At 24.1% G+C, this 57,671-nt stretch carries 61 protein-coding genes and 1 tRNA gene (2 of these 62 only partly in view); 36 read left to right on the top strand and 26 right to left on the bottom strand.

Annotation, left to right across the window (positions count from 1 at the left end; genetic code table 4):
• Both JTY60_RS01505 and trpS read right to left on the bottom strand, forming a co-directional pair.
• On the bottom strand, positions 1-594 hold the 5' portion of the coding sequence (locus tag JTY60_RS01505; RefSeq protein ID WP_434414345.1) for a Cof-type HAD-IIB family hydrolase. The gene continues 237 nt to the left of window position 1, outside the view; only the first 594 of its 831 coding nucleotides appear in the window; it begins with the start codon at positions 592-594; the stop codon falls past the left edge of the window.
• 2 nt (positions 595-596) lie between these two features.
• A complete protein-coding gene (gene trpS / locus JTY60_RS01510) occupies positions 597-1,619 on the bottom strand; it encodes a tryptophan--tRNA ligase (protein WP_434414346.1) in 1,023 nt (340 codons plus the stop codon).
• A gap of 430 nt (positions 1,620-2,049) precedes the next feature.
• Here trpS and JTY60_RS01515 point away from each other — a divergent pair, with 430 nt between their 5' ends.
• The 22 genes from JTY60_RS01515 (at position 2,050) to JTY60_RS01620 (ending at position 19,269) form a co-directional block, all read left to right on the top strand.
• The gene (locus JTY60_RS01515) at positions 2,050-2,571 is read left to right on the top strand and encodes a hypothetical protein (protein ID WP_434414347.1); all 522 of its coding nucleotides are present in this window, start codon (positions 2,050-2,052) and stop codon (positions 2,569-2,571) included.
• A gap of 37 nt (positions 2,572-2,608) precedes the next feature.
• Positions 2,609-4,093 carry an aldehyde dehydrogenase family protein gene (locus JTY60_RS01520; RefSeq protein WP_434414349.1) on the top strand — a complete coding sequence of 495 codons (1,485 nt, stop codon included), beginning with the start codon at positions 2,609-2,611 and terminating at the stop codon, positions 4,091-4,093.
• 2 nt (positions 4,094-4,095) lie between these two features.
• Positions 4,096-4,668 carry an elongation factor P gene (locus tag JTY60_RS01525; RefSeq protein ID WP_434414350.1) on the top strand — a complete coding sequence of 191 codons (573 nt, stop codon included), beginning with the start codon at positions 4,096-4,098 and terminating at the stop codon, positions 4,666-4,668.
• On the top strand, positions 4,655-4,969 hold the full coding sequence (locus tag JTY60_RS01530; protein WP_434414352.1) for a hypothetical protein: 315 nt from the start codon (positions 4,655-4,657) through the stop codon (positions 4,967-4,969). Before JTY60_RS01525 ends, JTY60_RS01530 begins: the two co-directional genes overlap by 14 nt.
• A complete protein-coding gene (locus tag JTY60_RS01535; RefSeq protein WP_434414354.1) occupies positions 4,959-5,486 on the top strand; it encodes a transcription antitermination factor NusB in 528 nt (175 codons plus the stop codon). The genes JTY60_RS01530 and JTY60_RS01535 overlap by 11 nt, the downstream gene beginning before the upstream one ends.
• Positions 5,476-6,831 (top strand): exodeoxyribonuclease VII large subunit, encoded by a 1,356-nt coding sequence (xseA, locus tag JTY60_RS01540; RefSeq protein WP_434414355.1) that lies wholly within the window; start codon positions 5,476-5,478, stop codon positions 6,829-6,831. Before JTY60_RS01535 ends, xseA begins: the two co-directional genes overlap by 11 nt.
• Positions 6,821-7,021: an exodeoxyribonuclease VII small subunit gene (gene xseB, locus JTY60_RS01545; protein WP_434414356.1), complete on the top strand. Its 201-nt coding sequence runs from the start codon at positions 6,821-6,823 to the stop codon at positions 7,019-7,021. The genes xseA and xseB overlap by 11 nt, the downstream gene beginning before the upstream one ends.
• 5 nt (positions 7,022-7,026) lie before the next feature.
• On the top strand, positions 7,027-7,668 hold the full coding sequence (locus JTY60_RS01550) for a hypothetical protein (protein ID WP_434414357.1): 642 nt from the start codon (positions 7,027-7,029) through the stop codon (positions 7,666-7,668).
• Between the two features lie 22 nt (positions 7,669-7,690).
• The gene (locus tag JTY60_RS01555) at positions 7,691-8,677 is read left to right on the top strand and encodes a hypothetical protein (RefSeq protein WP_434414358.1); all 987 of its coding nucleotides are present in this window, start codon (positions 7,691-7,693) and stop codon (positions 8,675-8,677) included.
• Positions 8,622-9,125 (top strand): hypothetical protein, encoded by a 504-nt coding sequence (locus JTY60_RS01560; RefSeq protein WP_434414359.1) that lies wholly within the window; start codon positions 8,622-8,624, stop codon positions 9,123-9,125. Before JTY60_RS01555 ends, JTY60_RS01560 begins: the two co-directional genes overlap by 56 nt.
• Positions 9,126-9,151: 26 nt before the next feature.
• Entirely contained in the window at positions 9,152-9,730 is a 579-nt protein-coding gene (locus JTY60_RS01565) for a hypothetical protein (protein WP_434414360.1), read from the top strand.
• The gene (locus JTY60_RS01570; RefSeq protein WP_434414361.1) at positions 9,696-9,947 is read left to right on the top strand and encodes a hypothetical protein; all 252 of its coding nucleotides are present in this window, start codon (positions 9,696-9,698) and stop codon (positions 9,945-9,947) included. Before JTY60_RS01565 ends, JTY60_RS01570 begins: the two co-directional genes overlap by 35 nt.
• On the top strand, positions 9,925-10,428 hold the full coding sequence (locus JTY60_RS01575; protein WP_434414362.1) for a hypothetical protein: 504 nt from the start codon (positions 9,925-9,927) through the stop codon (positions 10,426-10,428). Before JTY60_RS01570 ends, JTY60_RS01575 begins: the two co-directional genes overlap by 23 nt.
• Positions 10,407-10,694, top strand: coding sequence for a hypothetical protein (locus tag JTY60_RS01580; protein ID WP_434414363.1), 288 nt, complete (start codon positions 10,407-10,409; stop codon positions 10,692-10,694). Before JTY60_RS01575 ends, JTY60_RS01580 begins: the two co-directional genes overlap by 22 nt.
• A 136-nt stretch (positions 10,695-10,830) precedes the next feature.
• Complete coding sequence (locus JTY60_RS01585) at positions 10,831-11,487, top strand: nucleotide exchange factor GrpE (protein ID WP_434414364.1); 657 nt, start codon at positions 10,831-10,833, stop codon at positions 11,485-11,487.
• Between the two features lie 40 nt (positions 11,488-11,527).
• Positions 11,528-13,369 carry a molecular chaperone DnaK gene (gene dnaK / locus JTY60_RS01590; RefSeq protein ID WP_434414365.1) on the top strand — a complete coding sequence of 614 codons (1,842 nt, stop codon included), beginning with the start codon at positions 11,528-11,530 and terminating at the stop codon, positions 13,367-13,369.
• Positions 13,370-13,377: 8 nt separating this feature from the next.
• Positions 13,378-14,484, top strand: coding sequence for a DnaJ C-terminal domain-containing protein (locus tag JTY60_RS01595; protein WP_434414366.1), 1,107 nt, complete (start codon positions 13,378-13,380; stop codon positions 14,482-14,484).
• 5 nt (positions 14,485-14,489) lie between these two features.
• Positions 14,490-14,921 (top strand): RpiB/LacA/LacB family sugar-phosphate isomerase, encoded by a 432-nt coding sequence (locus JTY60_RS01600; RefSeq protein WP_434414367.1) that lies wholly within the window; start codon positions 14,490-14,492, stop codon positions 14,919-14,921.
• Position 14,922: 1 nt separating this feature from the next.
• Positions 14,923-15,462 (top strand): RpiB/LacA/LacB family sugar-phosphate isomerase, encoded by a 540-nt coding sequence (locus JTY60_RS01605; protein ID WP_434414368.1) that lies wholly within the window; start codon positions 14,923-14,925, stop codon positions 15,460-15,462.
• A gap of 4 nt (positions 15,463-15,466) precedes the next feature.
• Positions 15,467-16,318 (top strand): ketose-bisphosphate aldolase, encoded by an 852-nt coding sequence (locus JTY60_RS01610; protein ID WP_434414369.1) that lies wholly within the window; start codon positions 15,467-15,469, stop codon positions 16,316-16,318.
• 3 nt (positions 16,319-16,321) lie between these two features.
• Positions 16,322-17,578, top strand: coding sequence for a methionine adenosyltransferase (gene metK / locus JTY60_RS01615; RefSeq protein ID WP_434414370.1), 1,257 nt, complete (start codon positions 16,322-16,324; stop codon positions 17,576-17,578).
• A gap of 2 nt (positions 17,579-17,580) precedes the next feature.
• Positions 17,581-19,269, top strand: coding sequence for a phospho-sugar mutase (locus JTY60_RS01620; RefSeq protein WP_434414371.1), 1,689 nt, complete (start codon positions 17,581-17,583; stop codon positions 19,267-19,269).
• Here JTY60_RS01620 and JTY60_RS01625 read toward each other — a convergent pair.
• Entirely contained in the window at positions 19,266-19,676 is a 411-nt protein-coding gene (locus JTY60_RS01625) for an HIT family protein (RefSeq protein ID WP_434414372.1), read from the bottom strand. The genes JTY60_RS01620 and JTY60_RS01625 overlap by 4 nt on opposite strands.
• A 73-nt stretch (positions 19,677-19,749) precedes the next feature.
• Here JTY60_RS01625 and ftsY point away from each other — a divergent pair, with 73 nt between their 5' ends.
• From ftsY to JTY60_RS01660, 7 genes are all read left to right on the top strand, one after another.
• Positions 19,750-20,706, top strand: coding sequence for a signal recognition particle-docking protein FtsY (ftsY, locus tag JTY60_RS01630; RefSeq protein ID WP_434414373.1), 957 nt, complete (start codon positions 19,750-19,752; stop codon positions 20,704-20,706).
• A gap of 29 nt (positions 20,707-20,735) precedes the next feature.
• A complete protein-coding gene (locus JTY60_RS01635) occupies positions 20,736-22,055 on the top strand; it encodes a signal recognition particle receptor subunit alpha (RefSeq protein WP_434414374.1) in 1,320 nt (439 codons plus the stop codon).
• 64 nt (positions 22,056-22,119) lie between these two features.
• Positions 22,120-22,392: a 30S ribosomal protein S16 gene (gene rpsP / locus JTY60_RS01640; RefSeq protein ID WP_434414375.1), complete on the top strand. Its 273-nt coding sequence runs from the start codon at positions 22,120-22,122 to the stop codon at positions 22,390-22,392.
• 6 nt (positions 22,393-22,398) lie between these two features.
• On the top strand, positions 22,399-23,148 hold the full coding sequence (trmD, locus tag JTY60_RS01645) for a tRNA (guanosine(37)-N1)-methyltransferase TrmD (RefSeq protein WP_434414376.1): 750 nt from the start codon (positions 22,399-22,401) through the stop codon (positions 23,146-23,148).
• Complete coding sequence (gene rplS / locus JTY60_RS01650) at positions 23,138-23,503, top strand: 50S ribosomal protein L19 (protein WP_434414377.1); 366 nt, start codon at positions 23,138-23,140, stop codon at positions 23,501-23,503. The genes trmD and rplS overlap by 11 nt, the downstream gene beginning before the upstream one ends.
• Before the next feature lie 7 nt (positions 23,504-23,510).
• Positions 23,511-23,879, top strand: a complete 369-nt coding sequence (locus tag JTY60_RS01655) for a hypothetical protein (RefSeq protein WP_434414378.1) — start codon at positions 23,511-23,513, stop codon at positions 23,877-23,879.
• Between the two features lie 97 nt (positions 23,880-23,976).
• Positions 23,977-24,657 (top strand): hypothetical protein, encoded by a 681-nt coding sequence (locus JTY60_RS01660; RefSeq protein ID WP_434414379.1) that lies wholly within the window; start codon positions 23,977-23,979, stop codon positions 24,655-24,657.
• A 51-nt stretch (positions 24,658-24,708) separates the two neighbouring features.
• On the opposite strand, the gene JTY60_RS01665 is transcribed toward JTY60_RS01660, so the two are convergent.
• Positions 24,709-24,783, bottom strand: a tRNA-Arg gene (locus tag JTY60_RS01665).
• A 160-nt stretch (positions 24,784-24,943) separates the two neighbouring features.
• On the opposite strand from JTY60_RS01665, the gene JTY60_RS01670 reads away from it, so the two are divergent.
• The 5 genes from JTY60_RS01670 to JTY60_RS01690 all read left to right on the top strand — a co-directional run bounded on the left by JTY60_RS01670 (position 24,944) and on the right by JTY60_RS01690 (position 31,691).
• Positions 24,944-26,083 carry a hypothetical protein gene (locus JTY60_RS01670; protein WP_434414380.1) on the top strand — a complete coding sequence of 380 codons (1,140 nt, stop codon included), beginning with the start codon at positions 24,944-24,946 and terminating at the stop codon, positions 26,081-26,083.
• Positions 26,062-26,574 (top strand): hypothetical protein, encoded by a 513-nt coding sequence (locus tag JTY60_RS01675; RefSeq protein ID WP_434414381.1) that lies wholly within the window; start codon positions 26,062-26,064, stop codon positions 26,572-26,574. The genes JTY60_RS01670 and JTY60_RS01675 overlap by 22 nt, the downstream gene beginning before the upstream one ends.
• 85 nt (positions 26,575-26,659) lie before the next feature.
• Positions 26,660-28,765, top strand: coding sequence for a class 1b ribonucleoside-diphosphate reductase subunit alpha (gene nrdE / locus JTY60_RS01680; protein ID WP_434414382.1), 2,106 nt, complete (start codon positions 26,660-26,662; stop codon positions 28,763-28,765).
• Positions 28,766-28,770: 5 nt separating this feature from the next.
• On the top strand, positions 28,771-29,766 hold the full coding sequence (locus tag JTY60_RS01685; protein WP_434414383.1) for a ribonucleotide-diphosphate reductase subunit beta: 996 nt from the start codon (positions 28,771-28,773) through the stop codon (positions 29,764-29,766).
• Positions 29,767-29,774: 8 nt separating this feature from the next.
• Positions 29,775-31,691: a hypothetical protein gene (locus JTY60_RS01690; protein WP_434414384.1), complete on the top strand. Its 1,917-nt coding sequence runs from the start codon at positions 29,775-29,777 to the stop codon at positions 31,689-31,691.
• A gap of 175 nt (positions 31,692-31,866) precedes the next feature.
• Here JTY60_RS01690 and JTY60_RS01695 read toward each other — a convergent pair whose 3' ends face one another.
• The 10 genes from JTY60_RS01695 to JTY60_RS01740 all read right to left on the bottom strand — a co-directional run bounded on the left by JTY60_RS01695 (position 31,867) and on the right by JTY60_RS01740 (position 44,535).
• On the bottom strand, positions 31,867-32,868 hold the full coding sequence (locus tag JTY60_RS01695) for a hypothetical protein (protein ID WP_434414385.1): 1,002 nt from the start codon (positions 32,866-32,868) through the stop codon (positions 31,867-31,869).
• 183 nt (positions 32,869-33,051) lie between these two features.
• Positions 33,052-33,909, bottom strand: a complete 858-nt coding sequence (locus JTY60_RS01700) for a hypothetical protein (RefSeq protein ID WP_434414386.1) — start codon at positions 33,907-33,909, stop codon at positions 33,052-33,054.
• 174 nt (positions 33,910-34,083) lie between these two features.
• The gene (locus tag JTY60_RS01705; RefSeq protein WP_434414387.1) at positions 34,084-35,043 is read right to left on the bottom strand and encodes a hypothetical protein; all 960 of its coding nucleotides are present in this window, start codon (positions 35,041-35,043) and stop codon (positions 34,084-34,086) included.
• 38 nt (positions 35,044-35,081) lie between these two features.
• The gene (locus tag JTY60_RS01710; RefSeq protein ID WP_434414388.1) at positions 35,082-36,344 is read right to left on the bottom strand and encodes a hypothetical protein; all 1,263 of its coding nucleotides are present in this window, start codon (positions 36,342-36,344) and stop codon (positions 35,082-35,084) included.
• A gap of 20 nt (positions 36,345-36,364) precedes the next feature.
• The gene (locus tag JTY60_RS01715; protein ID WP_434414389.1) at positions 36,365-36,664 is read right to left on the bottom strand and encodes a hypothetical protein; all 300 of its coding nucleotides are present in this window, start codon (positions 36,662-36,664) and stop codon (positions 36,365-36,367) included.
• Positions 36,665-36,747: 83 nt separating this feature from the next.
• Positions 36,748-37,827 carry a hypothetical protein gene (locus JTY60_RS01720; RefSeq protein ID WP_434414390.1) on the bottom strand — a complete coding sequence of 360 codons (1,080 nt, stop codon included), beginning with the start codon at positions 37,825-37,827 and terminating at the stop codon, positions 36,748-36,750.
• Between the two features lie 4 nt (positions 37,828-37,831).
• On the bottom strand, positions 37,832-38,488 hold the full coding sequence (gene deoC / locus JTY60_RS01725) for a deoxyribose-phosphate aldolase (protein WP_434414391.1): 657 nt from the start codon (positions 38,486-38,488) through the stop codon (positions 37,832-37,834).
• A 13-nt stretch (positions 38,489-38,501) separates the two neighbouring features.
• The gene (locus JTY60_RS01730) at positions 38,502-40,622 is read right to left on the bottom strand and encodes an ATP-dependent Clp protease ATP-binding subunit (protein ID WP_434414392.1); all 2,121 of its coding nucleotides are present in this window, start codon (positions 40,620-40,622) and stop codon (positions 38,502-38,504) included.
• Between the two features lie 255 nt (positions 40,623-40,877).
• Complete coding sequence (locus tag JTY60_RS01735; protein WP_434414393.1) at positions 40,878-41,945, bottom strand: hypothetical protein; 1,068 nt, start codon at positions 41,943-41,945, stop codon at positions 40,878-40,880.
• Positions 41,908-44,535, bottom strand: coding sequence for a hypothetical protein (locus tag JTY60_RS01740; RefSeq protein ID WP_434414394.1), 2,628 nt, complete (start codon positions 44,533-44,535; stop codon positions 41,908-41,910). Before JTY60_RS01740 ends, JTY60_RS01735 begins: the two co-directional genes overlap by 38 nt.
• A 156-nt stretch (positions 44,536-44,691) precedes the next feature.
• On the opposite strand from JTY60_RS01740, the gene JTY60_RS01745 reads away from it, so the two are divergent.
• Complete coding sequence (locus tag JTY60_RS01745; protein WP_434414395.1) at positions 44,692-46,368, top strand: hypothetical protein; 1,677 nt, start codon at positions 44,692-44,694, stop codon at positions 46,366-46,368.
• A gap of 70 nt (positions 46,369-46,438) precedes the next feature.
• On the opposite strand, the gene JTY60_RS01750 is transcribed toward JTY60_RS01745, so the two are convergent.
• The gene (locus JTY60_RS01750; RefSeq protein ID WP_434414396.1) at positions 46,439-47,725 is read right to left on the bottom strand and encodes an adenylosuccinate synthase; all 1,287 of its coding nucleotides are present in this window, start codon (positions 47,723-47,725) and stop codon (positions 46,439-46,441) included.
• Between the two features lie 4 nt (positions 47,726-47,729).
• Positions 47,730-49,355, bottom strand: a complete 1,626-nt coding sequence (locus tag JTY60_RS01755) for a TrkH family potassium uptake protein (protein WP_434414397.1) — start codon at positions 49,353-49,355, stop codon at positions 47,730-47,732.
• A gap of 455 nt (positions 49,356-49,810) precedes the next feature.
• Here JTY60_RS01755 and JTY60_RS01760 point away from each other — a divergent pair, with 455 nt between their 5' ends.
• Positions 49,811-50,479 (top strand): potassium channel family protein, encoded by a 669-nt coding sequence (locus tag JTY60_RS01760; RefSeq protein WP_434414398.1) that lies wholly within the window; start codon positions 49,811-49,813, stop codon positions 50,477-50,479.
• Between the two features lie 142 nt (positions 50,480-50,621).
• Here the strand turns inward: JTY60_RS01760 and JTY60_RS01765 are convergent, their stop codons facing one another.
• From JTY60_RS01765 to JTY60_RS01810, 10 genes are all read right to left on the bottom strand, one after another.
• The gene (locus JTY60_RS01765; RefSeq protein ID WP_434414399.1) at positions 50,622-51,674 is read right to left on the bottom strand and encodes a hypothetical protein; all 1,053 of its coding nucleotides are present in this window, start codon (positions 51,672-51,674) and stop codon (positions 50,622-50,624) included.
• 201 nt (positions 51,675-51,875) lie between these two features.
• Positions 51,876-52,886, bottom strand: a complete 1,011-nt coding sequence (locus JTY60_RS01770) for a hypothetical protein (protein ID WP_434414400.1) — start codon at positions 52,884-52,886, stop codon at positions 51,876-51,878.
• Between the two features lie 1,281 nt (positions 52,887-54,167).
• Positions 54,168-54,830, bottom strand: a complete 663-nt coding sequence (locus tag JTY60_RS01775) for a hypothetical protein (protein ID WP_434414401.1) — start codon at positions 54,828-54,830, stop codon at positions 54,168-54,170.
• Between the two features lie 184 nt (positions 54,831-55,014).
• Complete coding sequence (locus JTY60_RS01780; RefSeq protein WP_434414402.1) at positions 55,015-55,164, bottom strand: hypothetical protein; 150 nt, start codon at positions 55,162-55,164, stop codon at positions 55,015-55,017.
• Positions 55,165-55,331: 167 nt separating this feature from the next.
• Complete coding sequence (locus JTY60_RS01785) at positions 55,332-55,574, bottom strand: hypothetical protein (RefSeq protein ID WP_434414403.1); 243 nt, start codon at positions 55,572-55,574, stop codon at positions 55,332-55,334.
• Positions 55,575-55,723: 149 nt separating this feature from the next.
• Positions 55,724-55,927: a hypothetical protein gene (locus tag JTY60_RS01790; RefSeq protein ID WP_434414404.1), complete on the bottom strand. Its 204-nt coding sequence runs from the start codon at positions 55,925-55,927 to the stop codon at positions 55,724-55,726.
• On the bottom strand, positions 55,899-56,357 hold the full coding sequence (locus JTY60_RS01795; protein ID WP_434414405.1) for a hypothetical protein: 459 nt from the start codon (positions 56,355-56,357) through the stop codon (positions 55,899-55,901). Before JTY60_RS01795 ends, JTY60_RS01790 begins: the two co-directional genes overlap by 29 nt.
• Positions 56,358-56,601: 244 nt before the next feature.
• Positions 56,602-57,186: a 5-formyltetrahydrofolate cyclo-ligase gene (locus JTY60_RS01800; protein ID WP_434414406.1), complete on the bottom strand. Its 585-nt coding sequence runs from the start codon at positions 57,184-57,186 to the stop codon at positions 56,602-56,604.
• A 1-nt stretch (position 57,187) separates the two neighbouring features.
• Complete coding sequence (locus JTY60_RS01805; RefSeq protein ID WP_434414407.1) at positions 57,188-57,634, bottom strand: iron-sulfur cluster assembly scaffold protein; 447 nt, start codon at positions 57,632-57,634, stop codon at positions 57,188-57,190.
• Positions 57,618-57,671, bottom strand: partial view of an aminotransferase class V-fold PLP-dependent enzyme gene (locus JTY60_RS01810; protein WP_434414408.1) — the 3' end only. The gene runs 1,191 nt beyond the window's last position; the window shows 54 of its 1,245 coding nt (coding positions 1,192-1,245); the start codon falls outside the window, past its right edge — the gene reads right to left on this strand; its stop codon occupies positions 57,618-57,620. Before JTY60_RS01810 ends, JTY60_RS01805 begins: the two co-directional genes overlap by 17 nt.

The raw sequence follows: 57,671 nt of genomic DNA on the forward strand, positions 1-57,671 counted from the left end.
AATTTTTTTGGGATATACATGAATAATGACTGAATTTATCCCCACATTTTTTCAAACATTAAAAGAAACAAAATCACCAAATTTTTTTAATGCAACAAAATATTTTTCATATTCGATATGTGGTAAAGTTTCGATAAAGATGGCATTTGGATCTCTTTGACACTTTTTTAGATCACCAATTTTAATTGCTGATGCAAACTCTAATCAACAATTTACAAAAATTAGGTTACTACTCGTATTTAGATATGGCAAATCTTCACATTCTGCCAAAATTGCTTTATTATATTTTCTTATAAAAGGATTATTGATAATTTTTTGAAAAACAACATTGGGAATTTGAAAACTTTTATAGGTTTCTTTGCCATATGGATGATAAATAAAAGCGCCATTATATGAGGAAACTAAACTTTTAAGACCCAACATTCGGTAAATTTTTTCAATTGCTCTCGGGGGTCTGCCACTAATAATGATTACTTTATGACCCAAACTTTGCATCTTTTTAATAACTTCAATATTTTTCTTGGGAATTGTAAATCCATCATTTTTTAAAGTTGTGCCATCCAAATCCAAAGAAATTAAAAATTTTTTTTTCATTACTAACTAAACTTTAAAGTTTTTTTAATTTCTTTTAATTTTTTTCTTGCAATATTTCTCGCTTTAATACCATTTTTTTCAAGAACTTTTCCAATCTCTTTGTTGGTTACTTGACGATATTTTTTTTGAAAATTTGTTAAAAAATTTTTTACAATATTTGCAACATCATTTTTAAACTCACCATAACTTTTATCTAGATATTTTTCTTCACAAACTTTAATTTCAATATTCTCAAGAGCACAATAAATTGCGATTAAATTACTAATTCCTGGTTTTTTAATCTCATCATAAAAAATTTTATTTTCACTATCAGTGACACTTTTTAAAATTTTTTTTTTAGCAACTTCTGGATTATCTAATAAAAAAATCGTATTTTTAGGATTTTTATCACTTTTAGACATTTTTTTTAAAGGATCTAATAATTTCTTAATTTTTGCAAACTGATAAAGTTTAAATTTAAACAATTTTAAAACATTTTTGTGGCAATATTTGTTAAACTTACTAATCGTTGAAAAGGCAAGTTCAATATGATTTTTTTGATCAATTCCTCCAATTACATAATCTGGTGAATAAAGTACAATATCACTTATCATAAGAATTGGATAAGTCATAAGTGAAGCGGGAAATGAAACAGTTTTGTTTTCTTTTAAATATTTATTTTTTTTTTCTTTGAATTGAATCATTCTTGAAAGATCGCCATAACTTATAAATTTTGAAATAATGTAGGCAAAATAACCATTTTCTAAAACATCGCTTTGACGATAAATAATTAAGTTATTTTGATATTTTTCATACTCTAAAGCACAATATAAAATTTTTGCAATTTCAGAACTACTATTTTTAATTTTTTTTTCTTCAAATTCTTCCATTGTCAAGCCATGCAGATCAGCAATTAGAAAAATAAACTTATCTTTTTTATTCAAAATTTTTTTAAGTGGAAGAATGGAACCAATGTAATTTCCAAGAGTTATACTCCCAGTTGATGCAATTCCATCAAGATAAGTGACGCTTTTATTCGATTTCATTTTTATTATTTTAAAATAGAAAAATTTATTTCTTTTATTTTAAAAATTTTTTATGGTTTTTTTAAAATTTGTTTAAGAAAAAAAATAAAAATTTTTAAAAATAATTTAAAATAAACATGTAGTTTTCAAAGACTACAATCTCTAAGTGATATCTTATATTTTATTCTGACCAAGTTAAAATATTACACATCATTTATCACTTCTTTATACATAATTTATTGAATTTTTGGTCATAAAATTAAAATCAATAATTAATGTATTGTTTATTGATAAAAAAGATGCAAAATTCAGTAACATCTTCTTATCATAAATCTTGTTATTTTTTAGTTTAAGTATTTTAAAAGTCAAATAAGTTTTAACAAAGCACACCCTATAGGTGTGCTTTTTTTTTTGTAATTTTTTCCAAAATTTTTTATAATAAAAAAATATTATGGAAAACAACAAGAAAATAACTTCTGTTAAAGAAGTTTGATTTTATGATGTTATTTTTTTAGATATTAACAGTTATATTAAATTAATCGAAGAGTACTACAAAATTCTTGATAATGATGGCATTAATTACAAAATGTATCTTTATTATTTACGTTCAATTAGAAAACTTTTAAAAAAGCTTTTTAATTACTATAAAAACAAATACGTAGTATCTTTTCTTGAAGAATCTTTTGTAACTTCTGAAAAAATTATTGATTATTTAAATTTTTATAAAAAAATAATTTATTTTTATGAAAGACTAAAATATTTTTTTTCCTCATATGAACTTTTTTTAACAAATTTTGAAAGCCGTTCGAATGTTGCTTTAGTTTTGAAAAAATCAAAAATGGAAAGAATGGCTTTAAGAAATTTTAAAAGATTTGAAAGACATCTCTTTTACTTAGAAAATCAAAAAGATATTTGTCAAAAAAATATTCTTTTGTTAAACCATAAACTGGAAAAATTAGGGAAAAAACCTTAAAAAAGTTTTTATTTTTAAATTCAAAATATAATTAAATATGCATAACATTGAAGATTTTTTTTCTGAATTTAAAAAACAATATCAAACAACATCACCATATTCAAATATCAATCAAAAAGTTTTAACCTTTGAATTACCTTTTGCAGATAAGGATTATATTGAAAAAGTTTTTCTTTTAGCAAAAGAAAAATTTAAAACTTGAAAAATGACTAATACTTCAGTTTTGGTTCATAAAATGAAGCAATTTATCAAAGAATTGCAATTCAACCAAGATAAAATTATTTATTATTGTCATTTAGAAGCCGGAAAATCGTTAAAGGATGCTGAAACCGAATTTTTAAGAACAATTGAATACATTGAAACTTCAATTAATATTTTTCAAAATTTTCAAGACAATTGTTTTAATATGGATGAAAGAATGGCAGTTTTTTCAAGGCAACCTTTAGGGGTTGTTTTGGCAATATCACCCTTTAATTACCCAATTAATCTTTTGGTTTCAAAAATTGTTCCAGCACTTTTAATGAAAAATTGTCTTGTTATCAAACCCGCTTCTTCTGGTACTTTAACAGCAACTTATATTTTTTTATCCCTTCTAAATGCTGGTTTTGAAAGAGGAGTTGTTAATCTTGTTCCAGGAAAAGGTAAAGAAATCTCCGACCTTTTAATCAAAAATGAAAATATCAATTTAATTAATTTTACTGGTTCCACCCAAGTTGGCAAATATATTGCAAAAAGCACCTATTTTTCTCAATTAATTATGGAACTTGGAGGCAATGACCCAGCGATTGTTTTAGATGATGCAGATCAAAAAAACGCTGTAAAAGAAATTCTAAATGGAGCTTTTTCCTACAACGGTCAGCGTTGCACAGCAATTAAAAGGGTATATGTTCATGAAAATATTTTTGAAGAATTTTCAAAGTTATTAATTTCTGAATTTAAAAATTTAATAACTTTTTCTTCAAATATTGATGAAAATTCCAAAGTAACGCCATTAATTTCTGATGCTGCGGTTGAAAATGCCATGAATCTTTTAAGTGAGTCATTTAAAAAAATGAATCCAAACGACTTTGAAGTTTTTTCTCTAAACAATCAAATAACTGGGCAAAAAGTTGCCAATATGATTGGAAAAGAAAATTTATTTTTTAAGGAAAAAGATACTAACCTAATTTTTCCAACAATTATTCTCATTCATAATTCAAATTACGACACCTTAATTGAAAAAGAAGAACAATTTGCACCAATTTTGCCAGTCATAAAAGTTAAATCATTAAAAGAAATGATTAAACTTGCAAATAGTACTGATTATGGGCTTCAGGCATCAGTTTTTACCAAAAACATTAATATTATTAATCAATGTTTTCAAGAAATTGAATGTGGTACTTTAAATATTAATCAACAAACCAAAAGATCGCCAGATATTTTTCCATTTCAAGGAATAAAAAGTAGTGGTATCTCTCAACAAGGAATTTATCAATCCCTCATCAATAATTCTACAATAAAAGGACTTGTCATTAAAAAATAATTATGATTTCTGTTAACGATTTTTCTCCAGGGATTACCTTTCTTTACAAAAACAACATTTATCAAGTAATCGAATCATCACATCGAAGCACTGCTAGAGGTCAGGCTCATGTGAAAGCAAAGGTTAGAAACTTGAAAGATAACACGATCATCCATCTAACTTTTACCGGGAAAGAAAAAGTTGAAAAAGCATTTATTGAAAAGAAGAAAATTCAATTTTTGTATAACGAAGCAGACCTTTATTTTTTTATGGATTTGTCAAATTATGAACAATTTGAGTTTAATGCCAAAAATTTTTATCAAAAAAGCATTATTTTTTTAAAAAATGGTGACATTATTGATGGCTTATTTTTTGAAGGAGAAGTAATTGACTTATTTTTACCTTCAAAATTTTTATTAAAAGTTACTGATACTAAAGATGCAGTACGAGGTAATACCGCTCAAAATGCGCTAAAAGACGCAACTCTTGAAAATAATGTTACGGTAAAAGTTCCCTTATTTATTAAAAATAATGATGTTGTTATAATTTCTTCTGATACTTGTAAATATACTGGCAGATCTAATGAAAAAAAATAAAGAACTTGATTTTTTTTTTCTTAAAAAAACAAATATTACTTCAATATTTTTAGAAAAAAACAACATTCTTGAGTTTTTTTTGATTTCTTTTAATAATTTTTTTAATCATAAAATAAAAGTTAAAAAAATTTTATATTTTGAAGTTGATTATTTAAATATATCCTTAATTTTTTCTTTAAAAAAAACAACAAATGACTTTCTAGAAAAATGAGATAATTTTTACCTCTTTTTTCAAAAAGAACTAAAAAACACGCTTTCCTTAAATCTAGAAAAGTTTGGTTTTTCTTTTATTGATGAATAATATTTTTGACTCTTTTAGCGACTCAGAACTTGACGAATTAAAAATTACTCTAAAAAAATTTTCTATTTTAGAATACTTTAATTTTTTAAAATCTCTTTATATTTTTTTTCTCTTTTTAGATAATGAAATTGAATTAAAGAGTGATTTAGAAAAAGAATTGAACACGAAAAAACTTTTGTTATTGCTGGAAAAGAGCAACTTACCACTGAACGAAAAATTAACGGTTAAAAAAATGATTGAAAAGCAAAAATTTTTATTTTCGGTTTTAGAAAAAAAAATTTCTCACAATTGACCAATTTCCCGTCTTGGAAACTTAGAAAAAGGGATTTTATTAATTGGGACTTATTTTTTATATTATTCAAATAGTGAAAAAAATGATAAAAAAATTTTTAATAATTGCTTAAATTTAGCCAAGGCAACATGTGATTTTTCGGCCTATCGAATTATTAATAAATATTTAGATTTTTTTTATAATGAATTAGCTTTTTTAAAAAAAGAAACTCAAAATGGAAAATAAAATTTTTTCGGTATCTGAAGTTAATACTTATCTAAAATCAATCATATTACAAGATATTAATTTACAAAACTTAGCAATTCAAGGAGAAGTTTCAAATCTTCGCGGGATCACTAAAAGTAAATTTAGTAATTTAGAGTATGCCTATTTTTCCTTAAAAGACAATAATAGTGTTATTTCTGCCATTTCTTTTGCAAAGAGTGTTATTGAGGCGATTAAAAATAAGACTTTTACTAATGGTTCTACTGTTTTATGTATTGGAAGTGTTGATTTATATGTTGAGGGTGGTAGATATAACTTTAAAGTTACCGGTCTTAAAAATACTGGAGTTGGCGATCTCTATTTAGAATTTGAAAAATTAAAAAAATATTACTTTGATCATCATATCGCTACTAGAGAAAAAGCAATTATTCCCAAATTTTGTGAAAAAATTGCAGTGATATCTGGAGACAACAGTGCCGCTTACAATGATATTATAAAAACAATTCAAAGAAGGTTTTCTCCAGCAAGAATATTTTTTTACCCTTCAAAAGTTCAGGGCAAAGATGCAATTCAAGATTTATGTGAAAAAATTACTGAGGTTAATAAAAACGTTTTTGACGTCTTAATTATTGCCAGGGGTGGTGGTAGCATTGAAGATCTTTGATGTTTTAACGACAAAAAAGTTTGTGATTTAATTGCTAATAGTAAAATTCCCGTGATTACTGGAATTGGCCATGAAGTTGATATTACCATTGCAGATTTCGTAAGTGACATGACATGTTCCACTCCAACTGCAGCAGCAGAATATGCAACCAGAGTCACAAAAGAAGAATTAAATCAGCTTTTGTTACAAACACAAAACATTTTAAAAAATTTTTGAGACAATTATTTTTTAGAAAAAAAACATTTTTTACTTCAAATTTATCAAATGATTTTTAATGAAATTAAAATTTTGGTTCAAGTTAAAAAATATTTTTTTGATAATCAAAAAAACAAACTAAAAATTAATTTAAATAATTTAAGCAATCAACAAAAATTATTTTTTCTAAATATTTCTTTAAGACTTGCCAGATTAAATCAGTTATTTTTTGAAAAAAACGAACATTTTTTAAAAGATTCAAAAAACAAACTAATAAATCTAAAAAATCACTATTTTTTAAAAAAATTTAATTTTTTAAAAGAAATTGAAAGTAAATTTTATGAACTCTACAAAAACTTAGAAAATCGTGGTTTTATTGTAATTATTAAAAAAAATCAAGAAATTTTAAGAAGCAGCAAAGACATTAAAATAAACGAAGAGTTGTCTTTAAATTTTTTTAAAGAGAAAGTAAATGTTAGAACGAAGGTAATAAAAATTGAAAAATAATAAAACATATGAACAAATTGTTGAAGAATTAAAATTTATTGTTGATGAATTAGAAAATAACAAAAATTTACCGCTTGATAAAGCAATTAGTTATTTTGAGACTGCAAGTAATTTGATTTCTGAATGTGAAAAAAAATTAAAAGAAGCTGAAAATAAAATTAATAAAATTGAAATTTTTAAAGAAAAATAATTTTAATGAATTATTTTTTGGCAAAAAAAGAAATTAAAATTTTTGTTAAAGATTTTTTTTCTCAAAAATCAAGAAAAACTCAAAAAAAAATTATCAAAGTATTACTAAGCATCAATAAGAAAACCAATTACACCTTTTTTAATTTAACCGACACTTTTAATTATTTTTTTAGAAAAAATAATTTTTTTATCAAAAAAAATAATTTTTTTATTTATTATTTGACACTTTATGGAATTATCTTTTTTAAGGATTTAAACTATGAAGAATTTATTTATTTTCAATTTCTAAAAATTTTAAAATCAAAACTTACTTTTAAATTTAAAAAAACTAAAATTCAATTTAAATATCAAAAAAATTTAATGTTTTTTAATTACCTAGATTATTATTTACAAATTTTTGCCAATCTAAATTTTCAAAATTTATCGCAAAAAATTGTTTTTTATGACTATTATTTATTAATTTATTTTACATTTTTGTACCTTTTTATTGCCTATTTTCATCAATTTTTAGTTCCTAAACAAAATTATAGCAATGTAGTATTTCTTTTAGAAATTTTACAAAAATTGATTAAGTATGCAAAAAAAGTAAATATTTATTTTTACAATGATTTTCTAAAAAGAATAAATTATTGTCTTCCAAAAATTTAATTATTTTGTTAAAATAAAAAATATGAAATTTTTTAATAAAAAAAAATCAAAAATTGCGGCACTATTGGCAATTATTCCTTTCTTGGTGGGTTGTAGTACTTCTTATAATTATCCAGATATTACCAAAGAAAAATTAGAACGTTATGCTAAAAAAGCTCTAATTTCTTTTTACACAGTCGATCCTAATTCTCCGTCTGCTAAAAACACTTTTTTGGATAAGTGATTTTTAAGTTCAGATATAAGTCATTTAGAAAAACAAAATTTTGTCAATAAAGACAAAACACACAAAGAAAAACTTAGCGATTTTTACGCTTTTTTAAAAAGAGGCAATAATATGGAATATTTAAAAAAAGGAAAAAAAGGAGATTTTGTTCATTTGTTTGATAATTTTAATAAAAATTATCCTTCTTCTTCTAGATATATTGATCGTGATTTTTATTTTGAATTTTTCAATTTTTTTGCTTTTTCCTTTAAACCAATTTTATGAGTTTCTAACCCATATGATGGCTCACAAACAGATTCTTTGTGAAAATACAACAACGATTCCTTTGATAATTTTCTTATAGCAGATGCAACGAGTAGCATAACTAATCCAATATGAAGTTCCTTTAAGGATGCAGCTAAAGATCCTGAAAGTCAAGACTTGGATACTTTTTTTAAATCTTTTATTTACAGCTTTTATAAAAATGTTTATGAAGAATCTTTTTTTAATAAAATCTTCAAAGATACAGCAACTTTTGTAGTTTCTTGTTCTAACTACAAAGACGATAAAGGTGCTCAATCTTGTTCAATTCTTGCAAAAGCCCCATCTTTTAATGGTGGTATATACACTTTAAATTTTGCAATTGTATCTTTTAAAGGCGTTGATGTTCTTACAAAAAATAGCATTCAAACCAATTACGTAAAAAATAATAGTATTTTTATTGTTTCTTTTTACTATTTTAAAATATTAAGTGAACAAAAAACACTTAAACTATTATTACTTAACTTTTGATCTTTCATTAAATAAAAATGCAGCAATTTTATTCAAAAATAATAAAATAATTAACTTATTTTTTATAGATTTAAAAAATCAACCAACTCTTATTGATAAAAGTTTTTATCTAACAAAATACTTTAAAACAATTTTTGAATTTATTAAAAATGAAAAAATTGTTGTTATTGTTGAGAAGCCTTTTATTTCTTGATTCAAAAATAAAAATGTAAAAACAACATACGATTTAATTTTTCTTCAAGGATGAATTAGTAATTTTTTTAAAAATTACTTTACAAAACTTATCTTATTAAAATTTGTTTTTCCTCACGTTTGAAAACATGAACTTTTTGGATTTAATGTTTCCTGCAAAAAAGAAATAATTAACTATGTAAACAAAAATTTTAGTAAAAATTATAAAAATTCAGACATTTGCGACGCCTTTTGTATTTATCAGTATTATCAAAAAAAATTTTTATATTAATTTTTTTTTAGTTAAAATTAACAAATATGAAAAGAAAAAAATTATTAACAAAAATCCTTGGGTTAATTTCTTGTTTTTCAGCATTGGCGATAGTTGGTTGTAAAAAAGATGATGACAGCGATCCACTTAGCTATTTACAAAATTGTATTGATAAAAACTTTAATGGCAAAAGTAACACATCTAATAAAATTGCCAATATTGTAGCAAAAAATTTTGATCAATCAAAAGATGAAACTGTTATTTATTCAGATTCTAATACAGAAGTTCATCAAGATAAATTTAGATCTGATAATATTAGTGGTTTGTATTATGATAAAAATGATCCAGCAAATCTATTATTTGAAAATAATTATATTTCAAAAGACCATACTGTTTACTACTTTTTGGTTAAATTTAAATTAAATGACCTTAACACTACATTTTATTTTCCTTTAGCGATTGTTCTTAATTCTAGTTCAATTGATCTTTCAGATGACAACTCTTACAAAGTTGCAACTAAAAAAGTTGGGAATACAGACAATCCTCTTATTACCACAAAATTTCCTTTTGCTGTTGGAAAATGTCTTCCTGATGGTTGATTTAGTCTACTATCGGGTTCAAATTAGTTTTTTAGTTTTAATGATAAAAAAAAATTTTTCCAAGAAGACTAAATCTTTTCTTTTAATTTTTCTTTCGAGTTTCTTTTTGGCATCTTGTGCTGAAGATAAGCCAAAATGATATGATAAGTACTTAAATAAAGCAAATAGCATTTTTTCAGATTATGATACTTATAGCAAAAATTATCAAAACCAAATTATAGGTGAAAAATGGGTTCTTAGATAAACTTTATAGTGATCCCAAGTATTTTCCTTTTTGAAATTTTAAAAATTTTTCATTAAAAGATTTAAAAAAGGAGTTTACTTTCGATGATAAAGATTCTTTTAAAAATTGTAAAATTGCTTTAAATTATTTGTTTCCATTAGATGCTTCAAAAGAAGAGCCAAAAGGTAATGTAGTGATTGAAGGTTATTTTCTTGTACCAAATGATAACAAAAAATCCAAAAATGATGATGTAGAAAAAAATTATTATATTCCAGTAAATTTTGTCTTTACTAATAAAGAAGATCTTTCTGTTATTGAAATTAACAATGATTTTCCAGATATTTTTTCAGAAAAACTACCCCCTACAATTTTTTTTATTGAAAAAATATTAATGATATTTTTTTTGAAAATTTTGAAAACTACGATTTTTCAAAGGATAAGGATAATCTCTTTGATTATAATAATTTTTCTAAGGCTGATATGGAAGCTTTTAACAAAGTAAAAAAAGATTTTTTTGCTAATTTTAATCTTGATTTAAAAATTAAAAACTTTAAATTTACTTCTAGTGATGATACAAAAAATCTTTCAAAGGCTCCAGAAGGAGTTTGTTTAAATGCATTAATTTTATGAAATGAAACTTCTAACAAAAAAATTGGCTCTAATTACAATATTTCTGTTAATTTTTATTATGAATCAGACTTTAACTTTAAAGATGTAATAAATAATCATTACAAAGATTACATTAAAATAAAACTTTTTAAAATTTAAATATAAATTACATCAACCTCAAAAAATTTTTTTTAGCAAACTACAAAATAGTTTGCTAAATTTTTTTTTATTTATTTATAATAGTAATGTAAAATGAAAAGACAAAAATTTTTCTAAAAAGAAAGGAAATTTTTATTTGAAAAAAAATAAACCAGATCAAAACAAAAATAAAAATTCTTCAAAAGTTGATTTAGAAAAAACTATTCACAATGACAATTTAGATTCTAAAAATGAAGATAAAAATAAAAATTTATCTGACAAAGAATTGTTAATAGAAAAACTAAAACAAAAAATTAAAGAACTAAAAGAGCAAAATGTTCATTTAAATTCTGAGATTTCAAGTCTTAAAAGACAAATTAATGTCTACAAAGCTTCCCATGAAGTTGTTGAAAATTTAAGAGACACTCAAAGTTTTTTAGAAAAACAAAAAAAAGAATGAGAAGAGAAAAAAAAATACGCTGCGAAATCATTTGTTTTTAGCATTATTGAACCTTTAGAATGATTTGAACAATCATTAAAATCTTCCAATAACCCAAATATTTCAAATGAAATAAGAAACTGATTAAAAGGTTTTGACATTATTTTAAATAAGTTCAAAAACATTATTTTAAAAGAGGGTGTTGAGGAAATTAAAACTCAAGTTGGAGATTTGTTTGATGAAAAAATTCACAACGCTATAGAAACTGTTAGTGATAAAAATTTTAAACCAAATACTATTGTTGAAATTTTTCAAAAAGGTTATAAATTTCATGATATTGTTATAAAACATGTTCAAGTGAAAGTTGCAAAATAAAATTAAAAAATAACGACTAAAAAAAAAAAAAAAAAAATATATGAGTAACAAAATAATTGGAATTGATTTAGGAACAACTAACTCTTGTGTTGCAATTATGGAAGGAAAAGACGCAAAAGTTATTACTAACGAAGAAGGTGGTAGAACTACTCCTTCAGTTGTAGCTTTTAAGGATGAAAATATTATTGTTGGTCAAGCAGCAAAAAACCAAATTGTTGTTAACCCAGACACAGTAGTATCTATTAAAAGAAAAATGGGAACTAATGAAAAGGTGAAAATAAAAGGTAAAGATTATTCGCCAGAACAAATTAGTGCTATTATTCTTCAAAAGCTAAAAAAATTTGCAAGTGATTATGTTGGAAGTGAAATTAAAAGAGCAGTAATAACTGTTCCTGCATATTTCAATGACGCACAAAGACAGGCAACAAAAGTTGCTGGTGAAATTGCTGGATTAAAAGTTGAAAGAATTATTAATGAACCAACAGCTGCAGCCTTAGCTTTTGGAATTGACAAATCTGAACAAGAAAAAAAAGTTTTGGTATATGACTTAGGTGGCGGAACTTTTGATGTTAGTATTTTAGAAATGCATGAAGGTACTTTTCAAGTTCTTTCAACTTCTGGAAATAATCACTTAGGTGGTGATGATTTTGACAATAAAATTATTGATTGATTAATTAATGAGTTTAAAAAAGACCACGCAATTGATCTTTCAAAAGATAATATGGCGCTTCAAAGATTAAAAGAGGCTGCAGAAAAAGCTAAAAAAGAGTTAAGTCAATCATTAGAAACAACAATTGAATTACCATTTATTTCAATGGATAAATCTGGACCTTTACACTTAAGTTACAAATTATCAAGAGCAAAATTTGATCAACTAACAGGTGAATTAGTAGAACTTACAAGAGAACCAGTTTTAAATGCCTTAAAGGATGCAAAATTATCTCCTTCAGATATTAATGAAATTTTGTTAGTTGGTGGAAGTACAAGAATTATTGCAGTTCAAAATTTAGTTGAAAAAGAATTAGGTAAAAAACCAAACAGATCAATTAATCCAGATGAAGTTGTTGCCCTTGGAGCGGCAATTCAAGCTGGTGTTATTCAAGGTGATGTCAAAGATGTTTTACTTTTAGATGTTACCCCTTTAAGTCTAGGGATTGAAACAGTTGGTGGGGTAATGACGCCATTAATTAAAAGAAATACAACAATTCCTGTAAATAAATCACAAGTTTTTTCTACAGCAGAAGATAATCAACCAGCAGTAGATATTCATGTCTTGCAAGGTGAAAGACAATTGGCAAGAGATAACAAATCACTTGGTAGATTTACTTTACAAGGTATTGACCCAGCACCTCGTGGTGTTCCTCAAATTGAAGTTACTTTCTCAATCGATGTTAATGGAATTGTAAATGTGACTGCAAAAGACTTAAAAACAAAAAAAGAACAATCAGTAACAATTAAAGATAGTAGTGGACTTTCAAAAGAGGAAATTGAAAGAATGATTAAAGAAGCCGAAGAAAACAAAGAAAAAGACGAGCTTCTTAAAAAAAATATTGAAACTAAAAATAAGGGTGAAAATTGATTACATCAAATGGATCAAATGTTGAAAGAAATTAAAGACGAAAAAAACCCTCAATTTGTTGAACTTAAAAAAAATCGTGATGAATTAGAAACTGCAATCAAAGAAGAAAATTATTCAGAAATTGAAAAAAAATGCAATGAAATGGATAAAATAATGCAAGCTGCAGCTCAATTCATGCAACAGCAACAAAATGCTCAAAAACAAGAATCAGATCAAGAACAAGTAACTGAAAACAACAGTGAAAATGACAAAAAAGATGATGTTGTGGATGCAGAAATTGTTGATGAAAATACTGATAAATAATTAAAATAATGGCAAATAAAAGAGATTATTATGATGTCTTGCAAGTTTCAAAAGACGCAACTGATGCTGAAATAAAAGCTGCATACAGAAAACTTGCAAGAAAATTTCATCCAGATGTAAACAAAGAACCAGACGCTGAGGCTAAATTTAAAGAAGTAAATGAGGCATATCAGGTTTTAATTGATCCAGAAAAAAGAAAATTGTATGATATGCATGGTCATGATGCCTTTAAATATGGAGAACAAGGTTCTCCATTCCAAGGCTTTTCGCAAGACTTTAACTTTAATGACATTTTTGGAAGTATTTTTGATCAATTTACTGGAGATTTTGGTTCAAATGAAAGTTTTTTTCAACAACAAAAAACAACCGTAAAAAATATTAAGATTTCTTTTTTAGATGCCTTATATGGATGTGATAAAAAATTATCAGTGACAATAAATGACATTTGTCCTCATTGTAATGGAAGTGGGGCTGAAACTCCGAAAGATGTAAAAACTTGTCCAACTTGTAATGGTAAAGGAAAAGTTTATCAACAAGTTGGTCCTTTCGGCCATGTTGTTACAACTTGTCCAACTTGTAAAGGTAAGGGAAAAATAATCACCAAAAAATGCCATCTATGTGGTGGATCTGGTCATGTAAAAAGCACTAAAACGATTGAAATTTCAATTCCTGCCGGAATTCAAAACGGACAAGCCCTAAAAGTAAACCTAGAAAAATTTTTCCGTAAAAGCGCCAGTATTTTTGTAAAAGTTTCTGTTGATTTTCATAAGTACTTTAAAAGGGATGATAATGATTTACTATTAGAAGTTCCCTTGCATTACAGTGATGCAGTAATTGGTACCACCCTTGAAGTTTTATCTCCATGATCGACAATAAAAATTAAAATTCCTAAAGGTACTCATTCTGGGCAAATATTTTGTGTTAAAGGACATGGAGTTCCCTTTCTAAATAATAAAAATAAAAAAGGTGATTTATACATTAAAATTGTTATTTATATTCCAGAATCTAGTGAAATTTCTCACAAAGAAAAAAACTTTTTATACGATATTCAAAGAGATATTGATTCAACTCCAACGAAAACATTTTTTGAAAAACTAAAATCTACCTTAAAATAAAACAGATGGAAAATAAAATTATTCTTGGCTATCATAAAAATTTCCAAAATGAAGCAATAAAAATTAAGGAATTTTTAGTTGCTAATAATTATCAAATTGTTTTAGAAATTTCTAATAATTGTGTGATTGAGTTGTCAAAAGAGATTACAAAAGCTCTTAAAAAAGATTTTTCATTAAGAGTTATTTTGTTAGATAATTATGGAATTTTTCCCTTTATGTTTCTTTCAAAAGTTAAAAAATTCATTGTTGCCTTAGTTACAGAAGAACATTCTTCTCATATGACAATGTTACATAACAATGCAAATATTTTAATTGTTCCTTTATCTTTTGTAGCAGTTCCTTTAGCTAAATCAATTATTGATGCCTATCTAAAAACTGTATATGAAAATAAAAGACATAAAATTCGTTTAGAAATGTTAGATTTAATGGTAAATTAATATGAAAATAGCAATTGGTTGTGATCACACTGTTGTTGATTTAAAAGAACAAATCATTGAATATTTAAAATCCAAAAACATTATCGTTTTGGATTGTGGTTGTTATAATAAAGTTTCAACCCACTACCCAATATTTGGAAGAAGTGTTGGAATTTTAGTTAGTAAAAAAAAAGTTGATTTTGGAATTTGTCTTTGTGGTACTGGAATTGGAATTTCAAACGCTTGCAATAAAGTAAAAAATGTTCGTTGTGTTTTAGCAACAAACATTTTAATTTGTAAAAAAGCTAGAGAATTATTTGATGCTAATGTTTTGGCGTTTGGAGGCAGAATTATTTCAATTGGTCTGATCCAAAACATGATTGATGTTTTTTTATCAACCCAATATTTAGGAAAATATCCAGAATTAGTTGAAGCAATTGACAATCAAATAAAAGTGACAAACACTTCAAAAACTTTATTTAATTCCTTGTTAAAACAATGATATCAAGGTTTTTTTACTGACGGAATTGAAAAAGAGGAAACCGAATTACCAAGGTACTAAAAATATGCTAGCAAATTTAAAAAAAATGCTTTTAAAAGCACAAAAATATCATTACGCAGTTCCTGCATTTAATGTTCATAACTTAGAAAATATTAGAGCTTGTGTAAATGCCGCTGTAAAACTTAGAAGTCCATTAATTTTGGCATGCACACCATCAACTTTTAAGTTTTCCGGGCTTGAAGAAATTATTGCAATCTGTTCTTCATACTCAAAAAAATATGACATTCCAATTGCATTACATATGGATCACCATCACACAATTAACCAAATTGCTGAAGGATTAGATCACGGAATTAGATCGGTAATGATTGATGCATCTCATTTTTCCTTGAATAAAAACATTGAATTAACCAAAGAAGTTGTTGAACTTTCAGAAAAGTATGATGCAACAGTTGAAGCAGAACTTGGGACAATTTCAGGAGTTGAGGATGATTTGGAAGTTGAACATCAAGAAGATGCTTGAATAACCCCAGAAATTGTTAAGGATTTTGTTGAAAAAACTGAAGTTGATTGTTTAGCTGTAGCATGTGGAACAGCTCATGGAATTTACTTTAAAAAACCAGTTTTAAATGTAAAACTTTTAGAAGAAGTGAAAAAAATTTGCAATATTCCTTTAGTTTTACATGGCGGAAGCGGACTTACAAAAGAACAAATTAGATCTTGTATCAAAGCAGGTGTTTGCAAAGTTAATATTGGTACCGAACTTAAAGCGCCATATGCAAATAGTTTGAAAAACTTTTTTGCTAGTAATCCAAAAAATAATGATCCAAGATTATTTTTAGATGCAGCAGTTAAAGAAATTCAAAAAGTTTGTGAAGAAAAAATTTTAATTTGCATGTCAAATAACAGATATTAGTTCATGATATTTTTATCATCTGAATCAGTAAGCGAAGGTCATCCTGACAAAATTTGCGATCAAATTAGTGATTCTGTTTTAGATTTTTGTTTGTCAATTGATCAAAAAGCTCACGTTGCTTGTGAGGTTTTTTGTTGCAGAAAAGTTATTGTTGTTGGTGGTGAAATTTCTTTTTCTTCCAAAGAATTAGAAAAAAAAGTCAATCTAACCGATGATATTGTACAAATTGTCAAAAATGTTTTAGAAAAAATTTATTTAAAAAATCAAGAAATTGATTATGGAATTAATTTTTCTGAAATAAAAATTATTAATTTAATTTCAAAACAATCAAAAGAAATTAAAAAATCTGTTGATAGCTCGATTGATGATAAAAATTCGCTTGGTGCTGGTGATCAGGGAATGTGTTATGGATATGCTGTTAATAAACCAGATGCAAATTATTTGCCAGAGCCTTATTTTTTAGCACAAAAATTAATTTGAATGGCAACTCAATTTCGAAAAAATTTTTATCCAGATAAAATTTTTCCTGACATGAAGTGTCAAATATCTGGAGATTTTGATGTTCAAAAAAAATTTATTACTAAAGTAATTGTTTTAAGTTGTCAACATGCAAAAAACTTTCCATTGTTGGACTTAAGAACCTTATTAAACAAGGAAGTTATTCAAAAATTTATTCAAAAATATCAATATTTGAGTAGTTTTTCTGATAAATTAGAAATTAAAATTAATTCAGCCGGAAATTTTCATTATGGTGGTTTTGTTGCAGACACTGGTCTTACTGGCAGAAAATTAGCTGTTGATACTTATGGTTCTTGGGGAAAAATTGGGGGCGGGGCACTTTCTGGTAAAGATTTGACAAAAGTTGATCGAAGCGGGGCATATTTTGCGAGATATATTGCCAAAAATTTAATTTGCTTGGGAATTGCAGATGAATGCGAAGTTCAATTGGCATTTAGTATTGGAATTTCAAAACCAGTTGCATATTATTTAAATTTTACTAATTTAAACTTTGAAAAATTTAAACAATATAATATTTATCAAAAAAATTTAACAGCAGAGGAATTGACAAAAATTGTCTTTTCTGTCTTTGATTGTCGCGTTTCTTCAATAATAAATTTGCTTTCTTCAGAAAAAATAAGTTATAATAAAACAGCAACATACGGCCATTTTACTGCACCTGATTATCCTTGAGAAAAGGCAGATATGGTAGATATTTTAAAAAACAAAATTATTGGCTGGTATGCAGAAAGAAATAATTAACCATGGACTTACAAAAAAGAGTTGATTTTTGAAATGATAATATTACAAGTGATGAAAGAAAAATTTTAAATTCATATCAAAAATATGAAATTGAAAATGGTTTCTTAAAAGAATTAGAGTTTGGTACTGCTGGAGTTCGTGCTGTTATGGGGATTGGTCCAAGTTACCTAAATAAATACACAATTATTCGCTTAACAATTGCTTTTTTTAACTATTTAAAAAAAAATGTTTTATCACAAAAGTTTTATGAAAAAGGAATTGTTATTTTTCATGATAACCGTAATAATAGTGCTTATTTTGCAAGCTTAGTGGCAGATATTTTTTCTTCATTCAAAGTTAAAGTTTATTTAACAAAAAATAATGAATTAATGCCAACGCCCTTATTGTCATTTGCAGTAAGAGAGTTAAATGCAATTGCTGGGATTGTAATTACTGCATCTCATAATCCAAAAGAGTATAATGGTTTTAAAATTTACAATTCTTTTGGGGCTCAACTTTTGCCCAAAGAGACAAAGTTAATTCAAAAAGAAATGGAAAAAATAACTGATGAATTTATTTTTGATTTTTCTTTTTCAAAAAAAAGCGATTTTATTAATGAAATTGATGAAGAAATAATTTTAAATTACAAAAATTTAGTTAAAAATTTAGCTTTGAACAGTCACTTAAAAAAAGAAATTAAATTAACTTTTTCAGCCCAACACGGCACTTCATATTATTTGATGCCAAAGATTTTAAAAGAACTTGGATATGAGGTTGATTTGGTAAAAGAACAGTGTGTGGTTGATGGTAACTTTACTCATACAAAATGCGCCAATCCAGAAGATAAAAGTGCCTTTGAATTAAGTTTTCAATATGCAAAGAAAAATGATTCAGACATTATTATTATGACCGACCCAGACGCAGATCGCCTTGGAGTTGCAGTAAAAAATTCAGAAAAAGATAAATATGAAATTTTATCTGGAAACACAGTTGCTTCTATTATGATTTATTATCTGACTACCGAACTAAAGAAACAAGAAAAATTACCGTTAAATTCGGTAATGTATACAACATTTGTTTCTGGTTCTTTACCTTCCAAAATTGCAGAAAAGCACAATGTAAAAACAATTCTCACTCCAACTGGATTCAAATGAATGGCAAAAGAAATTATTGAAAATCCAAAATATAAAATGGTTTTTGCCTTTGAACAAGCAATTGGATATTTAGTTTCGGATTTTGTTCTTGATAAAGACTCTTTTCAAGCAGCAGTGCTTCTTGTAGATCTTGCAAACTATTACAAAGTAAAATACAATTTATCCCTTTTAGAAGTTTATGAAAACATTCAAAAAGAATATGGATATTACATTGAAAATGATTTTTCAATTGTTGTTAAGGGTCTAAAAGGCATGGAAATATTTGGAAAAATTATGGAAATCTTTCGAACTCGAAGAATTAAAAATATTAACAATGTTTTTGTTTTACAAAAACAAGATTACTTAATTACTTTTCCAAAAAATGATTATAAATGTAACTTAATTAAATATACTGTCGAGGATGGCTGATTTGCAATTCGTCCCTCTGGAACTGAACCAAAAATAAAAATTTATCTTTCAATATCATCTAAAAACAAAGAAAAATGTGAAGAAGTTTACAACAAATTAAAATTTGGTCTAAATTCTTTTATTAAATTAAAAATCGAAGAATTTAGTTAAAAACACTTTAACTTTTCTTGCAATTTTAAAAAATCATTTTTATCCATTTTTGTTCTTTTGTTCTCTTGCTTATAAGGATTTTTATTATATCTTGGAATAATATGTCAGTGAAAATGAAAGATAATTTGATTTGCACATTTATTAATGTTGGTTGTAATATTAAAACCATCACAATGAATTTTTTTTTGGATTTCTTTAGAAATTTTGGCAACAAATTGAATTCCTTCATTTAAATCATCTTTTGAAACTTCTAAAAAATTTTGATAATGTTTTTTAGAAATTACCAGCGTATGTCCATATTCAATGGGAAAAAGATCAAGGATTGCAATAAAATTTTTTGTTTCATCGATTTTGTAACTTTTAATTTTTGAATTAACAATATCACAAAAAATACATTTTTCATTCATCTTATTAAAATTATTATCCAAAATAAGTTTTTTTTAAAAACTTTTTTTAAAACTTAAAATAAAATTAATCGAAATGGCTCTTTTTAAAAAATTTTTTTCAAAAAAAGAAAAAGAACTTGATAAAAAAAAATATCAATCTACTTTTTACCAATCAAGCTCTTTTATTAAAAAATTTTTTCAGAAATTAACCTCTTTTACGACAAAAATTGATGATGATTTTTTTTTAGAATTAAAAAATATTTTGTTAAAAATTGATTTTTCTTATGATTTATCAGAAATTATCATTGAACAACTAAAAAAAGAAGTAAAAATTTTAAAAATTTCTGATCCTAAAGAGATAAATAAGTTATTAATTGATATTTTAAAAAACAGTTATTTAAATGAAAGAGAAATTTTTTTATCTACTAACAAAATTAAAATTTTTTTAATTGTTGGTATTAATGGCGTCGGAAAAACCTTAACTTGTGCAAAACTTGCCAATTTTTTTCAAAAAAAAATTAAGGTTTTGCTTGTTGCTGGTGATACTTTTAGAAAAGGTGCTGTAGAGCAATTAGCTTTTTTTGCCAATAAATTAAATATTGACATTATAAAACCGAAAAAACCTTATCAGGACCCAGCAAGTTTAATGTATGAAGCTATCAATTTTGCAAAAAATTTAGATGAAGAAGTATTAATTATTTTTGATAGTGGAGGAAGAATTGAAAGTAATGTTAATTTACTAAATCAATTAAAAAAAATTGCTTCAATTCCAGAAAAATTATTAAATTATCAATGCGATGAAATTATTATGATTGTTGATAGTTTAACAGGGCAAAACAGCTTTAATCAAATCCAATACTTTCAAGAAAAGCTAAATCTTACCGGAATTATTTTTACAAAGGTTGATAGCCTTTCAAAAGTTGGGATTATTTTTAAAATTAACAATTTTTTTAAACTACCAGTATTTTTCTTTGGAACTGGGGAAAAAATCGATGATTTTTTAGTTTTTGATTTAGAAAATTATCTCGAAACTAACTTCAATTTTTATTAATTTTTTCATTTTTTTATTAAAATTTTTATATGTTTAACTACCTTTCAAAAAAATTAGCAAAATGCTTAACTAGAGCAAAAAACAGTGTTTTAATAACCCCCCAACTTATAGATGATATTTTCAAAGAAATAAGAATTGTTTTTTTAAACGCAGATATTGAAGTAAATTTAGTTGATAAATTTTTAAACGAATTAAAAGAAAAAATTTTAATTGACACCAAAGACGTTAAAGTTAATGCTAATAGTTTTATTATTAAAGAACTAAAAAAGGCATTAGAAGCAACTTTTTTATCAAATAATGCCATTAATTTAAAAAAAGCTAATTTTTCTTGCTATTTAATTTGCGGCCTTCAAGGAAGTGGTAAGACAACAACTTGCGCAAAACTTGCCAATTTATTGGCAAAAGAGGACAAAAAAGTTTTAGTTGGTTCTGTAGATGTTTATCGACCAGAAGCATTAACACAACTTAAACTATTTATTAAAGAAATTAATAATGATAAATGCGTTTTTTTTGAAACTGAAACCAAAGAACCCTTAAAAATTGCCAAAGAAATTAAAGACTTTGCCGTTAAAAATGGTTATGATTATCTAATTTTAGATACTGCTGGTAGACTTCATGTCGATAAAAAGTTAATGTTTGAATTAGAAAGTATTTGTAAATTAATTGATCCATTAGAAATTTTTTATATTACTGATGCAAACATTGGGCAAATGGCATTAAATATTTTTGAACAATTTAAAGAATATGTTAATGTAACTGGAATAATTGGCACAAAAATGGAAGGTATGGCGAAAGGCGGTTCAATTTTTAGTATTGTTTACAAACATCAAGTACCGATAAAATTTTTAACTTTTGGAGAAAAAATTGAAGATATTGAAAATTTTGATAAAACCAAAATTGTTCAAAAAATTTTAAGTATTGAAAGTCCTCTTTCAGTTTTAAAAAAAGCCAAATTAATTTTGTCTGAAAAAACTGATGAAAAAATTGAAAGAAGAATTTTAAACAATCAGTATGACTTGAACGACTTATTATTACAACTTTTACAAATTAAAAAATTTAATAAAATTTCCAAGTTTTTGTCATTTATGCCTCAAATGCAAAAAATTACCCCAGAGCAAAAAGAAATAATTAACAAAAGAATTATTATTTTTACCGCTTTAATTAACAGTATGACTTTAAAAGAAAGAAAAGATCCAAAATTATTAAAAAATAGTTTTCGAAAAAATCGAATTATTAAAGGCTCTGGAAGAAATAATCAAGAATTTAATTTATTACTTCGTCAATGAGAACAATATAAGACCCTTCAAAAACATTTAAAAAATCGAAATTTAAAAGGATTTAAATTTTAACTTTTAATAAAAATATCTAATTTTATTTTATAATACTTTTGTTAAATAAGGATAAATAAAGAATATGGTAAAAATAAGACTTACAAGATTTGGCAAAAAAAAGTTTCCTCACTATCGAATTGTTGCAGTTGATTCAAAACAAAAAGCAAAATGCTTTAATTATTTAGAAAACTTAGGTAATTATAACCCTGCTTCTAAAGAATTAGTTTTGAATGAAAATCTTTGCGTTAAATGGCTATTAGTTGGGGCACAACCTTCAGAAACTGTCAAAAACTTGTTTAAACAAAAAAAAATTTTTGAATTATATTTAAAACAAAAACAAAACAAAAACTTATAAAATTTTTTGAAAATATATAATTTTTTTATTATTACGGTCTTTGAAAATTTATTTAATACTTATTTTTCTTTTTCTTTTCCCAAAAAAGGATTAAAAAAATACTTTGATTATCAACTATTAAATTTACAAAAATTTTCAGATGAAAATAAAATTCCTTTTCATCTCCCAGCATTTGGTGGAATTGGGGGAATGCTTGTAAATCCTTTGGTTTTAAGTAAAGCAATAAAATCTTTAAAAAATAAGAATTCTTACGTTATTTTATTATCACCACAAGGAAAAAAGTTTTCAACAGAAATTGCTTTAGAGTTATTAAATTTAAAAAAAAATTTAATTTTTGTAAATACTAGATTCGAGGGATTTGATCAAAGAATCTTAAATGAAGTTGATATGGAACTTTCGGTTGGGGATTATGTTTTAAATGCTGGAGAAATTGCAACTTTAGTTGTTTTAGACGCAATAATTAGATTAATTCCTGATTTTATTAAAAAGAAAAACATTGAAAATGATTCTTTTTATCATGGGCTTTTGGATTGCAATAATTTTACGAAACCTGTTACTTTCAACAATATTGAAGTTCCAAATGTATTAAGAAGCGGAAATCACAAAGAAATTGAAAAATGAAAAAATAAATCAATGTTGGAAAATACTTATAAAAAAAGAAAAGACCTATTATTAAATTATCATTTTTCTAATGATAAAATTATGTATCTTTGAGAAATAATTAAAAAGGAGAAGATCGAAAAAAATGGAAAATAAAATTTTGGCAGTTGTTAAATCTCAATATGTAAGGGATGATGTTAAAAATTTTAATGTTGGCGATTATATTAGTATTCAATTAATTTTTCAAGAAAAAAATAAAAAAAAAATTCAAAATTTTGATGGTTTATGTATTAGTAAAAAAGGAACGAGCAATACAAAAACATTTACTTTAAGAAAAAATTTGTTTGGTGTAAATGTTGAAAGAACTTTTTTTCTAAATAGTCCATCAATAAGTAAAATTGATATCATTAACTCTTATAAAGTTAGAAGAGCAAAACTTTATTTCTTGAGAAAACACAAAGGAAAAAACATTCCTTTAGTAAAAAAAACTCAATACTTAAGTAAGAAATAATTTTTTAATGAATTTTAAAAATAAAAAATTTTTACCTATTTTTTTATCATCTTTGTTTCTTGTATCTTGTAGTGATAAAATTATTTTTCATTTTAATAAAAATAAAATTGTAAAAACCTTCAAAGATCACTTTGGTTGAAAAAAAGATGCTGCTGGTTGGGGTAGTGAAGATGATAATAAAACTTGAAATCAAATTGTTTTTAACATTAACTTTAAAAAAGATCTTGAAAGTTTTGTATCATCTTCTAGTTTTCGCAACAATTTTCGCGATAAAGATAAACAATCAAATAATATTTTATATTTACCTCAAAATTTTTCTTTTAACACATCTGTCACTCCAGTACCAACAACCGAAGATGAATTAAAAAAATTTTAAATTTTCAATTGACTTTAGAAATCCAGACTTTAAACTATGTTATTTTATTGATAATATTGATAATTTTAAATCAACAGATTTAAAAAACAATAGTATTTTGAACAAAGATGATTCTCAAATTTGAAATATTTTGTTTAAAAATTATAACAACATAACTTCCAATAATGATTTTCAAATAAATATTATCGTTCAAGATTTACTTGATAGTAGTTATTATCTTGCAAATTACACCTTAGGCGCTGATTATTCAAATGTTCAACTAAAAAATATTTATTTTTTAGACCAATCTGAAAAAATGAATAATTTATTAAAAAATTTAAATTTTCAAAATAAGGATAAAACAAAAGGTCCTCAATTAAATTTAGGTGAATTAAATAAATATTTTACTAATAATCAAATTGATAAGATTAAGAATCATTTACAAAATGACGATATTAAAACAAATTTTTTATCATTTTTCAATCTAGGTAAAGATACAAACCCACCAAAAGATAAAACCCAAATTAACAGCAACTACAATTTAGATTTTTTTAAAAATTGAGATTTTAATAAACATCAATGCCAAAATAATGGTGATATGTATGTTTGTTCTGTGAATAATTTTTTAAAAACAGAAAATTGAAAAAGCGATAAATCATTTGACTTTTTTACTTTGTATGATATAGATAGTAATGGAAAAATTATCTTAACTTGCAAACTAGAAATTAACTACGACAATGATGGAAACCCAACATTTTTTAATGTTTTATTAGATAATTTTTATTACAACAACAATTAATAATTTTTACTTATTTAATAACAAATTTTTTATAAATTTTTATTAAATAAATGGCACCCACAGAGGGAGTCGAACCCCCATCAGAAAAGTAGAAGTTTTCTATTCTATCCATTGAACTATGTGGGCAGAAATACAATAAAATTATAAATTAATTTTGTTTTTTTTAAAATATTTTTTGCCAGTTTTTTAAAAAATATTTTTTAATATCTTATAATAATTTACATTAATACTTTTATCTAAAAATAAAAACACAAAACTAAAAGAAATTTAAAAAATACAAATTTATATGAGTAATTTAAATCATAATCAAAGGTATAAGAAAAAATCAAAACTTTTTTCACTTATTTTGTTTTCACCACTACTTTTGCTTTCTGCATGTTCTTCTAAAAATAATTTTGAAAATGGAGAATTAGCCTATAAAAGTTTTATTAAAATAGTTAAAGACCATTTTGGGTGAGTCAAAGATGATTACAATTGAGGTGCAGAAAATGATGATAAAAAATGAAATAATTATAAAATTGGACCAAAATTAAAAAGTGATATTACATCTTTTCTTGATGGGCAAAATTACTTAACTAATTTAAACAATACTAAAAATTGATCAGCACTTTATTGATTTCCAAAACTTACTGTAACTGGCTCAGCACCAGGTGGCGCTTCATACAACTTAGATGATATTAGTGATTCTAATATTGAATTAATTGGTGTTGGTAAATATTTGGCAGATTTTTACAAAAATAAAGATTTTTTAAAACCATATCTAAATTATAATTTTTTAAAATTACCAACAACCGAAGATCCAAGTGGTCATTTTACCATGTTATTTTCTTTAAATGGATATTCAGAAGATATTTCAGACATCTATAAAATAACCTACGATTTTCAACTTTCAGACACAGCCGGTTCTTTTATTGATAATACTTTATCTATTTCTAATGTTCAAAACTTAGATAGAATTGAAAAATTAAATTCTATAAATAGTTCACATATTATTAATACTGATTCTGATAATTTTAAAAAAATATTTATTAATCATTTTAAAAATTTTGATTCTTCATTTAAAATAGACACTTCAAAATTTAAAGTTATTGGTTATGGTTTGTTTGATAAAACTTCTGATACTTCACCAATTACTTTAGATTCTGACTGAAATTTAATTTCTATTGATAGTTCTACCTTTATTCATAACTCTTCTGATTATTTTGAAGCAAAAAATGATGACACCAAAAACTTTTGATTTAATGATGGATCTCTTAAAAAAATTTATTTTTCATATGAACTAGATAATAAATTTTTACTAAATTTTTCTTTTTCACTTAATTGACAGGCAGACAACAATAAAATTAATCGCAGTGACGACAGTAAAGTTATTGATTTTAAATGAGAAACAATTAGTGATTCTGCATGAGTAAATCCACAAAAATAAAAATCTTTTTAAGTTTTAACTTTTTAATTTTCTTTTTTTTACTTTTTTTTCTTTCTTCTTGTCAAAAACTCAGCCTTGATGTTTCTGATTTAAACGATAAAATTGAGAAAGTAATTAAAAAAAATTTTAATAAAAATTTTTCAAGATCAGTTTTTGATAGTGCAATTGTAAGTTATGGTACAGAACGTAAAAACTACGACCATTTAGACCATTTTTTTTGCAAATATGATTCAACATCTGATAGTGTTTCTATCAATGGGAATATATTTTTGTCATATCTACCCGATCAACCTGATAAAAAATTATATATTGATAGTATTGGCAAAAAAGATAATAATTATACTTTTAGATGCTATTTTCACAACATATTTTATGATAAAAACCAAAAACAAAAACAACACGACTTTTATTCTTACATTAATTTTACCATGAGTGATGTTGAATTTAAGTCGGTAAATGTTGATTTTTTTTCTGATTTTATTGAGAAATAAATTTAATTTATAAAATAATAAAACTTATTAAGACTAAAGCGATAATAAAACCAAAATAGAATAAGAAGAAGAGATAATTTATATTATGATTAAAGAAACTGATTTTTTTAGATTAAACAATTATTTAAGTCTTTTTGACCCAGAAAATCCAGATTTTTCTTTAATTGAAAATGACAAAAAAGCATTAAATTTATATTTGGATTATATTAATTCTAAATATAAAACTTTTGCTTCTGTCAAAGATAAACTAAATTGAATGATTGAAAATGATTATTACGATAATTTTTTTGAAAATTATTTTGAAGATGACATTTTAGATTTATTTGATTATGGGAAACACTTTGACTTTAAATTTGCTTCTTTTTTAGCAGCTTATCGTTTCTATGAAAACTATAGTTTAAAAACTGACGATCAAAGTTTTTATTTAGAACATTTTTATGAGCGCTGCGTTGCTTGTGCTTTATGTCTAGGACAAGGAAAAATTCATGCTGTAAGAGAGTTTTTAACCATATTTTTAAATCAAACATATCAACCAGCGACACCGACTTTTATGAATGCGGGAAGAAAGAGAAGAGGAGAATTTTATTCTTGTTATCTTTTATCAATGGATGATTCTTTAAATTCGATAAATTATAACATTTCTGTTTCGGCTCAACTTTCAAAAATTGGTGGTGGTGTTGCCATTGATCTTACAAGACTTAGAGGACAAGGGTCACCAATCAAAGGCTTTTTAAACCAGTCTAGTGGAGTATTACCAGTTGCAAAACTTCTAGAAGATACTTTTTCATATGCAAATCAACTAGGTCAAAGACCTGGAGCAGGAGCAGTTTACTTAAGCATTTTTCATTGAGATATTTTAGAATTTTTGGATACAAAAAAAATAAATATTGATGAAAAAATTCGCTTAAAAACTTTGTCAATTGGGGTATCAATTCCTTTAAAATTTTTTGAATTAGCAAAAGAAAATAAAGAAATTTATGTTTTCGATCCATATTCCCTTTACAAAGAAACAAACACTTACTTAGATGAAATTTGCATGGAAGAAATGTATGATTCTTTAGTTACTAATGAAAATTTAAGAAAAAAAAAGCTTTCTTTAAGCGCTAGAGAATTATTGTTTAAAATTGCAAGAATTCAAAAAGAATCTGGTTATCCTTATTTATTTTTTAAAACTAATGCAAACAACGCCAATCCAATTGATGGCCATATCAGAATTACTAACTTGTGCACCGAGATTATGCAAAAACAAGAAATTTCTGTGATTAACAATTACGGTGAAATTTCTGAATTTAATCTTGACGTTGTCTGTGTTTTAGGTTCTTTAAATGTTTTAAATGTCATGAATAAAAAAAACATTCGTGATGTTGTTTCTAACGCAATTGATGCATTAACAGCAGTTATTCAAATTTCTGATTTAACAAATGCACCAGGTGCTAAAAAAGCTGCAGAAAAACTTCGAGCAGTGGGGCTTGGAGCAATGAATTTAGCAGCATTTTTTGCTACTAATGAAATTAATTATGAAAGTGATGAAGCACTTGATTTTGTAAATATTTTTTTTATGATGGTAAATTATTATTCTTTAGTTCGTTCCAATGAACTAGCAAGAATCCATCGTTCAACCTTTTTAAATTTTGAAAAAAGTGATTATAAAAATGGTAGATATTTTGAAAAATATTTGTCAGAAGTAGAACTTACCATTAAAACCAAAAAAGTTTCAAAATTATTTGAAGGATTTCATATTCCTACAAGGGATGAGTGAAATATTTTAAAAGAAAATGTTAAAAATTATGGTCTTTATCATGCTTATCGCTTAGCTATTGCACCAACTCAATCAATTTCTTACATTCAAAACGCAACATCTTCAATTCTTCCAATTTCTGAATTTGTTGAATATCGAAAATATAATACCATGGAAGCATATTTTCCAATGCCTTTCTTAAATAAAGAAACTTTCAAGTATTACAAATCGGCCTATGATATGGATCAAAAAAATATTATAAAACTGGTTTCTGTAATGCAAAAGCATATAGATCAAGGAATTAGTTTAACGCTTTTTCTAAATCAAGATGATTCCTTAGAAAAACTAGTTTCATATTATGTTTTTGCCCAAGCAAATAAACTAAAATCCCTATATTACACAAGAATTAAAACCAAAAATTTAGAAAAAGAATGCGAAAGCTGTTCAATATAAAATAAATGAATAAAACCTTTGAAGCTGTTAATTGAAATGTAAAAAATGATGATTTAACTCAAGCTTTTTTTGAGCAAAATTTAAGTCAAATGTGAACTCCCGATGAAATTCCAGTATCTAAAGATATTGAATGCTGAAATATGTTAAAACCTGAAGAAAAAGATACTTTTAAAAAAGTTTTGGTTTTTTTAACCTTATTAGACACACAACAAGGTTGTGAAAATTTACCTTCAATTAATTTTTTTGTCAAAGATTTGCAACAAAAAGCTGTTTTGTCTTTTATGGAAATGATGGAGCATATTCATGCAAAATCTTATTCAACAATTTTTATGACCATTCTTTCAAATGAAGAAATTGAAAAATTATTTACTTTTGCAAGAGAAAATGAGTTAATTCAAGAAAAAGCTAAAACCATTAATTATTACTTAGAAAAATTAAAAAATTTAAATGCTTCGCAAGTAGATATCTATTTAGCAATGATTGCTTCATGCTTTTTAGAATATTTTTTATTTTACACAGGATTTTTTTATCCAATTTATCTTTCAAGTAGCGGTAAAATGACAGCAAGCGGTGAAATTATTTCATTAATTATTAGAGACGAAGTTTTGCATGGTGCATTTACTTCAATGTTAGCCAATAATATTTACAAAAATTTATCAGATTCTGATAGGGAAGTGGTTGACAAAGAATTTTTTATTTTATTTGATAAATTGTGAGAATTAGAAACTGAATGAACCAAATATTTATTTAAACCTTTAAATTTAGAAAATGATGTTTTAGATTATATGAAATATAATGCTAATCGAACTTTAAAATTATTTAAAAAACCTGAAAAATTTGAAAATGTTTCAATTAATCCTTTAATTATTAAGGCAATTAAAAAAACTAATTATCATCATGATTTTTTTAGCACAAAAGGCAATACTTACGTCAAACACATTGAAAAAAAAAATGAAAATCTTTCAAGTAATATTGAAAATGATGATTTGTTCGACTTTTAATTTAAAAAATGGAAAAAAAACTACCCTATAAAAAAAATGAAAAAAAAAGCGTTGATCCTTATCAACTAAAAGATGAAAAAACATGAAAAAAGAAGAAACCTTCAGTAATTTGTTATGGATATAACCTAGAAGCTTTATTATCTACAGCAATTTTAAATGCAAAAACAATTAAAACAAAAATAATTGCTGATACTAAAGAACTAAAAAACGAAAATACTTATTGTGAAGTCATAAATTTTAACAATATAGAATATAACTTTGAATATTATCATTCTTTTTGTCTTGAAAAAAATTTTGTTTTTTCAAAAATTTTAAAAGAATTAAATGTTTATGAAAATATTGATTTTTTTTCTTTAAAGTACAATTATTTCTACATTGGTAAATTATTTCAATTTAATAGTAATGCTAATTCAAAATTACTTATTTTTTCTTTACAACAAAAATTTCCAATTGCAACCAAAAAAATTAATGAATTTTTTGATTTTTTGCATAAAGGCTATAATGATAACTTTTTTATCATTGAATTTTGCAAAAATTTTTCTTCAGGCGAAGAATTTTTAAATTTTTTTTTCTTAGAAGAAAAAAATTTAAAAGCTATTTTTGAACACCATTTATTAGAATTTGGAACTTCATTAAAAGACACCGATCCAATTGGATTTGCGATTTATCTTGCAAATTATTATATTGGTGGAAATTTTTATTTTTCTAATGGCCTAAAAAGTTTTTTTGATTTATTAGAAAAAAATATTAATAAAAATACCTTATCAATTCCTTTAATTGAAATTTTAAAATTAAAAAAAATTTTATCTGCAAAAGAATATATTACTGGTTATCAAACAAATAAAAATCAAATTTTTAAAGGAAAAAAATTTCTTTATTGTCAAAATTTTTATCACAATTTTTTAAATTATTTTGATAAAGATTCTGATTTTGTTAAAAAATTTTTGGATCTTTTTAAAAACCAAATTAAAACTTCAAGAACCTTAATTTTTTTAATTTTTAAAAATAATTTTAAATATTATCAAATTGCTCAAGAAGTTATTATTTTTAATGAAAATCTTTTAGATTTTGAGACTAATTTATCTCAAACTAAAAATAAAAATTATCAAAATATTATTTTTCAATTAAAAAACCACAGTTCAATCGAAAAAAACAAAAATAAAAATTTATTTTTAACAATTTCTTTTTTAGATTTTTTTGATAACTGAAAAAACGATCAAATTACCGAAACAGAAATCTTGTCAATAATTTTAAAAAGAATTCAAAAATTTTTTCCAAAAATTGATGATCCAGAATACATAAAATTTATTACTCCTTTAACATTAGAAAAAGAATTAAATTTTGACCAAGGAAAAATTTTTGGCATTAAATATGATAAAAAAAGCTTTAAATGATCAGATCATTTCAATCACACAATTTTTAAAAATTTTTATTTTTCCAATAATCTTGCAAATCCTGGAATTACTGGACAATTTTTGCCTTATACTGCAATTAGAACTGTAAATTGTCTTGACACTAAATTAAAAAAAAAAGAAATACACCATACAATTGATGGTCTAACCGCATCTGAAATGATTTTTCTTTTATCAAAACAATATGTACCCGAAAAAAACATTAAATGAAAAAATAAAAAAATAGGTTTTTGCTTTGATGATTTATATTTTATTGTTATAAAATTAACAGATAATAAGGCAAATTATTTTTTTACTAGCTATGATGATAGCATTAAATCTGACTTATTTGTCTATACAAGCACAACTTGTTTTAAGAGATTAACTAGAGGATACACATCAATCATCAAAGAAGTTCTAAAAAATAATTTTCGAGTAAAAGGTGGAGCTTTGATTTTTAGAAAAATTTTAAATACTACCTTTCCAAATTGAAATAAATTAGACAAATATTATTTAGATTTTTTTAAAAAATAGTTAATTTTATAGAAAAAATTTTTTAAAAATACCACTACTCTATCAAAATTTTATTTTTTTTAATACCCTTATTAGGGTGATTATTTTTTAAATCTTATAAAAATTTAAAAAAATCTCTTTATCAATTATCAAGATTTTTAAGTTAATTTACTTTTTTCTTAAGAATTTAATTTTATTAAACATCCAATTGATTTATGATATTAAATAATTCTGTCTGGTGATTATAAGTATCTAAAAGTTCATTCTCAGCTAAATTTTTAAAAGCGCTTGTTTTTTGTCCAAATTGTTCAAGTTCTTTTTCAAGTCTTTCGAGCTGATTTAAAATACCCTGGAATCCACTTTCACCACCAGCACCAGCACCAGAAACTCCAGCTTCCGCTCCCTCTGCCCCCGCAAAACCACCTTCAGCTTCAGCAAAACCACCAGCACTACCAGCCCCCTCAAAGCCACCTTCAGCTCCAGCAAGACCACCAGCTCCAGCAGCACCAGCATCAGCAAATGCACTAAAACTACCAGCCAAAGCATATAAACCACAAATAATCAAAATAACTATTATAATTGCTGCAGTAACAATTCCAAAAATTGCTCAAAATCCCAATCCAGTAGAATTTTTATCAAAATAATTAACATTAAAGTTTATTAAATTTTTATTTTTTACAATGCCATAGAAACTTCTTTCAGATTGCTGATCACTTGAAATTACACTACCATTAAATGTAAAAGAATCATCACTTTGATAAACAAAATTTTGAATATTTTCGTCGTAATTTTTAGTATCTTTTAAGTTTAATTTATTAGTTAAAGTGCTAGTTAAATATCGGTAATTATTTTCAATATTATCATTTATTGAGAAATTATTATTAGAAAAATACAAAGAAAAAGATGATTTTGTAGTTTTATTAAAAACATTAACATAATTATTATTTACACTACTAAATAACAAATAACTATTATTTACACTATGAAACAAAGAAACATTTTGATATATTGTATTGTTTTTAATTTTTCTTAAAAATTGTAAATAATTTTTTGAATAACTTTCGTTAAATTTACCTTTTACTTTGCTTTTTAGGTTGCTATTTTGCTGATTTAAATTATTTTTTTCAAAATTTAAGTTCAAACTTGAAAAGCAAAACACCCCCATTGTTGAAAGGATTAGCAAATTAAATTTTTTCATATATTCACCATAAAAACAATTCCTCAAAAAAGCATATTTGTTTATTTTATTTATTTAAATAAAAATTAAAAAAAACAAATTTTTTATTTTAAGTTTTAAAAAAATTATTTTTTAATTTTTTAGTTTTTTTAAAAATTTTCTTCTTTTTTTAAATATATTAAAAATAATTTTTAAATAGAAACTTTATAGCGCAATTGTAGTTGTTTGATAAACAGGTGAAAAAATTGGCATATCAAAATTATTTAAACTTATTCCATAAGTTTCCAAATATGTAACATTTGAATAATCTATTCCAAAATTTGCAATAGTACCCTCTGCCCCAGCAACCCCACCTTCAGCTCCCACAGCACCAGCATCAGCAAATGCACTAAAACTACCAGCCAAAGCATATAAACCACAAGCAATCAAAATAACGATTATAATTGCTGCAGTAACAATTCCAAAAATTGCTCAAAATCCTAGTCCAGTATGATTTTGATCAAAATAATTAACATTAAAGTTTATTAAATTTTTATTTTTTACAATGCCATAGAAACTTCTTTCAGATTGCTGATCACTTGAAATTACACTACCATTAAATGTAAAAGAATTATCATTTCGATAAACAAAATTTTGAATATTTTCGTCGTAATTTTTAGTATCTTTTAAGTTTAATTTATTAGTTAAAGTACTAGTTAAATATCGGTAATTATTTTCAATATTATCATTTATTGAGAAATTATTATTAGAAAAATACAAAGAAAAAGATGATTTTGTAGTTTTATTAAAAACATTAACATAATTATTATTTACACTACTAAATAACAAATAACTATTATTTACACTATGAAACAAAGAAACATTTTGATATATTGTATTGTTTTTAATTTTTCTTAAAAATTGTAAATAATTTTTTGAATAACTTTCGTTAAAATTACCTTTTACTTTGCTTTTTAGGTTGCTATTTTGCTGATTTAAATTATTTTTTTCAAAATTTAAGTTCAAACTTGAAAAGCAAAACACCCCCATTGTTGAAAGGATTAGTAAATTAAATTTTTTCATATATTCACCATAAAAACAGTTCCTTTTAAAAGCACATTTATTTATTTTATTTAATTAGATAAAAATTAAAAAAAACAAATTTTTTATTTTAAGTTTTAAAAAAATTATTTTTTAATTTTTTAGTTTTTTTAAAATTTTTTTTTTTTTTTTTAATTCTAATTTTTAAAAAAAATTTTATAGCTCGGTTGTAGCTATTTCACCAACAGGTGAAAAAAATGGTGTTTCAAACTCATTTAAATATATCCCATAAGCTTCTAATTTTGAATAATCTATAAAAAAATTTCAAATACTGTCCTCAACACCAATAGCACCAGCACCAGAAACTCCAGCTTCCGCTCCCTCTGCCCCCGCAAAACCACCTTCAGCTTCAGCAAAACCACCAGCACTACCAGCCCCCTCAAAGCCACCTTCAGCTCCAGCAAGACCACCAGCTCCAGCAGCACCAGCATCAGCAAATGCACTAAAACTACCAGCCAAAGCATATAAACCACAAGCAATCAAAATAACGATTATAATTGCTGCAATAACAATTCCAAAAATTGCTCAAAATCCCAATCCAGTAGAATTTTTATCAAAATAATTAACATTAAAGTTTATTAAATTTTTATTTTTTACAATGCCATAGAAACTTCTTTCAGATTGCTGATCACTTGAAATTACACTACCATTAAATGTAAAAGAATCATCACTTTGATAAACAAAATTTTGAATATTTTCGTCGTAATTTTTAGTATCTTTTAAGTTTAATTTATTAGTTAAAGTACTAGTTAAATATCGGTAATTATTTTTAATATTATCATTTATTGAGAAATTATTATTAGAAAAATACAAAGAAAAAGATGATTTTGTAGTTTTATTAAAAACATTAACATAATTATTATTTACACTACTAAATAACAAATAACTATTATTTACACTATGAAACAAAGAAACATTTTGATATATTGTATTGTTTTTAATTTTTCTTAAAAATTGTAAATAATTTTTTGAATAACTTTCGTTAAAATTACCTTTTACTTTGCTTTTTAGGTTGCTATTTTGCTGATTTAAATTATTTTTTTCAAAATTTAAGTTCAAACTTGAAAAGCAAAACAACCCCATTGTTGTAAGAATTAATAAATTAAATTTTTTCATATATTCACATAAATAACATTCTTAAAATATTTTATTGATTAATGATTTTGAAAAGGATCTCACTCAAATTTATAAGGGTCTGAGCTACCACCAGGTGACAAATGAGTAGTAACATTGTCAGGAGTAGAAAAATCGCTATTTTCTCCATATACATATGTGCGTTTTCCAGTGTTATTTGCAGTAATTCCCCTATTTAAATTTGAGTTTCCGCCACCTGATTGAACATTTTGTCTAGAAGTTCCACTTGTAGAAGGTTCATAATCTGGTTTATTTTTTCCACCTTTACCAACAGCGTTTTCTAAGTCATTTTTATTTGTTTTTCCAGTTTTTTCCCTAAAATAATTTTTTCCTTGTTTATATATTTTTTTTCCAAATTTAGAAGTTCCTTTTCTAAAACTTCTAAAACCTTTTTTACCGCTTTTATATCCTTTTTTTAAATCATTAAAAAAATCTTTACCTTTTTCTTCAAGCTTATCCCTAAAACTACTTGAATTATTTTCAGCCTCTTCTTCACTTATTCCTTCTAATTCTTCATTTGCGCCAGCACCAGAAGCTGTTTCACCTTCAGAACCAGTAATAGCGCTTTCTGAAAAACCTCCAGAAGCACCTCCAGCAGCACCCTCAGCATCAGCCATAGCACCTCCAGCAGCTCCTTCAGACACACCTCCAACAGCACCCTCAGCATCAGCCATAGCACCTCCAGCAGCTCCTTCTGACACACCTCCAACAGCCCCTTCAGCTCCAGCCGCGCCCCCAGCTGTACCAGTAGCTCATGGAGAACCATTTGCTCATGTTGGGCCTAAAGCGTCAATATCTCTTCGAGCTGCAAGCCACTCCCTACCGTAAATTTCCAATCTATCAAGTACGCCAGCAGCATCCCCAGCTGCTGCTCCCGCAGCACCACCAGCTCCAGCGCTTTCAGCTCCAGCAGCTGCAGCTTCGCCACCTACTCAACCAAAATAACTAGCAGCATTATAGAATCCAAATGCAATCGCAATAATTGCTGCAATAACCCCAACAACAATTAACAAAATTTTTCATCAACTAAGTCCCTGGAAAGTAGCATTATAATCTGTAGTGTAAAAATTAAATAGCAGACCATCTTTTATATCTCCATGAAACACTTTTAAAGATTGTCCATTATCTGACTCTGAAGTACCAGCAAAATTATATTTTTCATTACCAACAAAATTAAAGTTATTAATCGATGTTAAAAAATTATATTTTTTATCTAAATTTAATTGGGAAGGAAGGATACTCATTAAAGATGAATAATTTTTTTCAATATCTTTACCTAACAAAAAATTATTATCTACATAATTTAAAACAAATGAATAATTGGTTGATAAATTAAAAACATCAAAAAACCACCACTACTAACATTATTAAATTTTAAATTATCATTTAATTTACTATTAAATAGGGAAATATTTTTATATTTTGGTATTTTTTTATATTTATTTGCAAATACAATAAATTTTTCCTTTAAATTAGAATTATTATTTTTTAAATTAAAATTTTCTTTTAAAAATGTTTTATTTTCATAAGAATTTACTGTTTTAACTTGTGTAAATGGCAATAAAAATGGAGATGAAACAAATAAAATATATAATTTTTTCATACTAAAAACACTACCTATCAATATACATATAATTTTGTTTTACTATTTTAAATATTTTTTTTATTAAAAAAAAGGTTTGTTTTTTAATGTTTTATTTTTAAAAAATTTTTAATTTCTTTAATAGCAATATGATTATTTTTCGATACTAAAAAATGACCAACAATATCTGTTTCTTCAAAATTATCTTTTAAATAATCTTTAAAAATAATATTTTCATTTTTTATTAAAAAATCAAATAATTCATAATAAAATTTGCCAAAAATAAAATAACAAAGATAATCGCTTTGTTCATTTTTATTTTTTAATTTGGAATTTATCAATACTTCAAAGCAATTAAATTGATTTTTTAGTGATCAAAATGAATATTTTTCCACAAAACATGTAATATTTAAAACATGTCATTCATTTTTTCATTTTCTTAAAGATATTGTATAAAAAACTTCATTCTTCAAAAAAATATTAATATTTTTAACTAACTGCAAAATTTTTTTTTCAAGTTTCAAGTCAACATATTTTTCAGTTTTTATCATTAAATTATTAAAAAATGTTGTTTTTGAAAAAAAACAAGAAATAATTTTATGATTTCTTTTTACAAAAACTAAAGAAATTATTAAGTAACTAGTTTCTTCTTTTTGTACAAAAAAATTATTAAAATTAACAATATTTAATTTTTTTATATCATCGTGATTTTTAATTAAAAAAGAATTTTTATCAAATAAATCAATATTTAATTTGTTTTTTAAGATTAATGGAAAACCAAATATTTTACTAAACATTAAAATTGAATTTTTATCTTCAACACTAGAAAACGGCAACACATTTAAGTTAAGATTTCGAAAAAACTCTTGTTGCAACAACAAATTTTTTTGATAATAACCAATATTTTCGTCAAAAGAAATAATTTTTTGATAATACTTTTCAAATAAAAAAAAATTAATTTTTTTATCTGAAATAAAAACACAATCACATTCAGAAAAAAAATCATCAATTATTTTCCTATCAAAAAAATCACTAATGATTAGCTTATCACATTTTTCATCAAATGAACTTGCTAAAACATCATTTAAAACAATTGTTTCGTAACGATTTTTTTTACAATAATCCAAAAAAATCAAACTATTTTCACAAATTCCAATAATTCCAATTGTTTTAATATTTTTCAAATAATTAGTTTTCTACTACCATAGATTCTTTTGTAATTTTCACAGATGATGAAGTTCCAATTATATCTGCTCCAGCTTTAATCATTTTCAGAGCATCTAAATAATTTTTTATTCCCCCACTAGCCTTAATTTTTTTACCTTTGTTTAAATATTTTTTGAAAAGTTTAATATCTTCAATTTTTGCATTATCTATGCCAAATCCCGTCGAAGTTTTAATATAATCAGCATTTGTTTCATTAATTATTTGACAACATTTAATTTTTTCTTCCTCTGTTAAATAACATGTTTCAACAATTACTTTTAAAACTTTGTCATTTAATAAAGTTTTTATTTCATTTATTTCATCTTTAATTATTTGATATTTTTTTTCTTTTAGATCAGAGATATTTATTACCATATCTACTTCATCCGCCATCAATTTTAAAGCTAATTTTGCTTCTTTAATTTTTACTTCTTTTAAGTAGTAACCAAGCGGGAATCCAATTACAGTAACTACCTTACAGTTGGTATTTTTTAGCTTTTCTTTTACAAATGAGACATATTTTAAAGGAACACAGACGCCTCTAAATTGATATTTTTTTGCCTCTTCAATTAAATTCAAAACATCACTTTCTGTAACTGTTGGTTTTAAGAAAGTATGATCAAGGTATTTTTCTATCATTTTTTGCCTTTAATTAGTTTGATTTTTGAAATTTTAAAATAAAATTACCCAAATTAAAATCAATATTTATAATTGAATTCTTAATATCATTTTTAATAATTTCATAAGCGATTAAGGATTCAATATTTTTTTCAATATATCTTTTTATCGGTCTTGCCCCATACGCTAAAGAATAACCGTTATTGTAAATAGCATCAATGGCTTTTTTTGTTAAAGTTAATTTTAATTTTTTTTTAACAATTCTTTCATTTAAATTTTCAATATATAAATTGATAATTTGATAAACATTTTCTTTTGTTAAAGGATTAAATAAAATAATTTCATCTAATCGATTAATAAATTCATTGCTATAACTATTTTTAAAAATATCAATTGCTTTATCAAAATTTTTTTTAATTATTTCATTTGAAGCAATATTTGAGGTAAAAATAATAATTGTGTTTTTAAAATTAACTTTTTTTCCTAGTGAATCTGTCAAAAAACCATTATCCATTACTTGTAAGAATAGATTTAAAACTTCAGAATGAGCTTTTTCCATTTCATCAATTAAAATAACACAATAACTGTTATGATAAACTTTTTCTGTTAAAGTTCCACCTTTTTCATAACCTATGTATCCAGGTGGCGATCCAACCAATTTTGAAACACTATGTCTTTCAGAATACTCACTCATATCAAAGCGAAAAAAGTTATTTTCAGAGTCACAAATTACTTTGGCAATATTTTTTGCAAGTTCTGTTTTACCAACTCCTGTAGAACCTAAAAAAACAAAAGCTCCAATTGGTCTGTTTGGATCTTTAATATTTACTCTAGATCTTAAAATTGCATCACAAACTGATTTAATAGCAAAATCTTGTCCAACAATATTTTCTCTTAAAACTTTTTCTAAAGATAAAAGCTTATCTTTTTCTGACATTGTAATTTTAGAAACAGGAATTTTAGTTCATTTTTCAATTACTCTTGCAATTTCATAATCGGTAACAACTTCTTTTAAAATATTTGTTTTTTCTTTTTTTTCTTCAAATATTTTTAGTTGCTCTTTTAATTTTGGAATAATTGCATGTTTAATTTTTCCAGCAAGAACAAAGTCCCCAACATTTAAAGATTTATTTAGCTTATCTTCATTTTCTGTTAGTTGATTTTTAAGATTGTTAATTTCTTCTAAAACTAATTTTTCTTTATTTCAATTATCTTCTAAAACTTTTTTTTCAGCCTCAATATTTTTAATTTTTTTTTCATTTTCTTTAAATTTAAACTTTGATTCTGGATCTTTTTCTTGCTTTAAAGCTTCTTGTTCAATTTTTAAATTTAAAAGTTTTTGATTAATTAGATCTAATTCTTCCGGAACAGAGGCAATTTTTGCCTTAATATCACTACAAGCCTCATCAATTAAGTCAATGGCTTTGTCAGGCAAAAATCGATTACTAATGTATCTTTGTGAGAATTCAACAGCAGCAATTAACGCTTTATCTAAAATTTTCACTCCATGAAAATTTTCATAACTTGTTTTTAGGCCTCTCAAAATTGTTAAAGTATCATTTGCTGTGGGTTCTTGAACAAATATTTTCTGGAATCTTCTTTCAAGAGCTGGGTCTTTCTGAATATATTCGCGATATTCTGACAATGTTGTTGCACCAATACATTTCAACTCACCTTTTGCCAACGCAGGCTTTAAAATATTTGAAGCATCCATAGCACCCTGCGTTCTTCCAGCCCCAACAATTGTATGAAGTTCATCAACAAATAAAATAATTTTTTCTTTACTAGATTTTAATTTGTTAATAACAGCTTTTAAGCGACTTTCAAATTCACCCTGAAATGAAGCTCCAGCAATTAAAGATGACATATCTAATTGATAAACTAATGCATTTTGTAAAAATGTTGGAACATTATTTTCAACAATTTTTTGTACTAAACCCTCAACAATTGCCGTTTTTCCGACTCCTGGATCCCCAATTAATATAGGATTATTTTTTGTTTTTCTAGTAATAATCCTAATAATTGATTGAATTTCTTCATTTCTACCAATTATCGGATCTAATTTATTGTTTTTGTATAAATCATTAATAAATATACCAAACTTACTTAAAATGTCTGGATCTTTTTCATAATTTGGAGCAAAATTTAGGTTCATAACTATGTATTTTTTAAAATTTAAATTTTTTAAAATATCTATATCTAATATATTTAAATTATAAAATAAATTTATTTTATATTTGAAAATTCAATGTTTTTTATTTATATTATATTTATTTGAAAAACAAGCAAAATATTATTTTTGTTTATTTTTTTGCAACAATTTTCAACAACTAAAACTTTTAAAAATAAAAAAAGCAATCTACTAGAGATTGCTTTTTTTTAAATTTCTTGATTTTTTAGTTTAAAAGTATTAAAGTTCTGTTAAAAAAGGTTGAATTTCACCCTCAGTAACAACTATATCATAACCACCACCAGATGCTGATGGAGTTGAATAATTTATATTTAAATCAATATTATTTTCTATTTCAATTTCATCTTCAAAGTTTGCACTAAGTGGATCAAAATCATGTTCTAATGATGTTCCTTCAGCATTAACCATTACTTCACCTGTAGAAGAACCTCTTGGGATGTAATTTGAAGACGAACTATTTCTAAAATTACCAAAAATTCCTTGTTGAATACTTTCTTGATTATTAAGATATCATTCTTGAAATTTTTGTTCATCAAATTCACCACCCTTAGAATTAGTTTCTAAAGATTGATTATCGAAATTTTCACGAAGGGTATAATTATCACTAAATGACTCATTATTTTCTTGTGATTCTGAAATTCCACTTTCATTTAGTTCTGATTCTGCTTGACTACCCGGATTTTCTACATTAATGTTGGTATGAGTTTCTTTATTATCATAAAATGCATTATTTTCTTGTAACTGTGAAACTAAATCATCTGATGTTTTAGTTGTTTGACCTTCTAAATTAATTTGCACATTATTTTGATTATTTGATAGTTCTTCTTGAGAGTCTGATAAATAAGCGGTTGTATAAAAATCATCTTTTCTTCAGTTATTAATTCTAAAATTATAATTTTCTTCTGAAGAAGATCCATAACCATCATTAACTGGGCTAAATTTTTCATCATAATCAAAAAGTGGATTATCTTCAATGAAATTAGAACTTCTAGTTGAACTTAATTCTGGATTATGATTCATATAAGATGAAAATAGTTCTGGATTGCTTCTAGTTGAACTTAATTCTGGATTATGATTCATAGAAGATGAAAATAGCTCTGGATTACTTCTAGTATAATTATTTTCTTGATCTGCTATGCTTTCTTCACTATTTTTGTATCCATCCATCTCTCATGTATTAAAGCTACCTCTATCATCTTTGAAAAATTCATCATCATATACTTGAGTTCCAACTTGAGTTCCAAAAACGTTATTTAGTCTGTGATACAAAATCCTTAGTATCAACATTTTCAGTCTGTGATACAAAATCCTTAGTATCAACATTATCAGTCTGTGATACAAAATCCTTAGTATCAACATTTTCAGTTTGCGCAACAAAATCTTTAGTATCAATACTATTATTATTAGTTTGTACTATTGAGTCATTAGTATCAACATTTTCAGTCTGTGATACAAAATCCTTAGTATCAACATTTTCAGTTTGCGCAACAAAATCTTTAGTATCAATACTATTATTATTAGTTTGTACTATTGAGTCATTAGTATCAACATTATCAGTCTGTGATACAAAATCCTTAGTATCAATACTATTATTATTAGTTTGCGCCACAGAATCATTTGTATCAATAATATTATTATTAGTCTGAACTATTGAATCATTAGTATCAACATTATCAGTTTGCATATTAAAGTCACTAGTTTCACCAACATTATTTTCAGCATGATTAGTATTTAAAAGATCATCTAAATTATTTGAATTCTGCCCAGATGGAACAGTATCATTATTTCTCAATGCATCTAGTCTAGCTTCTAATCTATCAAAAAAATCATCGTTATAAATTTCATTATCAGTCTGCATGTTAAAGTCATTAGGATCACCAACATTATTTTCAGTATGATTAGTATTTAAAAGATCATCTAAACTAGTTGAATTTCGTCCAGATGTAACATCAGCATTTTCTCTCAAAGCATCTAGTCTAGCTTGTAATTCAGTAATAATATCATTATTATTGTTTTTTCCGCCTACATTCTCTGGAATTTGTTCATAGTCACTATGTAAATTAATATCATCATAAATTCCTGAAATATCAATTTCACTTTTATTAGATGTTATGCTTACATTATCTCCAAAACCATCAATTCTATCTTGTATTCCAGATTCAACATTATTATTTGGTAAGTTATTTAAATAATCTGAAATATTTTCTTTCATAGCTTCTATTCTAGCTTGTAATTCATCAATAATATCATTAGTATCAGTTTGTGAACCAAAATCAAATGAATTATTACTTATTTCATTATTAGTTGATCCAAAATTATTGGTATTAAAACTATTAAAATTTTCATTTAATTCTGGATTTTCTGGTCTATTTATTACATTATTAGCATTGTCAAAGTTATACAAAATCCCATCAGAACTTTCTGATGCTTTCAAATCCATATGTTCATTTAAATTATGATTAGTATTTAAAAGATCATCTAAACTAGTTGAATTTCGTCCAGATGAAACATCAGCATTTTCTCTCAAAGCATCTAGTCTAGCTTGTAATTCAGTAATAATATCATTATTATTGTTTTTTCCGCCCCTAAAATTAAAAAATCTTTTAAATTTACCACCAACTCTACCGACACTATTATGAAATCAATTTTTTAACGAATCAAAAATACTACTACCACGATTTCCGCCTACGTTTTCTGGAATTTGTTCATAGTCACTATGCAAATCATTATCTCTACTATGCAAATCAATATCATATCATGATTCTTCTGACTGATTGTCAGCTACATTAGATGTTATGCTTACATTATCTTCTAAACCATCAATTCTATCTTGCATTCCAGATCCAACATTATTATTTGTTAAGTCATTTAATTCATTTAAAAGATTTTCGCTATTATCACTATTTACACTATCTCATTCAATAATATGATCCATTTGTAGACTAGATTCGTTGCTATTACTTCTACCACATCTAAATCATCTAAAAAATCTTTCAATATTTCCAACACCACTAGCAGTATTTATTGCATTTCTAATTGTTTCTCCAACTGCATTAGCATCCTGAATAGCACCATTAACACCAGAACCAGTTCCAGTAGCAATACCACCTGTTGAACCAGCTTCTGCTCCTTCAGCCCCTGCTGCTGCACTAGCTCCTCCAGCCAAAGCTTCACCACCTGAAAAAGCTCCTAAATAGCCAGCAAGTGAATACATACCACAAATTATCATAATAATAGCACCAATAGCTGCTATTACAATTTGAAAAATTTTTCAAAAACCTCATCCAGTACTTAAATTTTGATCAAATGAATTAACATTAAAATTTATAAAATTTTCATCTCTTAGAACACCATTAAATTTTCTTTGAGAACTTTTGTCTTTTGAAGTTACTGAACCATCAAAATCAAAATAATTGTTAGTTTGATAATCAAAGTCTTGAACTACTTCATCATAATTTTTGGTATCTTTTAGATTTAACTTATTATTTAAGGTACTAATTAAATAATTATAATTATTTTTAATATTTTGATTTATTGAAAAATTATCATTTATAAAATATAAAGAAAAAGATGATTTTGTACTTTCATTAAAAACATTAACATAATTGTTATCAACATTCTTAAATAACAAATTTTCATTATCAACACTTTGAAATAGCAAAACATTTTGATATGTTGTGTTATTTTTAATTTTTTTTAAAAAAATCAAATATTTATTTAAATAATCACTTCTGCCATTAACACCATTAACTACATTATTAGATATTTTATAAACATCACTTTGATTTTTATTGCTACTTTCAACAGTGTGATAAATATTTGCACACACAAAAAGTGAACCAACAAAGATTGCTCCTAATAAATTAAATTTTTTCATACTGTTTCACCAAAAAATTCATACTGTTTCACCAAAAAAGAATCCCTACATAATAGAAATTTTTTATTATTTTATATACTTTAATTAAAAAATTAAATTTCCAAAAAATTAAATATTTTCTATAAATATATTAAAAAAATTAATTAAAATTAACTAATGAAAAACAACCAAAATGTTTTTGATTTAAGCACTTATTTTATTGATAAATTAAATTTAAATAATTTATCAATTGAAGAATTACAATACAAAAGAAAATTTTGTTTAAACGCTTTATATTTATCATATTTAGATGAACTTTTAAAATCTAATGTTTTTGGATTTCAAAAAAATAATTGTAAAAATGTCTATTGAAAAGAATATTATTTTTGAAAAAACTTTTACTTTCCAACTTTTGACTATACATTGGTTTATGCTAGAGACATTTTTAAATATAAACAAGGTAATATTTTTTTTTCTGCAGTAGAAACTCACAAAAGAAATCGTAGGTTTGATAAGAAAGAATGGAAAAACAAGTATCTTTTAAAAAGTTGATGAGAAAAAAATGATGATAAATTATATATTGAAGAAAATGACAAATTTTCTTATCTTCCAGATGATGTTATTAAAAATAATTTTACAAAAGCCAATTATGGCGATTTATTATTCACTTATTCGCTTCCATTTGGTAAAATAAGTTTTTTAAAGACGAGCGATGTTTTTTTAAGTAGATCTATTGTTATTTTTAAAAATAACAATGAAAAGATATATTTAAATTTATTTTTTTACTATTTTTTTAAAGGCAATTCTTATTTATTTGAAAATAATGCCGGGAATGGTTTTGGTTCTTACCTATTTACAAAATGAGGGTTTGATGCCAGTTGAATGATTATACCTACCAACTTATATCAACAAGCAAATTACATAAAAATGTTTTATGAACTCGAAAAACAAATTAGCTTATTAATAAAAATCAGAAGAAAATCAAGAAATATTTTACATTTTTTGGGAAAAAATTGCTTGGATGATAAAACTTATAAATTAAGTGATTTAGTAGAGAAAAGACGTCCTTTAACAATAACTAGCACTGATTTTTTTGATTGATTAAAATATCCAAGAGCTAATCATTTAAGACACACAGTTTTCCCTTGAAGAACAATAACTGCTGGCTATCAATGAACAAAAATTAATAAAATTTTGTATTCTGATCTTGCAGAAGAAATAAACTTAAAGAAAACTATTTACAGATATCATTTAAATGATCTAATAATTCCAAAAATTTATTCGAAAACCTCTAATCCTTTTCTTGTTGACAGGATCAATTTATATGCTTTTTCTACAGATTATCAGCCATTATTTTCAAAATTACCAGAGGTTTCAACTCATATAATTTTATGATCTATTCTTGGACAAAACTTTTACCAAAAATATGCTAACTTAACAAAAAGAGGTACTTCACTTGAAAGATTTGACCCTAAACGCTTTTTTAAAAAAGAATTAAAACTAATAAAACCAAAATATTACCGCATAACAGAACATTTGTCAAATGTTTACAATTTTTGTGCCAAAAATATTTCAAAATATACTAAATTACGTGAAGAGATTTCTAGATTATTGCAAGATCCTGCAGTAATTGAGGATGAAACTTATGAAAAACATTTGCAAGATATGTTTTTATTAAGTCAAGCAGCTAAAGAAACAAATATTTCTTCATTAAATCAAAAAGTTAAACATGAAAATATGTCTTTTTTAGAACAAGAAAACAAAGAAAATGTTGAAATTACTCAACAAAAAATTTTTGAAGAATCTGAAAAAGACAAATCATCTAAAAAAAAGTGATGAAAATTTTGAAAATAAATTAAATTTAGGATACATAAAAAAACTACAATTAACTTTTTTTAAAGCAATAATTAAAAAATCCACAATATTAATCTTTATAAATAGTTTTTTTCCTAGCAGCTCCAACAGATAAAATTTTAATTTTACAATTTACATATTTTTCAATATATTCAATAATTTTTTGACAATTTTTTGGCAAATCTTGATATTTTTTAATATTTGAAATATCAAGGTTTCATCCCTTAAATGTTTTGTAAATTGGAACACATTTCAAAAAGTCTTCGTAATTTTGAGGATATTTTTTTAATATTTTACCATTACAATGATATCCAACACACAGTTTTATGATATTTAAATGAGAAAAAACATCTAAATGCATAAGCGACAACATATTTATTTGATTTAATTCAACAGAATATTTTAAAATTACTAAATCTAACCAACCAATTTCTCGTTCTCTACCAGTAACTGTTCCAAATTCATTTCCAAGTAACTTTATTTTTTTTAAATCAATCTTTTCTGGTTTTATTATTGTTGGCATAAATCCATTACCAACCCTAGAACAATAAATCTTTGTAATACCAATAATTTTTCCAATGTTTTTGTGGGATATAGTTGAATTTAAAGGAATTGAAAGTGATGTTGGTGATGATGATGTAACATATGGATAGGTTCCATTTTCAATGCAAAGCATTGTACCTTGAGCGCCTTCAAACAAGCATTTTTTATTAGATTTTAAAATGCTCTCAAACATTTCCTTGTTATTAAAAGTTTTATTTAATAAAAAATCCTTAAAACCCATTAAATAGTTAAAAATATCATTTACTTTAAATTCTTGATAATTAAAGTGTTTAAAAATAATATTTTTCAAAATCAAAGAATTTTTAATTTTTTCTTTTAAAATTTTTTCATCATTAAATAAGTCAACAATTCTGATTCCAATTCTTCCAAATTTATCAATATATGAGGGTCCAATTCCCCTTAATGTTGTTCCAATTTTATTTTTTCCACTAACTTTTTCATTAATTTCATCTAATATTTTGTGATATGGCAAAATAATATGAGTATTTAAAGAAACAAATACTTTTACTTTTTTTTTGCTCTTTTGTTCAATTTCTAAAACTTCATTTAATAATTTTTCTAAATTTATTACACATCCAGATGTTATTAAACAAATTTTATTTCTTAATGCACCAGAAGGTAAAATTGAAAGTTTAAAGGTCTTATCTTTAATTTTTATGGTATGACCTGCGTTATCACCACCTTGACTTCGAACCACATATTGATAATCTTTAGAAATTAGGTCAATAACCTTCCCTTTTCCTTCATCGCCTCAAAAACAACCAATTACACAATCAAAATTTTTTTTTTCCATGTTTTTATCCAATTAAAATATCTTCTTTGGCATAATTTATTTTTCTTTTTCTTTCTGTAAATTTTTTACTTGTTGTCAAAATTAAAGTATTACTAATGGTTAATTGTCCAATAAACATAACGATAATAGTAATTATTTTGCTTGCAGTATTTAAATAATAAGTAAATCCAGTGGACAACCCAGTAGTTCCAAAACCACTACAAATTGTAAAAAATGAGTCAAGAACTCCATAATCTTTTATAGAGATATATTTTGTTTCATACAATGAAGTATTACATATCATTGTTGAAATTAAAAGCAATACACATGAAGCAAAAAAGACAATAAAGGCACTACTAACAAGATTTAAAGAAATTCTTTTTTTAAAAATGTTAATTTGTTTCTCGCCTTTAATTTTTTTTCATAGCGCCAAAACAACAATAAAAAGTGTTGTTCCTCTAATTCCTCCACCAGTAGAACAAGGTGAAGCTCCAACCCACATCAAAAGAGAAAAAATAATTTTTGTGTAGGAAGAAAATTGTTGCATTGGCAAGGTTGCAAAACCCGCATTTCTTGTTGACTGAGTATTAAAAATAACAAAAAATACTTTTTGAGTTCATGAGTAATTTGAGTCTGAAAATAGGGCTGGCGCTTTGTTATTACTTTGAAACGAATAAGTAGAATTATTTACAATATTATCAACTCCATTTGGTGAATGAGAAAGCGATTCAAACATAAACACTAACAATATTGAAAAAAAAGTAATAAAAAAATATGAAATTACTGAAAATTTAAACAATAAACTATAACGATAACTTTTTTTATAAACAAATTTATATTTTATTTTTTGTCAAATTTCAAAATATACTGGAAATCCAATTCCCCCAACCATTAACAAAAAAAGCATAATAAACTGAAAAAAATAATCAGTTGAAAAATAAATTAATGAATTATTCCCAAAAATATCAAAACCAGCATTGTTAATTGCACTAGTTGAGTGAAATCAACCATATCAAAAAGATAAAAAATAATTATTATTTAATTGTCCGATTAGGTTGTTAAAATTTTTAAAATCCGTTGAATTATTAACATTTAAGTTTGTTGCAGTATCTGGATGATAATAATGAAAATGAAACATTAAAGTAATTGACGAAATAAATTGCAAACCAAAGATTAAAATAATTGTTGTAATAATGATACTTTCACTACTTCCAAGCTTTGAATAGCCTCTTTCATCATTAAAAGCCAAACTATCAGTAAAACCAATTTTTTTTCCAATTGCTCTAATAAATATATACTTTAATACTGTAAGACCAATTCCACCTAATTGAATTAAAAATAAAACAATTATTTGTCCAAATAAATTGAATTGATCAAAAATACTAATTACTGTAAGACCAGTATCTGAAAAAGCGCTACCAGCCGTAAATAAGGCATCTATAAAAGAAAATTTTTCTTTTCCATTTGTATTTAGAGGATTTTGAGAAATATCTGTTTTTAGTGACAAATTTGTTGTCAAAACTCACGCTAAAAACAATAAAATTAATAAGTAATAAATAAAAAATTTTAACTTATAAGACTTTTTAAATCCAGAAAAAATATTTATAATTTTTTTCAAATTATTTTGAAATTTTAATTTTTTATCAAACATTATTTTTACAAAATATTTTAATATTTATTTATTTATTTTATTAAACAAAAATTTATTAAATTTAAAACAACATTATAATTTTTTTTAGTATTTAAAAATATAAGGAATTTTTTGTTATAATAATAATGAAGTTATATTTATGAATAACTTCAATATTTTTCAGTTTTTTTAATACATTTTTTATAAATATTGCTTTTTTTTAATTTTTGTAAGTTTTTTTTACTTTTCTTTTATTTTTTAAATAATTTACAAAAAAATATTTTATATTACTACACCAACCATTTATGTTGGTGTATTTTTTTTAAATTTTTAAAATAATAAAACATAAAAATAGTTATTAAAAAAATAAATTAATTTATATTATTAATAAATAAAAATATTATTCTTATAATAAAATTAAAAGAAAATATATTTTAAGTTTAATATTTTTTAAAGGCTACATTAGCAAGGTTTTTATGGAAAATGATTTTTGTATAATTGGAGTTGGAAAATTTGGGAAATCAATTATTGAAGAATTGATTAAAATGAAAAAAAATATTTTAGCACTTGATAGCAGAGAAAGTATTATCAATCAAATAAGTGCTGAAGTTGATGAAGCTTACATTATTGATGCGACTGACAAAGAAGCATTAATGGAAGTCGGTGTTGATCGATTTAAAACAGTAGTAGTTTCTGTTGGTAGTGATATTGAATCTAGCATTTTAATTATTGCCGCTTTAAAAGAAATAGGAATTGAAAAAATAGTCGCAAAGGCTTCAAGCGAAAGACATAAAGATGTTATTAACGCTTTAGGAGTTCACACAGTTGTTCTACCAGAATATGAAGTTGGTAAAAAAATTGCTTATCAGATTATTTATTCTTTCAACTATTACCTAGTCCCATTAGACAAAAATTTTTGTTTATTAAAAATTACTTTAAATAATATAAATTTAACCAAAAAAAAGTTATCAAAAATTAACTTTAGAAAAAATAATATTAATATTATTTCAATTAAAAGATTTAGTGAAATTATTAATCCCTCAAGTGAAATTGAACTAGAAATTGGTGATGAAATTATGTTAATTACCAATGTTTTTGAAATAGAAACAGTTAGTCAGATTTTTGAAGGTACAAAACAGATATAATTTTTTAATTTTTAAATATTTATTATATTTTTTAAAAAAAAATATTTTACTTAGCTTTAATAAAAAAGCACAATTAAAAAAAATAAAGAGTATCTTCAATAATAAAAATAATTTAAAAATATTAGATAAAATTTAAGTTTAATTAGTTAGAAAATTCACCAAATTCGGCAATGAAATTACTATCTTTTTTCAATATATAATTTTTTTTATCAAATTTTCCAAAAAATTTTGCAGATAATACTTTTAAATCTTTAGAATTCTCTTTTTTTCAAATAGATTTTAGATTAAATAAAGCAAAAATATTATTACACTCAAAAATTAATTTATTATTACCTATAGTTACATTATCTCCAGATACAGTAAATAAAGTATTAATTATTTTTGGAGTTACTTTAGTAATGGATTCGTATTTTTCCAATTTGTAACCTTTATGGCTAAAATTACCCATATGTCAAAAAATATTTTCACCTTTAGTTTCTTTATCTAATCCAAGATTAAAAGCTTTAGGATTTCATATTTTTTCACTACCCATTTTTATGTTTTTTGTATCAAAATTTGGTTTTCCTCATAATTGAATATTGTTATCACTTCACACAGTAAACTTAACACTAAAATCATTTTTATTTTCTATAGTTTTCATTTTATAAAACAAAGTAATATTTTTAAAAATTGCATAATGATTTTTTTTTTCTATATTATTAAAGTCATTTAAATTAATGATATTTAAATCAAAATTTGAAGAAAATAAGATATTATTTAAGCCAACTCATTTGCCATTTAAATTAAACATTATTTCTTTGATAAATGGATCATAATCTATTTCTTTTTCTTTAAGACTAGTTAATTTTTGCGATTCTATTGACAATATTTTTTCTGAATCTAAACTGCTAATATCATAAAAATTTATATTATCTTCTTTTAAATTTTTATCATTTATAGAATATTCTACATTTTTAGTAATATGATCTGTTCCAGCTCAAAAATCGTTAAGAGAAGTATTATAATCAACAAACTTACTATATTTTCGATATTTTTCTTCTAATGATAAATTAGTAACCTTACTAACAAACTTTTTATAATTAAGATTTTTATGTATTTTATTTACAATACTTTCACATCCTACAACTGAAAATGTTAAGGGAATTACAGTCAACAACGAAACCAATGATTTTTTTATTTTTTTTTCTATTTTCATTTTATTTACAGAAAAACGACCTTTTTTATTTTGTAAAATAATTTTACAATAGTTATAGTTATTAACTTTTTTACTATTACAAATTTACTTCTATAAAAAAATAAAAAAAACAATTCAAAAATGTTTGAATTGTTTTTTAATTAACTTAAATTTTATAAGATTTAATTTATAATATTTAAATTATTAATTTTAATTTTTTATTTATAATAAATTTTTTAGGTCAACTTCTACAAAAAAATTACTTTTATTATTAAAATGTAAATCACTTTTAGAAAACATTCCAACAAAATTTGCCTCAACTTTTTTATCAAAAAAAGTTTCTGCTGTAGCAACTCCTTCTACATTAGTGAAACAAGCAAAAAAATTTTTCACATTAAAAGAAAAATGATAAGAAGGATCTTTTCCACTTGGTTTATTTATAGTAAGTTTATCATTGTCATCAACAGTAAATAAATGATTAGAAGCTAAAGGTTTTAATTTTTCTTTTTCTAAACCAGTTCATTTAAACGTTCAATTTTTCAGTTCAACCTTATCATTTTTTAAATAGTAAAACATTTGATTATCACTATTAGCTAAGCCAAAATCTACATTTTTTGTATTAAAACCATGTTTTTTATCTAATGATAAAGTTTTAATAAATTCAGTAGTATTTCCTCAAACTGAAATTTTTTTCTTTTTTGTATCATCTCAAGGGATCATGATAACTTTATCTTTGTCGGCTTTAATTTGAAAAAATAAAGTAACATCTTTAAAAGTCATCGAAGATTTTTTAGGACCATATTTAACATTTTTTACACTTAAATCAAAATTTTCTGTAAATAAAATATTATTTAAAGAAACTTTGTTTAAAAGAACATTACCATCTGCGTCATATGTTATTCCTCCATCTTCTAACGTAGATAACGACTTAGAAGTTATAGTTTCCTTATCCTTATTTTCATAGTCAGTAATATCATAAAATTTTAAGTTATCTGCACTAATATTGAAATTTGTACTTCAAACTTTATCGTCACTAAATCTATTTTCATAACTACTAAAAGAAGTGTTATCTTTTATTGAATTTTTAAAACTAACTTTTTCTAGTTTATTAACAAAATCTTTGTAATTTTGGTCCCCCTCATCTTTACTTCCGCATGCAACTACTGAAATCGCAGAAGCAAACATAGTTAATGATGACAATAAAAAAGTTTTAATTTTTTTTTCTATTTTCATATTTTTCCTTTCTTTTTTTAAATTTTATAAGAGTTATAGTTGTTGATTTTTTTACTATTACAAATTTACTGATAAAAAAATATAAAAAAAAACAATTCAAAAAATTTTGAATTGCTTATTAATTAATTTAAATTTTATAAATTTTTATTATTAGTTAATTTTAATTTGTACAAAAAAAACCTATTTTATTTAAAGTTCAATTTTTTTATTAAATATCCAACAAACTTTGCTGTATTATTAACAGGAATATTATTTCTCTTTGAAGTACCACGCATAATGAGCAACAAAACTACTAGGATTAAAATAAAAATAAAATTTATTATCTTGTGATTTACCTATAGAAGTGTATCATCTGAAACAATTAAATAAATCTAATAAATACTTCACTAAAGCTCTATTAACATCATTAACTTCACCAGGTTTTTTTCCAACCATATCATACCAATAAACTTGGTTATTAGATTTATTACTTCTTTTTAAAGAAATATTTTTATCATTAAAAAAATTATTTTTATCTATTTTTTTGAACTATTAAAAAAATCTGGATCAGGTAGTTATATTAACTAAAAATTTACCTTATACTTCAAACATTGAAGCATTATTTTTATTAGCTTTGATTTAAAAAAATAAAGTAAAATTTGAAAAAATCAATTGGTTAGTTATCGGGTTGCGCGCGCTGCTCCTATTTTTATATCAAAATTTTTAGCAAACAAAATACTTTTATATTAATATTTTTAAAAAGAACATTACTATTTGATAAAAATTTAATTTATTTACATTAATAAATTACACTGAACTTTTCATATAAAAAAATTTTATAAAAACTATCAAAACTTTCAAGTAATAATCAGTTTTCATCAAATTATTTTATTTAATTCAAATTACTCTTGTAATATCAACAAAACTTTTGTAATTTTTTATTCTGCATCATTATTTTTTGCTATTTTACATCTAAACTACTAAAAATAAGAAACAAATACATTTAATGACGATAAAATATAAAATAATTAATAAATTTGTTTTTGTAATAATAAAAATAATTTTTTACATTAATATTGTCTAAGTTTAAATATTTTTAAGTATTCTAGAATTTCAAAAAATTTTCTCTAAATTAAAAAAATACCTTTAATTTTTATATATTATTTTTTATTACAACTAATTATTTTCAACCTAATTTGGACAAAATAAAAAAAACAATTCAAAGATTTTTGAATTGTTTTTTAATTAAAATATTTTATATAAATTTGAATTTATATATTTTTATATTATTAAAGTCAATTTTTATTTAAAATCAATATCTACAAAAAAATTATTAGCTAATTTTAATGTTGAATTATCTTTACTGAACATTCCAACAAACATTGCTGAAATTTTAGTATCACTACCATCTTTTTTTTTAGCTTTACCATCTATTTCAAATGACGCAAAAATATTACTACTATCGAAAGAAAAATCAAAATAGCCTTTTTTAGAAGAATCTACTTCAACAGTAAGTTTATCTTCATTTCCAACAGTAAATAAATTTGGTAATAATATATGTTTAGCATCTTGAGGATCTAAATTTCATTCAATACTATTAGCATTTTCAACATCTTCACTATTAAATCAATATGCTTGATTTGTATTTTCAGATACTCCTAAATCAATTTGATCTTTTTTAAAGTTACTATTACTATCTAGTTTTAAATCATTAGCAAAATCAGGTCCTGTATTAACATTAAAATTTGTTTTCAAAGAAGTTCAATCTGCCATTTTAAAATTATCTTTGTCAGAATTAATTTTAAAAAATAAAGTAACATTTTTGAAAATCATTTTACTATCTTTAGGTGTTTTATCTTCTCACTTTACTACTAAATCAAAATTTTCAGCGAACAAAATATCTTTTAAATCAGCATCATTAAAGAAAATGTTTTTGTCTTTATATGTTACTCCACCATCTTTCAACGAAGTAAATTTTTCAGAATTTATCTCATCACCGCTAGATTTTTTATATAATCTGTAATGTTATAAAATTTTAGAGTTTCTGGATCAACCTTATTTACACTTAAACTTAAATCTTTTATTATAAATATCTGGATTTCCGCTTTTATCCAAAAAATTTTCTAAAGAAGTATTTTTTAGATTTCATTTAATTTATTTTTTCTAAATTAGTAACAAAATCTTTATAATTTTGATCTCCATCATCTTTTTTGCTTCCACATCCAACTACTGAAATTGCAGAAGCAAATATAGTTAAAGACGACAATAAAAAAGTTTTAAATTTTTTTTCTATTTTCATATTTGTCCTTTGTTTTTTTAATATTTTTTATTTATAACAAATATATTATAAACATATTATATTATAAAACATATATTAATTAATTTTTATATTTAATTTACTATCGCAAAAACTATTTTTTTTAAGCAATAAATTTGCCATTTTTACAAAATATTTTTTTAACTTGATTATTTTTTATCAAGGTTAATTGCTACAAAATAATTACCATTTATATTTAACTTTAAATTATTTTTATTAAAAAGTCCCAAAAAATTGGCTTCAGTATTAAGCGCACCCTTGTTTGCCTTACCAGATACAGTAAATTGTCCAATAACACTAGTAGCGTTAAAATTAAAACTAACAGGTTGTCCTTCTTCTGATGGTTGTTCAATAGTAAGATTATCATCTGCAACAGTAAATAAACTTGGCACAAATTGTTTCTTAACACTATTATCAAAATTTCATTTAATATCTGTAATAGTGCTAGGATCAGGACCAATATATTCATAAGAATGATTGTTATCAATATCTATTCCAAAATTATAACTGTCATCTTTAAAACCATGGTTAGGATCTAATTTTATATTTTAAAAAAGTTAGGGGTATTTGCATTAACATTAAACTGAGGTTTTTTATCAGGTTTAGAAAAATCTTTTCAAAATCTCGCACTAACATTTTTTTTGTTGGCAACAATCCCAAAAAATAAAGTAACATTTGAAAAAATCATTCCATGTTCATCTGGCTGATAGTCAACATTAAATAAATTTAAATAAAATTTCAGCAAATAAAATATTATCTAAAGAAACGCCATTAAAAAGAACATTACCATCCGCATCATATGTTATGTTTCCATCTTTCAATGAAGTTACTGGTTTAGCAGTTCTTATAGTTGGCATATTTCTATCTTTGTAACCAGAAATATCATAAAACTTTAAATTATCTAAATCAATTTTTGCATCAGTTAAACTATAATGTTCTCTTCAAGCTGTATCATTTTTATAAAAATCTTGAACAGAAGTATGGTTTCCCGGAAAAAAATAGTTCTTCGGGGATATTTTTTTTAATAATTTATTAACAAAATCTTTGTAATTTTGATCTCCTTGATCACCTCCATCATTTATGGTTGTTCTTTCACATCCTACAACTGAAATTACAGAAGCAAATATAGTTAATGATGACAATAAAAAAGTTTTTAATTTTTTTTCTATTTTCATAAATATCCTTTGTTATTTTAAATCTGCTCTAATTTTATAAAAAAATTTTAGAATATTATTATATTTTAACAAATTATCAATTAAATATAATGGATTTAAAGTTTTATATTATCAAATTTTTTTGTAATAACAGAATTTTTTTATAAACTTTTTTAATAAACTTTTTTATCTATTCTGCTAAAAAAATTTTTTGATAGTTTAGATTAAAAAACTGATAATTTTTTTAATGTCTATCTGTTTAGTTTTATTTATAAAAATTGTTATTTTTATTAATTAATAAATCTGTTTCTGTAATAATTAAATCTAACTTTACATCATACTCTTCAAAATTAGTTATTTCTTCTAATTTTTGAAAGTTAAAGGCAACAATTGCCTTTAAATTAAAAAAATTTTTTAAAAATTTGTCATAGTATCCTTTACCATAACCAATTCTTTGATAATTTAAATTAAAAGCAATACAAGGACAAAAAATAATTTCAATGATATTAATATTTTTTAGAAAATTATTAGAAATTGGTGCTTTTATTTGATATTTATCTGTTATTAATTCTGATTTTTTTGTAATTTTTACAAACTCTATTTTTTTATTTATAATTTTTGGAAAATAACAAGATATTTTATTTTCAAGACAAAAATTTAAGGTTTCTTCCAAATCTACCTCATTATTTTTAGAGTAATACAAACCTATGTTTTTAAATTTATGCTTTTTAATTAAAAAAATAATTTTTTTATTAATTAGTAAGTTTTTTTTTAACAGTTCGTCTTTAAGGTATTTTTTTCTTAATTTTAAATATTTTTCTCTAAGAAATATTTTATTTTCTGGTTGCAAACTAATTGTTTTTTTTAATATTTAAATTTAAAATTTCATTAATTAAATTTGGCCCTAAAGTGGCACAATTTATTCTATTTGGTTGCAAATAAATAAATTCAAATGCATTAGCCTCTTTTAAAACAACTTTATCATATTTATTTTGAAAAATCATATTGTAGTAATTTATTAAAATATTTTTTGCATTATCAATATTTTTGTTTTTTAATAAATTACAAATAATATCACAAGATGAAGTACAAATGGCACAAGCTATCCCATCAAAAGATATTTTTTCAATAACATTGGTTTTTTTATTTACTTTGATATAAAAAGTAATATCATCAATGCATGATTCACTATTATGCCTTTTGGTTAATTTTGTATCAAATTTGTACTTATTTTCTGGATTTTGATAATGAGACAAAATAATTTGACGATAAATAAAATTTTTATCTGAAGATTCCACCTAAAAAATCCCCCCCATTTTCAATTTCTTTAATAAA

Origin of the sequence: symbiont of Argiope bruennichi, assembly GCF_051094275.1 — a bacterium.
Taxonomy (GTDB): domain Bacteria; phylum Bacillota_I; class Bacilli_A; order Mycoplasmatales; family SG1.